At 65.2% G+C, this 55,778-nt stretch carries 55 protein-coding genes, 1 tRNA gene, 1 other RNA gene and 1 pseudogene (2 of these 58 cut by a window edge); 34 read left to right on the forward strand and 24 right to left on the reverse strand.

Annotated elements, in window-relative coordinates; all coding sequences use genetic code 11:
- On the forward strand, window positions 1–57 hold the 3' end of the coding sequence (locus tag F7R02_RS04745) for a S9 family peptidase (RefSeq protein ID WP_167520969.1). Its footprint begins 2,190 nt before the window's first position; only the last 57 of its 2,247 coding nucleotides appear in the window; its start codon lies off the left edge, out of view; its stop codon occupies window positions 55–57.
- Between the two features lie 251 nt (window positions 58–308).
- Here F7R02_RS04745 and F7R02_RS04750 read toward each other — a convergent pair whose 3' ends face one another.
- A complete protein-coding gene (locus F7R02_RS04750; protein WP_011052694.1) occupies window positions 309–680 on the reverse strand; it encodes a hypothetical protein in 372 nt (123 codons plus the stop codon).
- Window positions 681–984: 304 nt separating this feature from the next.
- On the opposite strand from F7R02_RS04750, the gene F7R02_RS04755 reads away from it, so the two are divergent.
- Complete coding sequence (locus F7R02_RS04755; protein WP_016849903.1) at window positions 985–2,775, forward strand: DUF885 domain-containing protein; 1,791 nt, start codon at window positions 985–987, stop codon at window positions 2,773–2,775.
- A 98-nt stretch (window positions 2,776–2,873) separates the two neighbouring features.
- Here the strand turns inward: F7R02_RS04755 and F7R02_RS04760 are convergent, their stop codons facing one another.
- Entirely contained in the window at window positions 2,874–3,344 is a 471-nt protein-coding gene (locus F7R02_RS04760) for a hypothetical protein (protein WP_011052691.1), read from the reverse strand.
- 225 nt (window positions 3,345–3,569) lie between these two features.
- On the opposite strand from F7R02_RS04760, the gene F7R02_RS04765 reads away from it, so the two are divergent.
- The gene (locus tag F7R02_RS04765; protein ID WP_170914488.1) at window positions 3,570–3,812 is read left to right on the forward strand and encodes a hypothetical protein; all 243 of its coding nucleotides are present in this window, start codon (window positions 3,570–3,572) and stop codon (window positions 3,810–3,812) included.
- Between the two features lie 218 nt (window positions 3,813–4,030).
- Window positions 4,031–5,023 (forward strand): porphobilinogen synthase, encoded by a 993-nt coding sequence (gene hemB, locus F7R02_RS04770; protein WP_005916512.1) that lies wholly within the window; start codon window positions 4,031–4,033, stop codon window positions 5,021–5,023.
- Window positions 5,024–5,067: 44 nt separating this feature from the next.
- On the opposite strand, the gene F7R02_RS04775 is transcribed toward hemB, so the two are convergent.
- Window positions 5,068–5,144: non-coding RNA, sX9 sRNA (locus F7R02_RS04775), on the reverse strand.
- Window positions 5,145–5,208: 64 nt separating this feature from the next.
- Complete coding sequence (locus tag F7R02_RS04780; protein ID WP_078590418.1) at window positions 5,209–6,201, reverse strand: SDR family oxidoreductase; 993 nt, start codon at window positions 6,199–6,201, stop codon at window positions 5,209–5,211.
- 92 nt (window positions 6,202–6,293) lie between these two features.
- On the opposite strand from F7R02_RS04780, the gene F7R02_RS04785 reads away from it, so the two are divergent.
- Window positions 6,294–7,208, forward strand: a complete 915-nt coding sequence (locus F7R02_RS04785) for a LysR family transcriptional regulator (RefSeq protein ID WP_078590419.1) — start codon at window positions 6,294–6,296, stop codon at window positions 7,206–7,208.
- A 129-nt stretch (window positions 7,209–7,337) separates the two neighbouring features.
- Here F7R02_RS04785 and F7R02_RS04790 read toward each other — a convergent pair.
- A pseudogene (locus tag F7R02_RS04790) lies at window positions 7,338–8,089 on the reverse strand (DNA/RNA non-specific endonuclease).
- Window positions 8,090–8,319: 230 nt separating this feature from the next.
- Here F7R02_RS04790 and F7R02_RS04795 point away from each other — a divergent pair.
- Window positions 8,320–10,854 carry a PepSY domain-containing protein gene (locus F7R02_RS04795; RefSeq protein ID WP_078590420.1) on the forward strand — a complete coding sequence of 845 codons (2,535 nt, stop codon included), beginning with the start codon at window positions 8,320–8,322 and terminating at the stop codon, window positions 10,852–10,854.
- A gap of 464 nt (window positions 10,855–11,318) precedes the next feature.
- Here F7R02_RS04795 and F7R02_RS04800 read toward each other — a convergent pair whose 3' ends face one another.
- On the reverse strand, window positions 11,319–12,200 hold the full coding sequence (locus tag F7R02_RS04800) for a TolB family protein (protein WP_078516863.1): 882 nt from the start codon (window positions 12,198–12,200) through the stop codon (window positions 11,319–11,321).
- A 64-nt stretch (window positions 12,201–12,264) separates the two neighbouring features.
- Here F7R02_RS04800 and aroE point away from each other — a divergent pair, with 64 nt between their 5' ends.
- The 13 genes from aroE to F7R02_RS04875 all read left to right on the forward strand — a co-directional run bounded on the left by aroE (window position 12,265) and on the right by F7R02_RS04875 (window position 26,783).
- Window positions 12,265–13,116, forward strand: a complete 852-nt coding sequence (gene aroE / locus F7R02_RS04805; RefSeq protein WP_029829584.1) for a shikimate dehydrogenase — start codon at window positions 12,265–12,267, stop codon at window positions 13,114–13,116.
- Window positions 13,106–13,480, forward strand: a complete 375-nt coding sequence (locus F7R02_RS04810) for a hypothetical protein (protein ID WP_015471456.1) — start codon at window positions 13,106–13,108, stop codon at window positions 13,478–13,480. The genes aroE and F7R02_RS04810 overlap by 11 nt, the downstream gene beginning before the upstream one ends.
- Window positions 13,477–13,713, forward strand: coding sequence for a hypothetical protein (locus F7R02_RS04815; RefSeq protein ID WP_078590421.1), 237 nt, complete (start codon window positions 13,477–13,479; stop codon window positions 13,711–13,713). Before F7R02_RS04810 ends, F7R02_RS04815 begins: the two co-directional genes overlap by 4 nt.
- 267 nt (window positions 13,714–13,980) lie before the next feature.
- The gene (gene dinG, locus F7R02_RS04820) at window positions 13,981–16,116 is read left to right on the forward strand and encodes an ATP-dependent DNA helicase DinG (RefSeq protein WP_003489836.1); all 2,136 of its coding nucleotides are present in this window, start codon (window positions 13,981–13,983) and stop codon (window positions 16,114–16,116) included.
- A 417-nt stretch (window positions 16,117–16,533) separates the two neighbouring features.
- Complete coding sequence (katB, locus tag F7R02_RS04830) at window positions 16,534–18,039, forward strand: catalase KatB (RefSeq protein ID WP_172397264.1); 1,506 nt, start codon at window positions 16,534–16,536, stop codon at window positions 18,037–18,039.
- Between the two features lie 57 nt (window positions 18,040–18,096).
- Entirely contained in the window at window positions 18,097–18,678 is a 582-nt protein-coding gene (locus F7R02_RS04835) for an ankyrin repeat domain-containing protein (RefSeq protein ID WP_078561630.1), read from the forward strand.
- 572 nt (window positions 18,679–19,250) lie between these two features.
- A complete protein-coding gene (locus F7R02_RS04845; RefSeq protein WP_003489833.1) occupies window positions 19,251–19,475 on the forward strand; it encodes a hypothetical protein in 225 nt (74 codons plus the stop codon).
- A gap of 451 nt (window positions 19,476–19,926) precedes the next feature.
- Entirely contained in the window at window positions 19,927–20,931 is a 1,005-nt protein-coding gene (gene dusA / locus F7R02_RS04850; RefSeq protein WP_039578314.1) for a tRNA dihydrouridine(20/20a) synthase DusA, read from the forward strand.
- A 275-nt stretch (window positions 20,932–21,206) separates the two neighbouring features.
- Entirely contained in the window at window positions 21,207–21,572 is a 366-nt protein-coding gene (locus tag F7R02_RS04855; protein WP_026006955.1) for a hypothetical protein, read from the forward strand.
- A gap of 71 nt (window positions 21,573–21,643) precedes the next feature.
- A complete protein-coding gene (locus F7R02_RS04860; RefSeq protein ID WP_002808458.1) occupies window positions 21,644–22,327 on the forward strand; it encodes a response regulator transcription factor in 684 nt (227 codons plus the stop codon).
- Between the two features lie 74 nt (window positions 22,328–22,401).
- Window positions 22,402–23,772 (forward strand): ATP-binding protein, encoded by a 1,371-nt coding sequence (locus F7R02_RS04865; protein WP_003489823.1) that lies wholly within the window; start codon window positions 22,402–22,404, stop codon window positions 23,770–23,772.
- Between the two features lie 117 nt (window positions 23,773–23,889).
- A complete protein-coding gene (locus F7R02_RS04870) occupies window positions 23,890–25,479 on the forward strand; it encodes a DUF1800 domain-containing protein (protein WP_139371033.1) in 1,590 nt (529 codons plus the stop codon).
- Between the two features lie 119 nt (window positions 25,480–25,598).
- Window positions 25,599–26,783 carry a DUF1501 domain-containing protein gene (locus F7R02_RS04875; RefSeq protein ID WP_078590434.1) on the forward strand — a complete coding sequence of 395 codons (1,185 nt, stop codon included), beginning with the start codon at window positions 25,599–25,601 and terminating at the stop codon, window positions 26,781–26,783.
- A gap of 148 nt (window positions 26,784–26,931) precedes the next feature.
- Here F7R02_RS04875 and F7R02_RS04880 read toward each other — a convergent pair whose 3' ends face one another.
- Together F7R02_RS04880 and F7R02_RS04885 are read right to left on the reverse strand one after the other, a co-directional pair.
- Window positions 26,932–27,687 (reverse strand): M90 family metallopeptidase, encoded by a 756-nt coding sequence (locus tag F7R02_RS04880; protein ID WP_059030720.1) that lies wholly within the window; start codon window positions 27,685–27,687, stop codon window positions 26,932–26,934.
- A gap of 8 nt (window positions 27,688–27,695) precedes the next feature.
- Window positions 27,696–28,007: a hypothetical protein gene (locus F7R02_RS04885; protein ID WP_005917941.1), complete on the reverse strand. Its 312-nt coding sequence runs from the start codon at window positions 28,005–28,007 to the stop codon at window positions 27,696–27,698.
- A gap of 355 nt (window positions 28,008–28,362) precedes the next feature.
- Here F7R02_RS04885 and birA point away from each other — a divergent pair, with 355 nt between their 5' ends.
- From birA to F7R02_RS04910, 4 genes are all read left to right on the forward strand, one after another.
- On the forward strand, window positions 28,363–29,328 hold the full coding sequence (gene birA, locus F7R02_RS04895; RefSeq protein WP_033484924.1) for a bifunctional biotin--[acetyl-CoA-carboxylase] ligase/biotin operon repressor BirA: 966 nt from the start codon (window positions 28,363–28,365) through the stop codon (window positions 29,326–29,328).
- Window positions 29,325–30,053: a type III pantothenate kinase gene (locus F7R02_RS04900; protein WP_078586347.1), complete on the forward strand. Its 729-nt coding sequence runs from the start codon at window positions 29,325–29,327 to the stop codon at window positions 30,051–30,053. The genes birA and F7R02_RS04900 overlap by 4 nt, the downstream gene beginning before the upstream one ends.
- Before the next feature lie 9 nt (window positions 30,054–30,062).
- A complete protein-coding gene (locus F7R02_RS04905) occupies window positions 30,063–30,956 on the forward strand; it encodes an SPOR domain-containing protein (RefSeq protein WP_078586346.1) in 894 nt (297 codons plus the stop codon).
- Window positions 30,957–31,158: 202 nt separating this feature from the next.
- Window positions 31,159–31,234: transfer RNA gene (locus F7R02_RS04910), tRNA-Thr, on the forward strand.
- Window positions 31,235–31,244: 10 nt separating this feature from the next.
- Here the strand turns inward: F7R02_RS04910 and F7R02_RS26640 are convergent.
- From F7R02_RS26640 to F7R02_RS04960, 10 genes are all read right to left on the reverse strand, one after another.
- The gene (locus F7R02_RS26640; RefSeq protein ID WP_154666353.1) at window positions 31,245–31,406 is read right to left on the reverse strand and encodes a hypothetical protein; all 162 of its coding nucleotides are present in this window, start codon (window positions 31,404–31,406) and stop codon (window positions 31,245–31,247) included.
- 26 nt (window positions 31,407–31,432) lie between these two features.
- Window positions 31,433–31,765: a hypothetical protein gene (locus F7R02_RS04915; protein WP_005917950.1), complete on the reverse strand. Its 333-nt coding sequence runs from the start codon at window positions 31,763–31,765 to the stop codon at window positions 31,433–31,435.
- Window positions 31,762–32,478: an RHS repeat-associated core domain-containing protein gene (locus tag F7R02_RS04920; RefSeq protein WP_016850778.1), complete on the reverse strand. Its 717-nt coding sequence runs from the start codon at window positions 32,476–32,478 to the stop codon at window positions 31,762–31,764. The genes F7R02_RS04915 and F7R02_RS04920 overlap by 4 nt, the downstream gene beginning before the upstream one ends.
- Window positions 32,478–33,497 carry a transglutaminase family protein gene (locus F7R02_RS04925; RefSeq protein WP_232350739.1) on the reverse strand — a complete coding sequence of 340 codons (1,020 nt, stop codon included), beginning with the start codon at window positions 33,495–33,497 and terminating at the stop codon, window positions 32,478–32,480. The genes F7R02_RS04920 and F7R02_RS04925 overlap by 1 nt, the downstream gene beginning before the upstream one ends.
- Before the next feature lie 46 nt (window positions 33,498–33,543).
- Window positions 33,544–34,503: a site-specific integrase family protein gene (locus F7R02_RS04930; protein WP_033484862.1), complete on the reverse strand. Its 960-nt coding sequence runs from the start codon at window positions 34,501–34,503 to the stop codon at window positions 33,544–33,546.
- A 518-nt stretch (window positions 34,504–35,021) separates the two neighbouring features.
- A complete protein-coding gene (tmk, locus tag F7R02_RS04935) occupies window positions 35,022–35,705 on the reverse strand; it encodes a dTMP kinase (RefSeq protein ID WP_033484861.1) in 684 nt (227 codons plus the stop codon).
- Window positions 35,706–36,142: 437 nt separating this feature from the next.
- Window positions 36,143–36,685 (reverse strand): GTP-binding protein, encoded by a 543-nt coding sequence (locus F7R02_RS04945; protein ID WP_003486615.1) that lies wholly within the window; start codon window positions 36,683–36,685, stop codon window positions 36,143–36,145.
- On the reverse strand, window positions 36,682–37,599 hold the full coding sequence (locus tag F7R02_RS04950; RefSeq protein ID WP_033484860.1) for a hypothetical protein: 918 nt from the start codon (window positions 37,597–37,599) through the stop codon (window positions 36,682–36,684). Before F7R02_RS04950 ends, F7R02_RS04945 begins: the two co-directional genes overlap by 4 nt.
- A 96-nt stretch (window positions 37,600–37,695) precedes the next feature.
- Complete coding sequence (locus F7R02_RS04955; RefSeq protein WP_003486613.1) at window positions 37,696–38,055, reverse strand: roadblock/LC7 domain-containing protein; 360 nt, start codon at window positions 38,053–38,055, stop codon at window positions 37,696–37,698.
- 63 nt (window positions 38,056–38,118) lie between these two features.
- Complete coding sequence (locus F7R02_RS04960; RefSeq protein ID WP_005927742.1) at window positions 38,119–38,571, reverse strand: roadblock/LC7 domain-containing protein; 453 nt, start codon at window positions 38,569–38,571, stop codon at window positions 38,119–38,121.
- Between the two features lie 320 nt (window positions 38,572–38,891).
- On the opposite strand from F7R02_RS04960, the gene rocF reads away from it, so the two are divergent.
- The 7 genes from rocF to F7R02_RS04995 all read left to right on the forward strand — a co-directional run bounded on the left by rocF (window position 38,892) and on the right by F7R02_RS04995 (window position 45,132).
- Window positions 38,892–39,815 carry an arginase gene (rocF, locus tag F7R02_RS04965; RefSeq protein WP_078590422.1) on the forward strand — a complete coding sequence of 308 codons (924 nt, stop codon included), beginning with the start codon at window positions 38,892–38,894 and terminating at the stop codon, window positions 39,813–39,815.
- 106 nt (window positions 39,816–39,921) lie between these two features.
- Complete coding sequence (locus F7R02_RS04970; RefSeq protein ID WP_003486606.1) at window positions 39,922–40,074, forward strand: entericidin A/B family lipoprotein; 153 nt, start codon at window positions 39,922–39,924, stop codon at window positions 40,072–40,074.
- A 74-nt stretch (window positions 40,075–40,148) separates the two neighbouring features.
- A complete protein-coding gene (locus tag F7R02_RS04975) occupies window positions 40,149–40,283 on the forward strand; it encodes an entericidin A/B family lipoprotein (RefSeq protein ID WP_078590423.1) in 135 nt (44 codons plus the stop codon).
- A gap of 226 nt (window positions 40,284–40,509) precedes the next feature.
- Complete coding sequence (locus F7R02_RS04980; RefSeq protein ID WP_003486601.1) at window positions 40,510–40,719, forward strand: CsbD family protein; 210 nt, start codon at window positions 40,510–40,512, stop codon at window positions 40,717–40,719.
- 167 nt (window positions 40,720–40,886) lie between these two features.
- Window positions 40,887–42,176: a tryptophan--tRNA ligase gene (locus F7R02_RS04985; protein WP_078590435.1), complete on the forward strand. Its 1,290-nt coding sequence runs from the start codon at window positions 40,887–40,889 to the stop codon at window positions 42,174–42,176.
- A gap of 128 nt (window positions 42,177–42,304) precedes the next feature.
- On the forward strand, window positions 42,305–43,249 hold the full coding sequence (locus F7R02_RS04990) for an MBL fold metallo-hydrolase (RefSeq protein ID WP_078590424.1): 945 nt from the start codon (window positions 42,305–42,307) through the stop codon (window positions 43,247–43,249).
- Between the two features lie 230 nt (window positions 43,250–43,479).
- A complete protein-coding gene (locus tag F7R02_RS04995) occupies window positions 43,480–45,132 on the forward strand; it encodes a M28 family metallopeptidase (protein ID WP_425478547.1) in 1,653 nt (550 codons plus the stop codon).
- 327 nt (window positions 45,133–45,459) lie between these two features.
- On the opposite strand, the gene F7R02_RS05005 is transcribed toward F7R02_RS04995, so the two are convergent.
- Window positions 45,460–45,933 (reverse strand): Rap1a/Tai family immunity protein, encoded by a 474-nt coding sequence (locus F7R02_RS05005; RefSeq protein ID WP_033484856.1) that lies wholly within the window; start codon window positions 45,931–45,933, stop codon window positions 45,460–45,462.
- Between the two features lie 75 nt (window positions 45,934–46,008).
- Between F7R02_RS05005 and yedA the strand changes: the two genes are divergently transcribed.
- A complete protein-coding gene (gene yedA / locus F7R02_RS05010) occupies window positions 46,009–46,905 on the forward strand; it encodes a drug/metabolite exporter YedA (protein ID WP_003486588.1) in 897 nt (298 codons plus the stop codon).
- Window positions 46,902–47,810, forward strand: a complete 909-nt coding sequence (rarD, locus tag F7R02_RS05015; RefSeq protein WP_078590426.1) for an EamA family transporter RarD — start codon at window positions 46,902–46,904, stop codon at window positions 47,808–47,810. The genes yedA and rarD overlap by 4 nt, the downstream gene beginning before the upstream one ends.
- Before the next feature lie 78 nt (window positions 47,811–47,888).
- Here rarD and F7R02_RS05020 read toward each other — a convergent pair whose 3' ends face one another.
- The 5 genes from F7R02_RS05020 to F7R02_RS05040 form a co-directional block, all read right to left on the reverse strand.
- A complete protein-coding gene (locus F7R02_RS05020; RefSeq protein ID WP_078590427.1) occupies window positions 47,889–49,004 on the reverse strand; it encodes an alpha/beta hydrolase family protein in 1,116 nt (371 codons plus the stop codon).
- Between the two features lie 185 nt (window positions 49,005–49,189).
- Window positions 49,190–50,515 carry an ABC transporter permease gene (locus F7R02_RS05025; protein ID WP_167520970.1) on the reverse strand — a complete coding sequence of 442 codons (1,326 nt, stop codon included), beginning with the start codon at window positions 50,513–50,515 and terminating at the stop codon, window positions 49,190–49,192.
- Between the two features lie 7 nt (window positions 50,516–50,522).
- Window positions 50,523–51,683 (reverse strand): ABC transporter permease, encoded by a 1,161-nt coding sequence (locus tag F7R02_RS05030; RefSeq protein ID WP_078590428.1) that lies wholly within the window; start codon window positions 51,681–51,683, stop codon window positions 50,523–50,525.
- A gap of 12 nt (window positions 51,684–51,695) precedes the next feature.
- A complete protein-coding gene (locus F7R02_RS05035; protein WP_005914341.1) occupies window positions 51,696–52,385 on the reverse strand; it encodes an ABC transporter ATP-binding protein in 690 nt (229 codons plus the stop codon).
- A 376-nt stretch (window positions 52,386–52,761) separates the two neighbouring features.
- A complete protein-coding gene (locus F7R02_RS05040) occupies window positions 52,762–54,006 on the reverse strand; it encodes an efflux RND transporter periplasmic adaptor subunit (RefSeq protein ID WP_167520971.1) in 1,245 nt (414 codons plus the stop codon).
- Window positions 54,007–54,455: 449 nt separating this feature from the next.
- Here F7R02_RS05040 and F7R02_RS05045 point away from each other — a divergent pair, with 449 nt between their 5' ends.
- Window positions 54,456–55,637, forward strand: coding sequence for a sensor histidine kinase (locus F7R02_RS05045; RefSeq protein WP_005914343.1), 1,182 nt, complete (start codon window positions 54,456–54,458; stop codon window positions 55,635–55,637).
- Between the two features lie 84 nt (window positions 55,638–55,721).
- Window positions 55,722–55,778, forward strand: partial view of a response regulator transcription factor gene (locus F7R02_RS05050; protein WP_003486570.1) — the 5' end (the start) only. 546 nt of this gene lie beyond the right edge of the window; 57 of the gene's 603 nt are visible here — the first part of the coding sequence; it begins with the start codon at window positions 55,722–55,724; the stop codon falls past the right edge of the window.

Genomic DNA, 55,778 nt, shown 5'->3' on the forward strand with positions numbered 1-55,778 from the left:
ACTGCCGAAGCGTTTATTGAACGCTGCTTGGGATCATCTTGGGGCCCCGACGTCTGATTGAATACGTCTGTTCGAGACTGACGAAAGCTGCGGAAAACAGGGAGTGACCACTACTTCTTGGTCAGAGATTCCAACTTTCTACTCAATAAAAAAATAGATGGCTTCATGCATAGTGTTGAAGCAGGGTGAACGTTGCAGAAAGCAGGGCTCTCGTCTGGATGCAGGCTTGAGCGTGGAGAGAGTGCAGTGCTCGCAAGACACTCCGTGCTTACCGCACTTCAAACCAAGCGTTATCCGGAAGGCGCCGTTTAATGGTCGAACGGAACTTTTTCAGGCCGTTGCTTTCCTTTCCACTGGCCCTGCTTCTTCGCCTGGGGACAAATACTCATGTACTGGCCCACTGCGGTGACGGCGGTCTGTGTCCAGACGTTGAAGCAAACATTGCCAACACAACATGGTCCGGTACTCGTTGGCCATGGACAATAGCCTGGAACAGCGACCCAGGTTCCGGAGATCGGATCAATCGGCGTCCAGTTTTTGTCCTCGTCTTTGCACCCCTGGGTACAAAAAACAAAGGGATCGTTGCTGCGGCATGCCAGCTCTTGATAAACACTTTGTCCCGCTGCGCTAGCCGCCTGAGTGAACAGAAGAACTGCAAACATCCCTATCCAGCGTTTCATGACAATTCCTTGAGTGCTGATTCTTGAAGTGTACGTTCTACCTATGGTAAGTCAAAGTCGGTATGCGTGCAGCTGGCCTCTGTAGTAAGCGTGTGAAAGCAGGTGCGCAGTGCCAAATCCATGAGGGGGCCAGTCTTTCTGTTTTTCCCGCTTAATGCATGAATCGCTTCGCCTGTCTCCTTGCATCGATTCTTTGTGTGCGGCGAGGAAGTGGACTGTGGCAGCAGGCACGATGACCTTCGGCAGGTTGTCGGCGCCGCGTGCTCCGCGTACGGTCGCGCATCGCCCTGTTGGAATCTTCTCGATGAAGCCTCTTGTGATTACCGTCGCTCTGGCGCTAGGCACCTGTTTGCCGCTCCAGGCGCAGACCAGCCAAAGCATTGCCAAGGTACCCGCCAGCCCGGCCTGGGTGCAGACCAGCAACGGCTATGCGCAGATCCTGCTCAATGCGCAGGCGCCGTTCCAACCCGAATACGCCAGCTTCTTCGGCGTGCCCGGCTACGACGATCAGGTCGTCGACCTCGGTCCGGACAACGCCGCGCGCTATCGCGATGCCATGCGCAAGGCGCGCGCCACGCTGCAAGCGAAGTTGACCACCGAGCGCGATGCCAACGTGCGCCAGGACCTGCAGATCATGATCGGCGCGGCCGAGCAGAACATCGAAGGCAGCGAGCTCAACGAGCGGTATCTGTTGCCCTGGAGCGATGCTCCCGAGGCGGTCTTCAGTGGCCTCAACGGTCTGCTCTCCGACCAAACCGTGCCCGAGCGCCGCGCCAAGGCGCTGGATCGCCTCAAGCGTTACGTCGGCCTGGTACCGGGAAGCACGCCCACCACCACGCTGGCGCGCCAGCGCTACGAGGAGAAGCTGAGCAACAAGGCGTTGCTGCAGCCCACCCAGCGCGAAGTCGAGCAGGCACTGGCCAATGTGGACACGTATGTGGCCGGTATTGGCGAGCTGTTCGCCAAGTACAAGATCGCCGGCGCCGACGAAGCGCTCAAGGCGATGTCCACGCAACTCAAGGACTACGCCGCCTGGACCCGCAGCACCGTGCTGCCCAAGGCGCGCAAGGACACCCGCCTGCCCGAGCCGCTGTATGCCTTTCAGCTCAAGCAGGTCGGGATCGATATCGCCCCGCAGCAGTTGATCCAGCGCGCGCAACTGGAGTTCATGGAGACGCGCTCGGCCATGCGCCAACTGGCGCCGCTGGTGGCCAAGGCCAAGGGCGTGCAGGGCGGCGATTATGTGCAGGTGATCCGCGCCCTCAAGGGCAACAAGATCGCCGACGACCAGTTGGAAACCCACTACCGCGGCGTGATCGATCAGATCGACCCGATCATCCGCCAGCAGCGCATCGTCGATGTGCCCAACCGCCCGATGCAGATGCGCCTGGGCAGCGCCGCAGAAAGCGCGGCCCAACCGGCCCCGCACTTCCTGCCGGCCCCGTTGATCGGCAATACCGGCCAGCAGGGCCAGTTCGTGTTGCCGCTGGGCAACCCGACCGCCGATGGCGCCAAGAAGGAGCAGTACGACGACTTCAACTTCGGCTCGGCCGCCTGGACGCTCAGCGCCCACGAAGGCCGCCCTGGCCACGAACTGCAGTTCACCGCCATGGTCGAACGCGGCGTCTCGCTGGCACGCAGCATGTTCGCCTTCAACTCGGTCAACGTCGAGGGTTGGGCGCTGTATGCCGAAGCGGAAATGGTGCCGTACGAACCGCTCGACGGCCAGCTCATCGCCCTGCAGTTCCGCCTGTTGCGCGCCGCCCGCGCCATGCTCGACCCGATGCTCAACCTGGGCCTGATCGACCGCGAACGCGCGCGCCAAGTACTGGAAGACGACGTCGGCCTGTCGCCGGCCATGACCCGCCAGGAACTGGACCGCTACACCGTCCGCGCGCCCGGCCAGGCCGGCAGTTACTTCTACGGCTACACCCGCATCCTCGAACTGCGCATGCGCACCGAACTGGCCCTGGGCAAGAAGTTCGACCGCCTGGCCTTCAACAACTTCCTGCTCGACCAGGGACTGCTGCCACCGGACCAGCTGGCCAAGGCGGTGGAGACGCAGTTCATTCCCGCGCAACAAGCCAAGCGCTAACCAGCTCCGGCGGATGCAAAACCACAGGGCGCGATGGAAGGCTGCAAACAGTCATCCATCGCGCCCTGGTGCATTGATGCAGGTGAATCTTGCGGGCTTTACCGCGTCGCCGGCGGAACATCCGGTGCCGGGCGCTGCTCCGCCCCTGCCGGCACCCAGATCGCCACACCCGCTGCGCGCTTCTGGGTGGTGGGGATGCCGATCCCCAAGCCGCCGCCGACGTGGCCGCCATAGCTGCCACCGCCGACCGACAGGCCGCCGCCGGAGCGTTCGGAGCCCACGCCGACGATGACCACGCCGTTGGCGCCGAGCTTGGCGGCTTCGCGCTTGAGGCGTTGGACGGCGGCGTCGGTCTGGCCCTGGGTGCCGAAGCCGGCGGCGCTGGTCGATTCGAGCTGGGCGATTTCCACCGAGCCGACCGGTGCGTTGGAATACACCTGCACCTGTGCCGGGTCGATCGGCGCGCGCGCCTGGCCCAGCATCACCTTGGAGCTGCTGGCGCAGCTGGCCAGCAAGGCGGCGGTGGCCGCCGCGATGGCCACGTTCCTGATCAGCGATTGCTTGTGCATGGTGGACCCCCCCTTGGGTAATGAAAGCTGGGTAATGAAAGCCGGGTAGCGGCCGGCGATGATCCGGCGCCTGGACTGAATCGCGCCGGACTTTCGCGCACCCTAGCCATGCCGGTGTGAGGCTGCCGCCAAACCGCCATTGGTCATGATGACCACTCGCCCACGGTGTGAGGACGGCCGTGCCGGTAAGCTCGTGCTTTCTTCAAGACGAGGTGGCACGTGGGATTGATCAGCCTGTTGTGGGGCATCGTGGCGCTGCTCTGGATGGTGTTGGCCTTCATCCCGCTGCTGGGGTGGGGCAACTGGTTCCTGATTCCGTTCGCGGCGGTGGGCGCGCTGATCGCCGCCATCGCGCTGTTGTTCACCTCGGCAGGCAACCGCGGCCGTGCCAAGACCGGCCTGGTGCTCAATGGCCTGGTGATCGTGGTCGGGGTGATCCGCTTGAGCCTGGGTGGCGGGATTATCTAAGAGGCTCTCGACGAGGCAGCGATGCACGTGCGCGCCGGCGCGTGTCGCGTGCGCGAGGCGAGTGGGGCCTGTGTCGCCAGCGTGCGATTCGCTGCCGATGTGCCGTCAGTCGCACGCATCCAGCACGGTTGCCGTTGCAGCGCTGCGACACTGCGTCGCAGCGCGTCCTGCGCGTGATGGCGGGCGTAAACTGATGCGCTGTCTCCAGGAGCCTTGTCATGGCCCACCCGCACTACCGCCCCCGCCGCATGCGCCACGATGCGTTTTCGCGTCGGTTGATGCGCGAAAACACGCTGACCACCGATGACCTGATCTGGCCGGTGTTCGTGCACGAATTGTCTGGCCGCGCGCCGATTGCGTCGATGCCGGGCGTGGAACGCCTGTCGCTGGACGAGTTGCTGCGCGAAGCGGAAAACGCGCTGGAATTGGGCATCCCGGTGATCGACCTGTTCCCGGTGATCGACCCGGCCGGCAAGAGCCTGGATGCGGCCGAGGCCTGGAACCCGGACGGCCTGGCGCAGCGCGCGGTGCGTGCCTTGAAGTCGCGCTTTCCGGAGCTGGGCGTCATGACCGACGTGGCGCTGGACCCGTACACCACCCACGGCCAGGACGGCATCATCGACGCCAAGGGTTATGTGCTCAACGAGATCACGGTCGAGGCACTGGTCAAGCAATCGTTGTCGCATGCGCAGGCGGGCGTGGACATCATTTCGCCTTCGGACATGATGGATGGCCGTATCGGTGCGATCCGCCGCGCGCTCGATGCCGACGATCATCTCAACGTGCGCATCATGGCGTACTCGGCCAAGTACGCCTCGGCGTTCTACGGCCCGTTCCGCGATGCGGTGGGCAGCGCCGGCAATCTGGGCAAGGCCGACAAGACCACCTACCAGATGGACCCGGCCAACGGCGACGAAGCCTTGCGCGAGATCGCCCTGGATCTGGAAGAAGGCGCGGACATGGTGATGGTCAAGCCAGGCATGCCGTATCTAGATGTGGTGCGCCGGGTGAAGGAGGAATTCCGGGTGCCGACCTTTGCGTACCAGGTCAGCGGCGAGTACGCGATGCTCAAGGCGGCAGCGGCCAATGGCTGGCTGGACGAGCGCAAGTGCGTGCTCGAGGCGTTGATGGCCTTCAAGCGTGCCGGTGCCGATGGCGTGCTGACCTATTTCGCCCCGCAAGTGGCGCGTTGGTTGCGCGAAACACGCTGAGCGCGAGCGCCTGCGGCCACGTCGCCGCAGGCGCATCTTAGAGCGGCCAACAAAACGTAGCGAGCAGCCGTCAGGTGGGTGCGGACGGCGCGCTCAGAACCGCAGTGTACGGGTGGTACATGCCGATTCCGAGCACCGGCCGCGCCCGCCTGGCGGCTGCGCAGTCGTTTGTTAGCTGCTCCTGGTCAGTGCGCTGGTGCCAGCAACGGTGTCGGCAGGCAGCCTAATCCGGCGAGCGTCGCCTCGACGGCGTCGTCCAGGGGTGTGTGCGGTTCCTCGCCCAGTACCTCGCGCAGGCGCGTATTGCGCAGGCGCAGCGAGTTGCGCCACAGCGGGCGGATCTCGCGCAGTTCGCGTGCCAGCGGCACGAACGGGCTGGCCAGCGGCAGTGCCCACCACGGAAAGCGGCGCAGTGCTGGTTGCGCGCCGTTGTGGCGCACGACCACCCGGCCGATCGCCGCGGCCATCTGCGTACCGTCTGCATCCCAGTGCCCGGCCATGTGCAGGCGGCAGAACGCTGGCAGCGTGTCGCGGCGCTGCAGCAGCCGCAGCATGCATTGCGCAACGTCGGGCAGGTAGGCCCATTGATGGCCAACGCCCGGCGCGCCGGGCAGGGTCACCGTGGCGACCGGGCGCCCTGCGGTGACCAGCCCCTGCGCGAACCAGCTGTTGCGCGCGCGCGGGCCGAAGTAGTCGCCGGCGCGCACGATCAGCGGCCGCGCACCGTGCGCGGTGGCGGCCTGCAGGCGGCGCTCCATCTCGACCCGGATCGCGCCTTTGCGGCTGGTCGGCGTCTGCGGCGCCTCCTCGTCCGGCGATGGATAGGCGCTGGGGCCGTAGTTGTAGACGGTGCCAGGCAGCACGAGGGTGGCGCCTTCGGCGCGAGCCGCGGCGATACTGTTGTCGAGCATCGGCAGCACCAGCTCTGACCAGCGCCGGTAGCCGGGCGGATTGACCGCATGCACGATCACCGCACAACCGCGCGCTGCCTGCAGGACATCGTGTCGTTGCATGGCGTCGCCGCGGCGCCAGTCGATGCCATCGTGCTGCTCGGCGGTGGCCGCCAACCCGCGTTGCAACGCACGCACCTGCCATCCTGCATCGCGCAGTTGCCGCGCCAGTTCGCCGCCGATGCCGCCACTGGCGCCCAGTACCAGGGCGGTTGCTGTCTGTGTCATGGGTCTGCTCCGCTATCGAGATGCGGCCAGTGTGGATAAGCCGTGGCTACGAATAAATTGCCGAAACTGCGCGTGCAGCTATACATTTATGTATGGCCGACACGATCAGCTGGGAGCTTTACCGGTCCTTCCTTGCGGTGCTGGAGGAGGGCTCGTTGTCGGCAGCGGCACGCGCGTTGGGTCTGACCCAGCCCACCATCGGGCGGCATGTCGTAGCGTTGGAGGACCTGCTGGCGGTGCCGCTGTTCGTCCGTTCGCAAACCGGGCTACTGCCGACCGACGCCGCACAGGCGTTGCGCAGCCATGCACGGGCGATGGCCGACATTGCCGCAGCGTTGCAGCGCGCAGCCAGCCGTCATGGTGAGACGGTGCAGGGCACGGTCAGGATCTCGGCCAGCGAGGTGGTCGGTGCGGAAATCCTGCCGCCGATCCTGGCTGCGTTGCGTGCTGCGCATCCGCAGCTGCGCATGGAACTGGTGTTGAGCAATCGGGTGCAGGATCTGCTGCACCGCCAAGCCGATGTGGCGGTGCGCATGATCCGGCCGCAGCAGGACCTGCTGGTGGCGCGCCGCATCGGCAAGGTCGCGATCGGGCTCCACGCTCATCCGGACTATGTGGACCGGCATGGCCTGCCGCAGCGCCCGGAGGATCTGGCCCAGCATGCGCTGGTAGGTTTCGACACGGACACGCCGTTTCTGCGCGGCGCGCGCAAGGGCTTCCCGTTTTGGGAACCTGCGGCCTTCGCGCTACGGGCCGACAGCGATCTGGCACAGCTGGCGCTGATCCGCGCCGGGTGCGGCATTGGCTTCTGCCAGGCGATGTTGGCACGGCGAACGCCGGGCCTGCTGCCGGTGTTGCCGCAGCAGGTCGGCGTTGCCCTGGACGTCTGGGTCACGATGCATCAAGACCTGCGCGCCAGCGCTGCCTGCAGTGCGGTGTTCGCGGCCCTGGCAGATGGATTGGCCGCGCACTGCGCCGCGCCGGACGCTGGCCTCGGCAGCAACTGACAGCGGCTGGGTGCCTGCGCCCTGCGTGGCATCCAGCCGCTGCGATCAACGAGTCCGTTTGCCGTTTGCGTGCGATGTCCGCCTGCGCGACGCGATGCAGCCGACTGCCGCACGCACAGTTGGCCATCCTTACGGCAGCACCAGCGCGATCGCGTGCGACTTCACGCTGGCGCTGAGCGAGGGGAACGGGTCGACGTTGGTCATCACGACCAGGTCGTCGATCGACACCACGTCGCAATTGATGCTGCTGTCGTTGACGCACAGATACGCGCCGGCGCCCACGCCCGGTTCGTAGATCGCCTTCCACACATATGCCGGGACGCGACCTTGTCGGTGCCGATGGTCGGTGCAGTGCCGCTGTCGAACGCTGGGCCGGTCACCACGTACAACTCGCCGTGTTGCTTGGCCAGCTGACGCACCTGCTCTTCGATGTGTGCCCACTCTCCGGTGTTGAGCTTGTGGTCCTGCGGGACGACGTTGGCCATGGAAAAGCTTTCTTTTTCCGAGCTTTCGGTCGATGCATCGCCGGCCGGCGTCATGTGCCCGCGGTCGTAGCCGGTGTTGGTGTAGTCGGAACTTTTGGAGCGGTCGGCGGCCGGAATGCCGGTTTCATCGTGAAACGAGCCGACCCGGCCGATCGCCTCGGCACCGGCGACCTGCTGGTCGGTGAGATGCTCGGCCGAATACACCGGGTCCTTGGTCACGCCCGAGGCCAGCAGCACGTATTCGGTGTGGCAGACCTCGGTGGTGCGGGTCGTGCCGCTGCTCACGCTAGGCGGGGTGCCGTTCGCGTAAAGAGTGGGACAACGGGTGGCGGCGACCGCCACGGAGGTCGTGCACAACACTGCCAGGGCCACACAACCGCGCAGGAAGAAGGACATTGCAGAGCTCGCTTGCCAAGGGGAGTGAGGAAGGTGGCGATGCGCGATGTCCGAACGATGACCGCGCCATGTGCGGCAGATGACGGCGAGGCAGAACGCATCCGACAAGACGGACCGTTTCCGGTGCTTGGCGTGCAATGGGACGCGGGCCGCCATCGGCATCGATGCAGATCGGATGCGAGACTCATTCTCATCTACAATGGCCGGCCGTCCTGTTTCGTGGCCAGGTCTTGATCAAGACGCTCCTGTTCCAGCTGCATTGGCTGCTCGGCATCACTGCCGGGCTGGTGCTGTCGGTGATGGGGTTGACCGGCGCGGCGATGTCGTTCGAAAACGAGATCGTGCGCATGGCCAATCCGGCCATTGCGCAACTGGCGCAGCGGCATGCGGCGGGCGAGCGGGCCTTGCCGGTGGATGTGCTGCTGCAACGGCTCGATCTGGCGCCAGCCGGTGTGGGGCAAAAACAGGCGGTAACGCGCCTGTTGATCGACCCCACCGGTGCGCGCCCGTCTGCCGGGCGTCTTTCCGGCAAGGGCGCGGGCCGGGTGTACTTCGACCCCTATACGGGTGAGCGGGTCGCGCCGCCGCGGCTGAGTACAGCGTTTGCCTTCATCGAAGACCTGCACCGCAACCTGACGGCCGGCAAACGCGGGCAGGCGGTCACCGGTGCGAGCGCCCTCATCTTGCTGTTCTTCTGCGTATCGGGGCTGTATCTGCGCTGGCCGCGACGGTGGTGGAGCCCGCGCACCTGGTGGGCGGTGGAATGGCGACGGCAGGGGCGCAGTTTTTTGTGGAGCCTGCATGCGGTGTTCGGCACCTGGTGCTTGCTGGTGTATTTGCTGGTCGCGCTGACCGGGCTGACCTGGTCCTACCCCTGGTATCGCGATGGCATGGTGGCCTTGCTCGGCGGCCCGCCTGCGATACGTGGCGACAAAGGCGATAGCCGCCCGGCCACCGTCGATCTTGCACGCGTGCAGCGCACGCTCGATGGCATTCCCGCCACGCGCAGCGCCGCCCTGGATCTGCGCATTCCCACGCGCGCCGGGCAGCCGTTGAATGTGCGGTTCTTGCCCGACAATCCGGCTCACGATCGCGCCTACAACAGTCTTGATATCGCGCCGGACAGCGGAGCACTGCTGCAGCGCCAGGACTACGCGCTGCTGCCGCGCGGGCAGCAATTGGCGGTGAGCATGTTCCCGCTGCATTCGGGCAGTTTCTTCGGGTTGCCCGGGCGCCTCGTGGTGATGCTGGCCAGCCTGGGCATGTCGGTATTCTTCGTCACCGGCTGGATGCTGTATCTGGATCGGCGCCGCAAAAAACGCGCGCTGCGCGCAGCGCGCAAGGTGTTGCAAGGCGCAGCACCGGCCTCGCAGGCGGCACCATGGTTGATTGCGTTTGCCAGCCAGAGCGGTTTTGCCGAGCGCCTGGCGTGGCAGGCCGCCGGGCATCTGCAGGCTGCCGGCTTGCCGGTGCAGGTGCGCTCGCTGGCGCAGCTGGATGCACAGGCACTGCAACGCACCGGGCATGCGTTGTTTGTGATCAGCACGTTTGGCGATGGCGAACCCCCGGATGCGGCACGCGGCTTCGAGCGTGGGCTGCTGCGGCAACGCCTGGAATTGCCGCACCTGGCCTACGCGGTGCTGGCGCTGGGAGACCGCCAATACGCGCAGTTCTGCGGGTTTTCGCGGCGTGTCGAACAGTGGCTGGATGCGCAAGGTGCACGCGCGTTGTTTCCTGCGGTGGAACTGGACAACGTCGACCCGCAGGCGCTGGCGCACTGGCATGCGCAGCTGGGCCAGATCGCCGGTGCACCCATGAACGTGGCGCCGCTGGCACGCCCCAGATTGACCGAATGGACCCTGTCCTCGCGCACGCATCTGAATCCGGGCAGCGAGGGGGCGCCGATCTGGCGTATCGATCTGCAGCCACCCGCCGATGCGCAGTGGCAGGCCGGCGACATCCTCGAAGTGCAGCCTGCGCATGCCCAGGCACAGGTGCGCACCTGTCTGGCGGCATGGGGCCTGGCGCCGGACGCACTGGTGCATGTGGATGCGCAGCTGCTGCCATTGCAGCAGGCTGCCGCCGAGCGCGTACTGCCCGAGCCGCCCGCGACGCCGCTTGCCCATCGCCCTGATCCGCAAACCTGGCTGGACGCATGCGCCTGGCTGCCCACACGCGATTATTCGCTCGCCAGCGTACCGGCTGACGCCACTGCGATGGTGGTGGTGCGGCTGACGGCGCGTGCCGATGGCAGTCCCGGTCTGGGTTCGGGCTGGTTGATCTGCCACGCGGCGATCGGCGCGCCGGTGCGCGCACGGTTGCGCACCAATCCCGGGTTCCATCGGCTCGAAACGATGCCGATGGTCTTGATCGGTAACGGCACCGGCATTGCGGGCCTGCGCGCGCTGCTACGCGAGGCCGAGTTGGCCGGTGTGCATGGGCACTGGTTGTTGTTTGGCGAACGGCATGCGGCGCACGACCGCCTGTTCGCCGACGAGCTGCAGCTCTGGCAGGCGAGTGGGCATCTACAGCAGCTGGAATGGGTGTTTTCGCGCGATCAACCACAAAAACGCTACGTGCAGCATCACTTGCGCGACGCCGCCGACACGTTGCGACACTGGATCGACCGAGGTGCGGTGATTTACGTCTGCGGCAGTCTGGACAGCATGGCGCGCGAGGTCGATGCGGCATTGCGCGAAGTACTCGGTGACACGCGTCTGGACTCATTGACCGCGGCGGGGCGTTATCGACGCGATGTGTACTGAGCGCGGCGATGACGGCACCAGCCCCGCTTTACATCGGCTAGCAGAACCTGGCGAGTGAGCACTGTGCGGGTGCGCAGAGTGTAGAACCGCAGATCACCGTGGACGACGGATACGCGCCCACTTCGGGTGGCGAGCGTTCTACGTTTGCATGGCTTGGTGCAGCGTTGTATCGGTTTACGACCTGTTGGACGCTTCAATAAATCCTCGCCGGTCGAGCGTGCGGTGTCCTCGCCGCTTGCAGGACACGCCGTGAACCCATCCCTGCGCGCCGGATGGCGGCATCCGTGCCGCCATCGGGCGCGCAATCGGCGAGGGCAACACGCCAGTCAGTTCGCTGGTTGTTTATTGAAGAATGAGGACTTCGCGTCGCACGGCTTGCTAGTCACCTCATCGGAGGCGATCAGCAGCTCTGCGGCGAATGCCCAGATAACATCTTCTCGATCTGACCGATGCACCCATCCACCTCAACGGCAACTCGCATCGCCATCGGCTGCCGGTGCCTTCATCCGGTAAATGTCCAACTGCCCTGCGCGCGGCGCGCGAGCACTGCCGGTCACCAGCAATTCGCCGGGCTTGGCCGTATCCACGACCGCGCCGAAAGTGCGCTCCTGCGGCCCGTTGAACGACAGCGGCAGCGGCGAGCCCTGTATAAAATGCCCGTCCTTGCAGATGGCCAGCAGCAACTGGCTGGGTTCATCGGTCTTCCCGCGCGCCCATACCAGCGCGCGCCCGTCGCCGAGCCAGGCGGCGTCCAGCTCGTCGGCTGCGCTGTTGATGTCGACCAAGGCCACCGGCGCAGTGAACGCCTGCCCATCCCAGTGCGCGACGAATAGATCCATGCCGCCAGCACCGCCATGCCCGTCGCTGGCGAACAGCAGGCGTGTGCCGTCCAGCGACAGCGTCGGTGCGCGCTCGTTGCCGGCGCTGTCGATCGCTGCGCCCAGCGATTGCACCGGGCCGACGGCGCCTTGCGCATCCACCGGTGCACGGTACAGGTCGCTGCCGCCCGCGCCGCCTGGCCGGGTGGAGGCGAACAGCAGCCAGCGGCCATCGGCACTGAAGAATGGGGTGGTCTCGTCCTGCGCGGTATTGATCGGCAGCGGCTGCGCGTCCTGCCAGCGCCCGCCGCGCAGCTGCGCCTGCCACAGATCCCAGCCGCCGGTGCCACCGGTCCGGTCGCTGGCCCAAACGATGCGCTGTCCGTCCGGGCTGAGCGTGGCGCGTGCCTCGTTGGCCGGCGTGGAGACCACACCCATGCCCTCGATGCCGAATTCAGCAAGCCCCGAAGCGGACGGGACGCAGAGTAAACTTGCCGCCAGCGTGAGCAGCGTCCATCGATAGTGCATGCGGTGTTCCTGCCTCAAGAGCGGCTCTAAGTCGCGCACAGTCTAGTCAACCAGAGAGCGTTTCATGCCCGTCTCCCGTTATGCCGTATTCGGTCACCCCGTCGCCCATTCGCTGTCGCCGGCCATCCATGCCGACTTCGGGAAGCAGACCGGCATTGCGCTGGACTACACCGCCATCGACGCGCCGCTGGAAGACTTCAGCGCCGCGCTGCAACGCTTCGCCGATGAAGGCGGCAAAGGCGCGAACGTCACCCTGCCGTTGAAGGAAGCCGCCTATGCGCTGGCCAGCAGCCTGAGCGATCGCGCGCGGCTGGCCGGGGCGGTGAACACGTTGGTGCGTAACGACGGCCAGTGGCAGGGCGACAACACCGACGGCGCCGGCCTGGTGCGCGATCTCACCGAGCGCCAGGGCCTGGATCTGCGTGGCCGCCGCGTGCTGCTGCTGGGCGCCGGCGGCGCTGCGCGCGGCGTGGCGCCGGCGCTGCTGGAGGCGGGCATCACCGCAATGGTGGTGGTGAACCGCTCGCCCGAGCGCGCCGATGCCTTGTGCGATGCGCTGGGCGAACCGGCGCGGGTGACGTCGCGCTACATCGAAGACCTGCGCGAGCTGGGCGACTTCGAACTGATCGTCAATGCCACTGCCGCTGGCCGCGATCGCGATGCCGGCGCGTTCGCATTGCCACTGGGCCTGGTCAACAGCCTGACCGCCGCGGTCGACCTGAATTACGGCGACACCGCCATTGCGTTCCTGGCCTGGGCGCGCGCGGCGCACTGCCGGTATGCCATCGACGGGCTGGGCATGCTGGTGGAACAAGCCGCCGAGAGCTTCGCGCTGTGGCATGGCGTGCGCCCAGATACCGACCCGGTCTACGCCGCGCTGCGCGCGCGCGAGGCCGTGCTGATCAGTGCCGACTGACGTGGGCAGCGCCGATGCCACCGCGATCCTGCTGACCCTGGTCACCAGCCTGCTGTCGCGTGTGCCGATGTTGATTGCGCTGCTGCTCGGGCTGGTCCTGGTGTGGCGCGCACCGCATAGCCCGCTGCGGCGCGCCGGGCTGGCCGCGCTCTGGCTGCTGCTGGGCTGCCTGTTCGCCGAGGTGGCCGTCCAGGCAATTCCGATGGTGTTGCTGCAGCAAGGCAACGTGCGCCAGATCAGCATGGTGGTCGGCGTCGCCCACTTCGTGCTGATGGCCATACAGGCCGTTGGCATTGGCGTGCTGGTGTGGACGCTGGCGGCCAGCCTGCAGCGTTTGCCCGCCGGCACGGGTCCGCGCCCGTGATTCCGCTCAAAGCCATCTTGCTGGTGATCGTTGGGCTGGTCTGCGCCGGGCAGGGCGTGTGGACGCTGCTGCATCTGCAGGCACTGGCGGCAGTCAATCGCGGTGGCCTGTTGTACGAACGCTTCGGCCCGAATGGCGTGGGCGCCGGCATGTTGCTGATGGGTATTGCGATGGCGGCCATCGGCTTGGCGTGGGCGCGCTATGCGTGGCCGGCGCGCGGGCGGCGGAACTGAACGCGCATTGATACTGCCTACGCGTTAAAGACAGCGGCGTTGCCTGCATCGGCATTCACTGCGCCGTCTTTCGGGTTACCCCGGCGGCGAGTGCCTGCAGGCGGCCGCTGCTGGCAGGCAACCATCGGGGAATCGAACCATGCCCTCGGCCGCGCAGCAGTCGTATCGGCACGGGATTCGCCGAGTCGCCGCTGCAAGCAGGCAACCTGTTCAGCCGTGCGGCGCGCCGGTCGCAGTCACTGCGCCGGTCCGTGCGAAAATAGCGCGATGAGTGAAGTCGCCCCTCCGGCCGCGCCGTCGGCGCCCGTTCCCACCCAGCGCAGCCTGACCGACCCGATCAAGGCCAGCATCCGCGACGCCTACGCCAAGCTGCAGGCCAATACGCCGGGCTTTGCCACGCGGCGCGCACAAAGCCAGATGATCGGCCTGGTCTCGCGTGCACTGGCCACCTCTGGCGGCATCGGCATCGCCGAGGCGCCCACCGGCGTGGGCAAGAGCCTGGGCTATCTCACCGCCGGCGTGCCGATCGCGTTGGCCACCAAGAAAAAACTGGTCATCAGCACCGGCACCGTTGCGCTGCAATCGCAGCTGGTGGAACGCGACATCCCGGCCTTCCTCAAGGCCACCGGGCTGGATGCCACCGTGGCGTTGGCCAAGGGCCGCACGCGCTACCTGTGCACCCGCAATGCCGCCGAGCTGGAAGGCGACACCAGTCAGAACGCCATGTTCGAAGACGAGCAGGCGCTCTACGACCGCCCGCTCAGCCCGGTCGATGCGGATCTGGCCAAACGGTTGGCCAAGGCCTACGCCGCCCGCACCTGGAATGGCGATCTGGACGATGCGCCAGAACAGATCTCCGTGCCGCTGCGCATGCGCATCACCACGCCGGCGTCCGGCTGTGCGGGGCGCCGCTGCAGCTACGCAGCGCAATGTCCGGTGCTCAGGGCACGCACCGATGTGCGCGAAGCGCAGATCGTGGTCACCAACCATGCCTTGCTGTTGTCGTCGCTGTCGCTGGGCGATGCCGAAAACGGCCAGCCACTCATCGCCCCGCCAGCGGACATGCTGCTGGTACTCGACGAAGGCCACCACATCGCCGGCGTAGCGATCGATCAGGGCGCAGCCAACCTGCCGCTGGACGACATGGCCAGGCGCACCGGGCGCATGCAGATCCTCATCGCGGCCGCTTATCGCGCAGTGGACAAGGACAAGCTGGGCAACTTGCTGCCCAACGAAGCCATCGAGGTGGCTGCGCGCGTGTCCAAACTGCTCAAGGCCTTCCACGCCGAGGTCGAACGCGTGTGGAAGCCGGAGCCCGGCGAGCGCGATCCGCTGTGGCGCGCGGCCAATGGCAAGTTGCCGCCGCAATGGGGCCCGGCCATCGAAGAGCTCGGCGAAGAAACCCGCGCGCTGTTCAACTGGGTGCATGCCGCACACAGCGCCATTGCCAAGGGAAAACAGGACGATTCCGCGCGCGAACGGCTGCAGCGCAGCCTCGGCCTGGCGCTGGAAATGGCCGAGCAACAACACAATCTGTGGAGCGGGTGGCGCCGCGAGGACAAGGAAGGTCAGCCGCCGATGGCGCGCTGGATCACCCTCTCGCGCGATGGCGACCTGATCTGCCATTGCTCGCCGGTGTCGGCCGCGCAGGTGCTGCGCACGATGATCTGGAACGAGGTGGATTCGGTGGTGATGACCTCGGCCACGCTGACCGGTGGCGGCGATTTCCAATCCTTCGCCATCGACAACGGCTTGCCCGATCACGCCGAAATGGCATCGCTGGCCTCGCCGTTCGACCTACCCAACCAGGCCGAATTGATCGTCCCCAATTTTCCGGTGACTCCCGATGACCGTGAAGGCCATCCCAAGGAAGTGGCCAAGTATCTCGTACGCGAACTGGATTGGAACGCCAAGGGCAGCATCGTGCTGTTCACTTCGCGCTGGAAGATGGAAAAGGTGGCCGACCTGATGCCGCTGGCGCAGCGCAACCGCGTGCTGGTGCAGGGCGAGGGCAACAAGTCGCAACTGATCACCGAACATCTGCGCCGCATCGGCGCTGGCGAAGGCTCGGTGTTGTTCGGCCTCAATTCCTTCGGCGAAGGATTGGACCTGCCCGGCGAAGCCTGCACCACCGTGGTCATCACCCAGGTGCCGTTCGCCGTGCCCACCGATCCGCAAACCTCCACCTTGAGCGAATGGCTGGAAAGCCGCGGCCATAACGCCTTCAACCTGATCGCCATCCCGCATGCGTTGCGCACGCTCACCCAATTCGCCGGCCGCCTGATCCGCAGCTCCAGCGACCACGGCCGCGTGATCATTCTCGACTCGCGCCTGCTCACCCGTCGCTACGGCAAACGCATCATCGATGCCTTGCCGCCGTTCAAGCGGGTGATCGGGCGTTGAAGATCGCCTGGCGATGCCGATACGGATGTAGCGCGCCGTTTTGGGTGTTGCACGATGCAAGCCGGTGCCGCGTTGTGCAGCTACACGGGGAGATGGCCAGTCGCACCGCATCGGCATACGCGCGATGCGCAATAGGCCACTCGCACCATCCACACTGCGAACGACCCTTGCAGCGCAACATTGGCTGCGCGCGATTGGAATCCAGGTCGCGCAAAAAACGCAATGACGCACATAGCGCTCAGTAATGCGGTTATTTGCTATGCGCCGCTCGCGGGTTTGGCGATGCATATCACGCAACGCGGTCATCATCATGTTCCCCTATCGAAGCGATCATAACTAACGACTTCTCACGTTTCGGCCTGCTGGCGATGATTCAGCCTCCTCAAACGAGCCGACGCCATGCGCCCTGGACACCTCATGGTGCTAGCCCTGCTAGCCCCGACGTTGATCGCTCCGCCGGTCTTCGCCCAATCCGTTCTGACCCGCGACAATGGCGCCAAGGTCGGCGATAACCAGAATTCGCAGACAGCCGGTGCCACCGGCCCGACGCTGCTGCAGGACGTGCAGCTGATACAGAAGCTGCAGCGTTTCGATCGCGAGCGCATTCCCGAGCGCGTAGTGCATGCACGCGGCACTGGCGTCAAAGGTGAGTTCACCGCCACTGCCGATCTCTCCAATCTGACCAAGGCCAAGGTATTCAGCGCCGGCGAAAAAACTCCGGTGTTCGTGCGTTTTTCGTCGGTGGTGCATGGCAACCACTCGCCGGAGACGCTGCGCGATCCGCATGGCTTCGCCACCAAGTTCTACACCAGCGAAGGCAACTGGGATCTGGTCGGCAACAACTTCCCCACGTTCTTCATTCGCGATGCGATCAAGTTCCCCGACATGGTGCATGCGTTCAAGCCGGATCCGCGCACCAATCTGGATGACGATTCGCGTCGCTTCGATTTCTTCTCGCACGTGCCCGAAGCCACGCGCACGCTGACCCTGCTGTATTCCAATGAAGGCACGCCTGCTGGCTACCGCTTCATGGACGGGAATGGCGTACATGCCTACAAGCTGGTCAACGCGCAGGGCGAAGTGCACTACGTCAAGTTCCACTGGAAGACGCTGCAGGGCATCAAGAACCTCGATCCCAAGCAGGTCGCTGCGGTGCAGGCCAAGGACTACAGCCACCTGACCAACGATCTGGTCGGTGCGATCAAGAAGGGCGATTACCCGAAATGGGATTTGTACGTGCAGGTGCTCAAGCCGGAGGACCTGGCCAAGTTCGATTTCGACCCGCTCGACGCCACCAAGATCTGGCCGGACGTGCCGGAGCAGAAGGTCGGCCAGATGGTGTTGAACAAGAACGTCGACAACTTCTTCCAGGAAACCGAGCAGGTGGCCTTGGCGCCGGCCAATCTGGTGCCGGGTATCGAGCCGTCTGAAGACCGTCTGTTGCAGGGCCGTATTTTCTCGTACGCCGATACGCAGCTGTATCGCATCGGTGCCAATGGGCTGAGCCTGCCGGTCAATCGCCCGCGTGTGGCGGTCAACAACGGCAACCAGGATGGGCAGGGCAACATCGGTCAGACCACCAGTGGCGTGAACTACGAGCCGAGCCGCCTGGAGCCGCGTCCGCAGGACACCGCTGCGCGCTACAGCGAGCTGCCGCTGTCGGGTACGACCCAGCAGGCCAAGATCACCCGCGAACAGAACTTCAAGCAGGCCGGCGAGTTGTATCGTTCCTACAGCAAGAAGGACCGTGCCGACCTGGTGCAGAGCTTCGGCGAGTCGCTGGCCGCCACCGATACCGAAAGCAAGCACCTGATGCTGTCGTTCCTGTACAAGGCCGACCCCGAGTACGGCACCGGCGTCACCCGCGTGGCCAAGGGCGACCTGGCACGGGTCAAGCAGCTGGCCTCCAGCCTGCAGGACTGATCCGCCCCGACGACATCGCGGCTGCGCCGCGATGTCGTCTTTTTTCGGGAGATCCCTATGCGCACCCTGTTGTTTCTGATGCTTGGCAGCGTGTCTGCGATTGCCAACGCTGCGTCACCTGCATCCGCATCCGCATCCGCTGCCAGCGCGACGGCCACCGCCACGCCTGAGCAGATCAAGCTGCAGCTGCGCGAGTATTTCTTCGACGCCGCGCGCGAGGGCCGCCAGGACATGCTGGCCGAGTTCATTCGCTCGCATTACGACCTCAATACCCGCGACGAGAAGGGCTATACCGCCTTGATCCTGGCCGCGTACCACGGCCAGCGGCCAGCGGTGGAGCAGTTGCTGAGCGCCGGCGCCGACCCCTGCGCGCAGGACAAGCGCGGCAACACCGCACTGATGGGCGCCATCTTCAAGGGCGAGCTGGGGATCGCCAAGCGCTTGATGCAGGCCGATTGCGCGCCGGACCAGCGCAACAACGCCGGCCAGACCGCTGCGATGTATGCGGCATTGTTCCAACGCACCGACGTGCTCAAGGACCTCGCCGCCAAGGGAGCGGACCTCAGCCTCAAGGACGGGCAGGGCAACGATGTGACCAAGCTGCAGCGCGGCGAATTCGCCACCACGCCGGCGCGCTGAGCGCGCCAGTCTTGCCTGCCAGGCCTGCTGCCCACAGCGTGTCGTATCGGCCGCGATGCGCCTATGTGGTTGCGCTTTACCTGCTAGAAGCAGCGGGCGGCTGCTCGTAGCCAACGGCTGCTGTGCGGCAGGTAGTAGGCACGCGCGCTCGTCGCAACGCGTCTCGGCTCTGGCGAAGCACGCCACGGCTGGGGGTGCATGACGCGCCGCCTATCTGGTCGCTGCGCATCCTCCAGCTCTTGCTGCACCTGCCACGTCGACGCCGTCGAGGGGCATCGCCGCATCCATCGCAGCACTCCGAGCCACTGTCTGGTAGCGCCAAACCGCTCCTGGCAGCGCCGTCGGTTTTCCGCCACGGCCGCGCTGGATCTCTGACGGTGGCGGTGATTTTTTCGCCATTTCGTCAGGATTTTTCTGACGCGCAAACCCTTGTGCGCCAAGGCTTTGACAGAAAACTGAGTGCTTGCTGACTTGCTTTGAATCGCCTGGGAAAAACCGCACAAAACAGTTCAAGAAAGCGCCGGGAACGCCGATGCTGCAGCTATCGCATCGCACCTTGGAACCCCCGGACCATGAAGCTCGATCCCTCCATCCCTTTCCTGATGTCGCTGCTGGCCATGGTGCTGTGCACTGCCACCGCCGTCGTTGCGCTGGTGTTCGGCCAGGTACACGTGCTGGCCAAGTCGTGGAGCTTCTACACGGTCATGGGCACGGCCCTGATCACGCTGATTGCCTCCTACCATGCGCTGGGCAAGCCGCTGAGCGCCGAAGAGCGTGTCGGTGTCCGTAACCCGTAAATTTCGCTTCCGTCCGGACGCAGCAGTGATTGCGGCACTGGACCGAGAAAGCTCCGCTCGTCACTGACGATGCAACGCGTTCGCTCCGCAGAGCGAACGCATACAGGCACCGCGTATCCTGCGGCGATGCCTCCGCTCCCGCCGGTCCTCGGCGAGCGAGGGAAAACCACAACAGTGCCAATGTCGGTGTTCATCGCTTCCGACGGTCGAACGTAGCCGTGATGCTGGCCGCCCATGCAGCACCAGCGGCATTTGCATTTGCGTCTAACGGTCGGGTTCGACCAACCGGTCCTCCTAGATCATCCGGCACGCGAACAAGCGACCTTGCAGCCAGGCTGAAGCGCAGGTGTTCCCGCATCCCATGCCGCACTGCCGCAGATTCATCGGGGCCCGTGTAAGCTGTTGATCCTGCTTCGCATTCCCATGGCCGCTTGCTGCGGCTACCTCGTCGATGACCGCTTCCACCGATCGTTACGCCGCCTCCCTGCGCCTGTCCGTTGCCCCGATGATGGATTGGACCGACCGCCATTGCCGGGTCTTCCACCGCCTGTTGGCGCCGTCGGCACGCCTCTACACCGAGATGGTGCACGCCAACGCGGTGATCCACGGCGATCGCGCGCGCTTGATCGGCTTCGATGCGGTGGAACATCCGCTGGCGCTGCAACTGGGCGGCAGCGATCCTGCCTTGCTCGCGCAGGCGGCGGCAATCGCGCAGGAATGGGGCTTTGATGAGATCAATCTCAATTGCGGTTGCCCGTCCGACCGCGTGCAGGCCGGGCGTTTTGGCGCCTGCCTGATGCGTGAGCCGGCGCTGGTGGCCGAGTGCGTTACGGCTATGTGCGCGGCCACCCACTTGCCGATCACGGTCAAGTGCCGCCTGGGCGTGGACGACGATGACGACTACGCGCTGTTCGCCCGCTTTGTCGACCAGGTGGTCGCGGCCGGCGCCGCCATGGTGGTGGTGCACGCCCGTAATGCCTGGCTCAAGGGCTTGTCGCCGAAGGAAAATCGCGAAGTGCCGCCGCTGCGGTACGACTGGGCCTATCGGCTCAAGCAGGAGCGGCCCGGTCTGCCGGTCGTGCTCAACGGCGGCATTGTGGCCGTTGAGCCGGCGATAGCGCATCTGCAGCACGCCGACGGCGTCATGCTCGGCCGCGCCGCCTACCACGATCCGTACGTCCTGCACTGTCTGGATGCAGCCCTGAACCAGCGGCCCGAGCAACCGCGTGAGTCCTTGCTGCGCGCCTATCAGCCGTATGTGGAATCACAGCTGGCACAGGGGTTGGGCTTGAAGCACATGACCCGGCACGTGCTGGGCCTGTTCCACGGCCAGCCTGGAGGCAGGGCGTTCCGGCAGGTCCTGAGCGAGGGCGCCCATCGTCCGGGCGCCGGCTGGGAATTGGTCGAGCAGGCATTGGAGCGCACCGATACGCGGTCCTGGCGAGTCGTTGCCTGACTTTGGCCCACCGCTTGCATTCCTGAACAGGCTGCCGGCATATCCGAGTATTTCCGGCCGCTTCTGCAGCAGGCGCGTCCGCAACAACGCGCGCTGGTCGTGCGCGCGGATCTGATCGGTATTCATTTCACTGAACGCCGTTAACGTGAAGCTAAAAAGTTCAGATCGGATTCACCCCGAAAAATCAAGAATTTGCCTCGATTCCGATGCTCGACCTTCAATTGTGCCTGGTCGATTTCACGAATTTTGAATGTTCCTGAACAACCCGCTAGGATCTGTTTGTGACCCAATCGCTCTGCCGCGCTCGCCAAGTCGCTCTGGTCGCCCTCTGGGTTGCCATGGCCGCGCCGTCGGCCTGGGGCCAGGGCTATCCGATGGTGCAGAGTGGGCGCGAGGCATTGCCGCCCTCGGCGCGCGGCAATAGCCGCACACTGTCGGACACCATTCGGCATGTGCAACGGTCTACCGGTGGACAGATTCTGGGTGCCGAGCGTGTGCCGTTCGATGGCGGCAATCTCAATCGGGTCAAGTACATGAAAGACGGGCGCGTGCACACCGTGTATGAGCCGGAGCAGACGCAGGCCGCGCCTGCGCGCAACTTGCCGCCCCCCGACGCGCCACCACGCGACGATAACCACTGAACGTAGATAGTTCTGCGTTCAGTCTTATAAATTCCCCGGCCACTGGCCGACAACGTAACTAGGGAGAGTGCATGCGTATCCTTTTGGTCGAAGACGAAGCTCCGCTGCGCGAAACCCTTGCGGCGCGTCTGAAGCGCGAAGGCTTTGCGGTCGACGCTGCACAGGACGGCGAAGAAGGCCTCTACATGGGCCGTGAAGTGCCATTCGATGTCGGTATCATCGACCTTGGCTTGCCCAAGATGTCGGGGATGGAGCTGATCAAGGCCTTGCGCGATGAAGGCAAGAAGTTTCCGGTGCTGATCCTGACCGCGCGCTCGAGCTGGCAGGACAAGGTCGAGGGCCTCAAGCAGGGCGCCGACGATTATCTGGTCAAGCCGTTCCACGTCGAAGAGTTGCTGGCGCGCGTCAATGCGCTGCTGCGGCGTGCTGCCGGCTGGAGCAAGCCCACGCTGGAATGCGGTCCGGTCGCGCTGGACCTGGCGGCGCAGACGGTGAGCGTCAACGGCGCCAACGTCGATCTGACCAGCTACGAGTACAAGGTGCTCGAATACCTGATGATGCATGCCGGCGAACTGGTCTCCAAGGCCGATCTCACCGAGCACATCTACCAGCAGGACTTCGACCGCGATTCGAACGTGCTGGAAGTGTTCATCGGTCGCCTGCGCAAGAAGCTCGATCCTGATGGTGAACTCAAGCCGATCGAAACCGTGCGTGGCCGCGGTTATCGCTTCGCCATTCCGCGTACCGAAGGCTGAGTCAGCGCGTCAACGAGCAGGAAGACCAAGTGCCGGGCCGCTCCAAGTGGTATAGACGCTGGCGGCCGCGCTCATTGCAGGCCCGCCAGCTGCTGGCCGCCAGCCTCAGCCTGGTGGCCTTCCTGGCGCTGGCGGGTTACGCGCTGGATGTGGCGTTTGCCGACACCGCCGAGAAGAACCTGCGCGAGCGGTTGAAGAACTACGCCTCCGCGTATGCGGCCAATATTGATTTCGTGCGCGACGGGTCGCTGTATATCGGCGGGCAACCGCCCGACCCGCGTTTCGATGTGCCTGGTGGCGGCCTGTATGTGGAAGTGGTGCGTCCGGACGAAAGCTGGACCTCGATGTCGGCCGAAGGCCCGAACATTCCGCACGGCCGCATGCTGGAGCCGCGCCAGGAAGAATTCATCGGCCCACTGGAAATGACCCAGATCGACGGCAGCCTGGGCCAGCTGTATCGCTACGGGCTGGGCGTGAGCTATGTCGAACGCGAACACGGCGGCGAGATTCCGTACACCATCTACGTGATGGAGGACGCGCGCTCGATGGGCGCGCAACTGCGTGTGTTCCGTGGTGCGGTTTGGTTCTACCTTGGCAGCGCCGGTGTGGTGTTGCTGGTGTTGCAGGCCTTCATTCTGCAATGGAGCCTGCGTCCGCTGCGGCGGGTCATCAACGAGTTGACCAAGGTGCAGCGCGGCGAGATCCAGCGCATGAGCGAGCAGCATCCGCGCGAACTGGAGCCGCTGACCGACAGCATCAATGCCTTCATCGAGAGCGAACGCGACAACCTGGAGCGTCAGCGCAATACGCTGGCCGATCTTGCGCATAGCCTCAAGACGCCGATCGCCGTCTTGCGCACGCAATTGGATAGCGGTGCGTCCGAGCGCGATCTGCACGAAGAAATGGATGTGCAGCTGCGCCGCATGAACGACCTGGTGTCGTATCAGCTGGCACGTGCGGCTTCCAGTGGGCACAAATTGTTCGCGGCACCATTGCCGATCGAGTCGACCGCCGAAGAAATCGTGCGCGGTCTTGAGAAGGTGTATTCGGTCAAAGGCGTCTTGTGCGAATTCGATATTTCCCCCGAGGCCCGCTTTCATGGCGAGCCGGGCGATTTGCAGGAACTGCTCGGCAACCTGCTGGAAAACGGCTTCAAGTGGGCGCGCAGCCGCGTGCTGCTGACCGCGAAACCGGGGCCCACCACCGGTAGCCGTCGTGCCGGCCTGATTCTGTCGGTGGAAGACGACGGCCCCGGCATCGCGCCGGAAGATGTGGCCAAGATCCTGCAGCGCGGCGTGCGTGGCGACGAGCGCGTGCAAGGGCACGGCATCGGCATGTCGATCGTGCAGGACCTGATCAAGGGCTATCGCGGCGAGCTGCAGGTGGTGCGCTCGCAGGAACTGGGCGGCGCCCGCTTCGATGTGACCCTGCCGCCGGGACTGTGACCGCCGCAGGGCCGATGAACCCGTGGCCAATGTGCGCTGGCGTTCCGACAACCGTTTAACGCCTCACGCGTTGGCTTACCCATACTGGGTGGCAAGCCGTTGCGATGGAGGGGCTGCATGTTCGAGCAAGCTGGCCAGGCCGTGTGGGTGCACGCGCGCGTCGCGCGCGCGCAACACACGCGAGGATGGCGGGTGCTGCCGCTGTTGATCGGCAGCCTGTACGCGCTCACTTGCACGGCTGCGCAAGCGCCGCTGACACCATCGCAGATGCGCTGGCTGCAGCGGGCCACCTACGGTGTTGATGCCAGCAGCGCGACCCAGCTGACACGGCTGGGCCCCAAGCGCTTTGGTGCGCTGTTGTTGCAGCCCAGCGACGACGCTGCGTTGCCCGCGCCGGTACGCGCGCAGCTGCAGCGCTTCGACGCGCTGCATACCCCGCTGGTGGATCTGCTGACCCAGTACGAAGCCGACAAGGTTCGCCTGCAGTCCATGCCCGATGGCGATGAGAAGGTTGCCTTGCGCAAGCAGTGGCAGGCGCGCGGTGGTCAGATGCTGGTGCAGGCGCGGCAGGCGCAACTGTTGCGCGCGGTGTACGCGCCGGATCAACTGCGCGAGCAACTGGTGTGGTTCTGGCTCAATCATTTCAGCGTGTATGCCGACAAGGCCCGGGTGAAGTGGATGGCGGCCGACTACATGGAAAACGCGATCCGCCCCAATGCCACCGGCAAGTTCGCCGACCTGGTGATGGCCACGCTGGAAAGCCCGGCAATGCTGGAGTACCTGGACAACGCCAAGAACGCCAAGGGCAAGGTCAACGAAAACTACGCACGCGAGTTGATGGAACTGCACACGCTGGGCGTGCACGGCGGCTACAGCCAGCAGGATGTGCAGCAACTGGCGCTGATCCTCACCGGCGCGGGCCTGGTACCGATCAAGGCCACCGGCGCACCGCCGTTGGCGCCCGCAGCGCCAGGGCAGGCGCAGGTCGTGCGCAAGGGTCTGTTCGAATTCAATCCGGCGCGTCACCAACCCGGCGACAAGATGCTGCTTGGCCAACGCATTGTCGGCGGTGGGCTGGATGAGATCGAACGCGCCGTGCAGCTGTTGGTGCGGCAGCCGGCCTGTGCGCATTTCATTTCGCAGCGCCTGGCCGAGTACTTCGTCAGCGACACGCCGCCCACTGCGCTGGTGACGCGCATGGCCAATACCTTCCAGCACAGCGATGGCGATATCGCCAAGGTCATGCAGACCATGCTGGCGTCGCCGGAGTTCGCGCAGGCGCAACCGCGCAAGTTCAAGGACCCGAACCGCTTCGTGGTGTCGGCGATGCGGGTGGCGTACGAGGGGCAACCGGTGATCAATGCCGCGCCAATGGCCAGTTGGGTGCAGCAGCTGGGTGAACCGTTGTTTGGTCGCATCACGCCCGATGGTTGGTCGCTGCAATCGCAGGCCTGGACCAGTTCCGGGCAGTTGGCACGCAGGTTCGAGGTGGCGCGTTTGATCGGCGGCGGACCGAAGCAGTTGTTTCGTCTGGAGGGCGACAACCAGACGCCGATTCCTGCGCTGGTGCAGATCGAGACGCGCCCGTCGTACCGCTGGTTGGCGCCATCGCTGTCGGCTGCCACACGGCAGGCGCTGGATCAGGCGCGCTCGCCTGCCGAATGGAATGGGTTTTTGCTGTCGTCGCCAGACTTCAACTATCGCTGAGGGCATGGCGCCGATTCGGATTCGCCGATTCAAGGCCCACGATTCACGTTCGCAGAATCAAAAACAACCGATCCAGCGATTTAACGAATGCCAGGCGGTCAATGCCGCGGGAGTACACCATGCAACGACGTCAATTTCTGCTTGCCTCTGCAGCCGCTGCAAGCATGCCGTGGGCCGGTCGTCTGTTCGCTGCGCCACGCGATAGCGCACGCATGCTGGTGGTGTTTCTGCGTGGCGGCTACGACAGCAATAATCTGCTGGTGCCGCATGGCAGCGATTTTTATTATCAGTCGCGGCCGAGCCTGGCCATTGCGCGGCCGGATCCGGCCAATCCAAACAGTGCTGTAGCGCTGAACGCGCAGTGGGGTCTCAACCCGGTGGTGCGCGAGACGCTGCTGCCACTATGGGAACGCAAGCAAGTGGCCTTCGTGCCGTTTGCCGGCACCGACGACCTGTCGCGCAGTCACTTCGAAACCCAGGACGATATCGAATCCGGCCAGGCCGGCAAGCACCGCGATTACCGCTCCGGGTTCATGGCGCGCCTGTCGGGGGTGCTCAGTGGCGTGCCGGCCATCGCGTTCACCGATTCGTTGCCGCTGACGTTCCAGTGTGGTGGCGATTTACCCAATGTGTCGTTGCGGAGTATTGGCAAAGGCGGGCTGGATGCGCGGCAGGCACAGATCCTGTCGCAGATGTACGACAGTACGCCGCTGGCGGCCGCTGCGCGCGAGGGCTTGGCGCTGCGTCAGCAGGTCACCGCGCAGTTGCGCGAAGAGATGGAGCAGGCTGGCCGTGGCGCCGCCAGTGCACGCACCTTCGCCGATGAAACCCGGCGCATGGCCACCTTGATGCGCGAGCGCTATCGCCTGGGCTTCGTCGATGTCGGTGGCTGGGACACGCATGCCAACCAGGGTAGCGTGGAAGGTGGCCTGGCCAACAACCTGCGCAATCTCGGCGAAGGGCTGGCTGCCTATGCCGATGCGTTGGGCCCGGCCTGGAACGACACCGTGGTGGTCGTCATCTCCGAATTCGGCCGCACCTTCCGCGAGAACGGCAGCAAGGGCACCGATCACGGGCACGGCACCACGTACTGGGTGCTGGGAGGTGGCTTGCGCGGCGGTCGCATCGCTGGCGAACAGGTGGCGGTCGAACAGGCGCAGCTGCTGCAGAATCGCGATTACCCAGTGCTCAACAATTACCGCAGCCTGTTCGGCGGGATGCTCAGCCGTCTGTGGGGGCTGTCGCCAGCGCAGTTGGAGCGGGTGTTCCCGGGTGCCAAGCCACGCGATCTTGGATTGGTGTGAATCTGCTTGGTGAACGATCGCACAGGCGAGGCCATGTGCGTGATGTCGACCGCGGGTTTGCGTCGATCCTGCGGCATCTGCTTCAAGCGACGGCTGCAGGTTGCCTCTGCCAACGGCGATATCGCACGCCGCTCCGCGACGCGGCACATCACCGTTGCACTGAATCTGCAAACGGCGAGGGCCCGTAAAACCGTTCCAGGTGCAGGGCGACCTGCGGCATGCTGCGCAAAAGCACGCGCGGTGCGGAGAAGTGATATTCGCTGACCACTGCGAAGAATTCCTCCGGGGCTTCGGCGGCATAGGGATCGATCTCGGTGTCTTGACCGGCATCGACGCGTTGGCAAAACAGATCGTAGGCGTGCTGGAAATCGCGCGCCCAGGCGCGTTGCGCATCGCGCGGCAGGGGCGGCGTGCCGTCGAGCGCGCCATCCAGTGCATCGAGCTTGTGCGCCATCTCATGCACGATCACGTTGAAGCCTGCCTGCGGGTCGTCCAGGTCGGCTTGCACATCGGCCCAGCTGACGATCAACGGACCTTGCTCCCAGGCTTCGCCGATCAGGGTGTCGTCCCAGGCATGCATCACCCCGGCCGCATCCATGTGGGTGCGCTGCACGCGGAACGCATCCGGATACACGATCAGCTGCGACCAGCCGCGCCAGCCGGCGGCGCCGATTTCCAGCAGCGGCAGGCAGCAGGTCGCGGCCAGCACAAGCTGATCGTTCGGTTGCAGCTGCAATCCGTCGACGGGCGAAATGGTCTTTTGCTGCAGGAACTGCGCGGTCAATGCGCGCAGACGGTGCTGGCGGGGCGGATCGAGCGCGGCGACCCAGGCGCAACTGCCGCACAGCGGCTGCCACAGCGCATCAGCAATGTCGGGGGGCGGCCGGCGCAGCCGGCGCGTCAACCACTGGATCAGCGGAACATGCCCGGCAGGAAACTGTGCCAGCGCGGCATCGTGCGCATGCGCGGGAACAACGAATCGCCATCGCTGCCGCCGCCGCCGGTGGACGGCGTGGCTTTGTGCGGGCTGTTGCGCGCCGGTGCCGCCTCGGGCGCCGGTGTTCTGCCGCGTGCGGCCGAGTTGGTGCTGATGCAGCTGTCATGATCGCCGTCGATCAGCTGGTCCGATGCCAGGGCGGCAAGCGGAGCCAACAACAGCAGCAGGCAAACCGTGATTCGGCGCATCGTCCACATCCAGGGCAAGCGGCGTGAGTCGCCGATCATAACGCGCTTTTCACTTCCTCACGCAAGCCGCGCTGGGCGCCCGGGAGGGCTTGGCGCATACTTTGGCGGATGGATTCGGGGACTTCGCGCGCAATGCACTGTGAGATGAAACGCGCCGGTGGCCGGCGGTACGGCGCAGGCGCTGCGGGAGATGGGTCTGGCGCGCGCATCGGTCAGTCGCAGGGTGCATGCTCGGTGCTGTCGGTCGCAGAACCGACCGCACGCCTGGTCTGGCCCGTCGATGCTGCGTCACGCGCGTTGCCCCGGCGGCACACCGGCTGCGCAGCGCAGGCATTGCTTCCGGGTGCTGCAGCCCGCGCCGTCGCCACGTCACGCCCCATCGCCCGCCGCAGCCGTGGATGACCGTGCGTTGCTGGCCAAACTTGCCGGTGGCCGGCTGTCTGGCGATGCCTTGGCGCGCGATGCCGGGCTGACCCGCGCGGCGGTGTGGAAGCGCATCCAGAATCTGCGAGCGGCCGGCGTCGACATCGAGGGACGGGCTGGTGACGGGTACCGCCTGGCCACGCCGTTGGATCTGCTGGACGCGACGCGCATCCGTGCCGGCATGGCACCCGGTGCGGCAGCTGGGCTGGCGGCACTGGATGTGGCCTGGACGCTGGACTCCACCAACACCACCTTGCTGGCGCAGCCGGCGCCCGAACAGGGTGTGGCGGTGCTGCTGGCGGAGCGCCAGACCGGCGGCCGCGGCCGGCGCGGCCGTCAATGGACCTCGCCGCTGGGCGCGCACATTTATCTGTCGGCGTCGCGCCGTTTCAATGGCGGGCTGGGCCAACTCGCAGGCCTGAGCTTGGCTGTGGGTGTGGCAGTGGCCGAAGCCTTGCGCGGTTGCGGGTTCGCCGATGTCGGGCTGAAGTGGCCCAACGATCTGCTGGCGCGGCAGCGCAAGCTGGGCGGCCTGTTGATCGAAGGCGGCGGCGAGATGGCCGGCAACGCGCGTGCAGTGATCGGGCTGGGCTTGAACGTACACATGCCGGCGACCGCAGCGGCCAGCATCGACCAGCCGTGGGTCGACCTGGATACCCTGGCTGGCAGCCCGGTGTCGCGCGACCGGGTGACGGCAGCGGTGCTGTCCGGGTTGCTGCCGGCACTGGACCTGTTCGAGGCGCAGGGGCTGGCGCCGTTTCTGGGACGCTATGCAGACCTGGATGTCTTGAGCGGGCGAGCGGTGCAGGTCGAAGAAGCCGGCAACCGACATACTGGAGTCGCGCTCGGCCTGGCGGCCGATGGTGCGTTGCGGGTGCAGCTGGGCGAGACGGTGCGCCTGTTCCACTCCGGAGAAGTGAGCGTGAGACCTGCATGAGCGAGTGGTTGTTCGACCTGGGAAATTCGCGCTTCAAGTACGCGCCGCTGCACGGCAACCGTGCCGGCCAGGTGCAGGCATGGGCGCATGGCGCCGAGGCGATGGACGCGGCGGCGCTGGCGGCGCTGCCATCCGGGCGTATTGCGTATGTCGCCAGCGTGGCCGCGCCGGCATTGACGCAACGCATGATCGCCTGCCTGCAGGAGCGCTTTACGCAGGTGCGCATCGTGCGGACCACCGCCGAATGCGCCGGCATCCGCATCGCCTATGCCGACCCGAGCCGCTTCGGCGTGGATCGCTTCCTGGCGTTGCTGGGTGCGCGTAGCGACGCGCCGGTGCTGGTGGCCGGCGTGGGCACCGCATTGACCATCGACGTGCTCGGCGCCGATGGCCTGCATCACGGTGGCCGCATCGCCGCCTCGCCCACCACCATGCGCGAAGCACTGCATGCGCGCGCGGTGCAACTGCCGGCCAGCGGCGGCGATTACGTCGAGCTAGCCATCGACACCGACGATGCCTTGACCTCCGGCTGCGATGGCGCGGCGGTGGCGCTGATCGAGCGCAGCCTGCAGCACGCCCAACGCAGCCTGGGCGTTCCGGTACGGCTGCTGGTGCATGGCGGTGGCGCGCCGCCGTTGCTGCCGCTGCTGCCCGATGCCACGTTCCGCGCGGCCCTGGTACTGGACGGTCTGGCGACGTGGGCGACCGCCGCGTCGTCGCCGTAGAATCGGGGCATGTATGTGCGTGCCCTCATCGTCGTTTTGATCGTCCTCAACGCCGGGGTGGCGTTGTGGTGGGCCTTGCAGCCGCCACCGGCACCACCGTCGGCGCCGCCGCAGCCGAGCGGTGTGGCGCGGCTGGAGTTGCTGCCAACAGCGACCGGTGCTGGCGGGGCTGTGCTGCCGGCTGCAGCGCATACGGGATCGGGGTCTGCGGCAGAGAGTGCGTCGACAGCACCGGCGCCATCGACATCGACAGCATCCGGGCTTGCATCCGTACCCACGCCGGCCACGTCGGCAGTTGCGGGTCCCTCCACGCCCACTTCTGCAGCGCCGACACCGGCCACCACTGCTGCAGCGGAAGCGCCGCGCAGCGCATCGGAAGCTGCTGCGAAACCAGTCAATGGCGTCGCCACGACGGCTGCACAATCATCGCCCGCGCCATCCCCGCCTGCCGCAGAGCGCTGCGCCAGCCTGGGACCCTTTGCGGCACGCGCCGATGCCGATGCCGCGCTGGCGCGCGTACGTGGGCAGGCCAGCCGCGCCAGCGTGCGCGAGGACAAGGACGCCGGCATCAGCACATTTCGGGTGATGTTGCCCAATGTGGGCGATCGCGCGGCTGCGCAGGCCTTGGTCAAGCGCATTGCCGCGGCCGGGATGGGCGACTACTACGTGATCGCGCAGGGCGAGGACAACACCGTGGCGCTGGGCCAGTACCAGAGCCGCGAGCGCGCCGAGCGGCGCCAGGCCAGCCTGGTCGGCGCAGGATTTCCGGCGCAACTGGTGCCCAGCGGCAACGGCCAATCGCGGTGGTGGATCGATGTCCGCACCAGTGCGGCCACCAGCGCCCTGCAAGGGGCTGCCGGTGCCACGCGTCAGCGTTCGCTAGATTGCGCCGCGCTGCGCTAGAATGCGCACCGGCGCGCAACGCGCCTGCCTTCGCCGGCATAGCTCAGTTGGTAGAGCAACCGCCTTGTAACTCGGACGCGGTTGTTGTGGTGACGAGCCAGAAGGCTAAGCGCGGCAAGGCTTTAGGCTCGCCAGCGCGTAAACCCAGCGCGTAAACTGTGGGACAAGCCGGACACGGTTTGAGCAAGAGAAGTACGACATCGCCGCTTTAGCTCAGTCGGTAGAGCAACTGATTTGTAATCAGTAGGTCGTCCGTTCGATTCGGACAAGCGGCACCATCCCTCGTAGTCAGCGCCCCTTCGCGCTGCTCTTTCTGGACTTCGGCTGGAGCCCGGCCGCGCGCTGCTCCAGGCATTCGTTCCCTGGCCAGAGCGGCGTTAGGGGGCTTTGCAATTCGCGTTGCAGCAGTTGTAACCACTCGTGAGGGTAGGCTTTCAGGTCGGTAGCCATGGCCAAGCGAAAATGTAGAGGCGGCTTTAGTTAGCAGCCTTTCGTCGGACTGACAGAAAAGTGAACGTCGCCAAGAAGTGGATCACCGGGAACAGGGTCACGTAGATGTCGGCCCCTGGACCAAGACGCAGGCGATGGGGAACGAACCCCAAGCCACATGCGGCCAGACCGGAAAGAACGACAATGCCAGTAAGTGTGGTTCTGACTTGGGCACTGAACGCATTGAGGTACATGGCCAGGAACCACAATGCGCCGAACACGCCATACACGAGGATTTCTTGATCCTTCGTGTAAAGGAAGATCTGGGCGAGGTAGAGCGCCAGGGATAGCAATAGAGCGATGGGAGCCAGCGCTTTCATGGCTGCTGGGTCCTCCGCGTGATCTCTTCCGCACTCTGAGACCACACTTCCCTGGACTGGTTGTTCTTGGGGTCAAAGGCGCGTTGCAGGAAAGAGTCACCCTCGCCATACGTAATGATGTTCTGGGCACCGCCAGCTCCGGACTCCGTCGTTCGCAGCACGATGCCCCAGGTCGCGGCATGGTCGCCGGTCGTGACATTCAACACTGCATTGCCGCCGTTTTGGAGCGGTACTTGGTACGACATCACGTTGTCCTGTCCCGTGAACCTGCTGATCGCGTTGTTAGCGTTCACGTCGATCTTGTTGCCCTGCAAAGTGGCGGGCTGGTTCTGCATGGGGGTTGGGTTGTTGACTAACTGATTGTTCAACCGCTGGCCATAAGGGGCATCACCACTACCGGCCGAATCAGAGAAACGGTAGACGTGGTGGAAGGTGGAATCCTGCGGGCTGATACTCGCGGGAAAACCTTCTGGCCTCGGGAAGTTCACGGTGGGCAAGCCGCCGCCAATCGGCACCAACTGGCAGGTGTTGCCGGCGCACTTAATATCGCGGCCATCGGGGTCAACGAACTTGTAGGGGTTGTTCGCTGCGTAGGAGTAGCGATTGAAGCTGGCACCCGTGTTCGGATTAGCCTTCACGGGATCGGTCGAGGCATGAGCGGTGGTAGCCACCAATGCTATCGACAGCACACTACCCGTCAGAATTGCGCGCATCACGATCCCGCTTGGCCCTTGTCTTTCATGTTGTTGAAGTGGTGCAAGTAGCGCTGCCTTTCCGCCGGTCCCCACTGACGCCAGCCCAAGGACTCGGCCTTTTCGTACCAGGCCAAGTTTTGCTTACTGTAATCCAGATACTCGGCGCGAAGCTCCAAAGGTATCTGTTCTGCCTTCGGATACTTAGCCTTGAACCGCTGTTCGATGAGCAGGTAGTACGCATCCCCACGAAATGTCATTGCGTTGACATCCTTAGGGTTGACTGCAAGGACCAGGTCGCTCGCCGCAAACATGCGTTCGGCCTGCTTCATCTCCCGGTAGTGGGGCAATAGGGAAGCGGTTGCAAACAGGGCCACCGTTTCCCGTTGCGAGAAAGGGCGGAGGAACGTGTCGTTGCGCGTCGCCTCGGGTGGAATGCTCATGGCCTGTTCGTAGCCACTATCCGGATGGAACAAGGCACTGGTGGCCTCGAAATTCGTCCACTGGCCCTGTTCTTCGTCGCCGTATTTGACGATCAAGTGATACGGCGCCGTGGTCATGGTCAATGGCAAGCCCAGCCGCTGGCCGATGACCAAGAAGGCGATCGGCATGATGACGCACTGGCCCTTGCGGGTGGCGAAGTAGTGCGACAGCAAGCCCTTCTTTACGTCTTGGCCGAACGGGTCGGTGTAGTCGTAGCCGAATGGTCGATGGTCATTCCAAGGACCCGGCTCGTAGAGTGTCGAAATGAGCAGGTTCATCTTGACCTTGTTCGACGCACCGGCTGGAAACCTGGCCCGCGCCTTCGCTGCCCACTGATCGACCTCGCGCAACGTAGCGTCAGGGTCGATGGAAGGATCAATCATTCGGTCGATCGCGACCTTGGCGCTTGCCAAATCGATAGAACCTTCTGGCTGCAGCAGCAGGAGGCGTAGCGTTGTTTCCTGGGGAGTGGACGTGGTCGCCCAGGCTGATGCAGCCATGAGCGCCAGGCACAGGCCCAGCACCCTTACGAATCGCCAGCAGACATTTCGCCCCATCGCCCCTCCTTGACGAACTCACTGTATCTCTAGTCACTGGCTCGCTCTAGAGGGAGCCATCGCTGCCGTGGCCGTAAGTAGTCGTTGTTCCTGACTTGTTCGGCCTTAATAAGTTCATCAGGTAGGGCGTCTTGCGTCTCACGTCGTCGGCGTTCGTCTCGCGGTGCGCCAGTAGGTCGGAGAGCGCCGACGACAGCGGCAGGTCGAACTTCTTGGCGCTGCCGCCCTTGGGGTTCGGGACGTGAAGACAATCCTCGCCGAGGTTCGCGCGCTTCGCCTCGCATGAGGCCGTCCGGCGCATGCCCGACAGCAGCATGAAAAGTTGCAGGTCACGGCGAACAGGGTTGCCCAGCGACAGCACCGCCTTGCCCCAAGCTCTGAGCTTCTCGGGACTGGCGTCTACCTCGCGTCGGCGTATCCCGTTCATGTCCACGTTGCCTATGGGGTTGGGTGGCAGGTCCGGGAACTGCCGCAGGGCACGGTTGTAGACTGAACGCAGCACCCGCATGGTGTTGTCGCCCGAGGTGGCGCCACTCCTCTCGGTGATCCGACGGTGACGTTCGCGCACGCCCTGACGATCAGCACCGATTTCGGCCAGTGGCTTGTCGAGCCAGCCTTTGAGGTAGTAGGTGACGTGGTACTCGTAACCGCTGCGGGTCTTGTCGGCCAGCCGCCGAGAGTTCAGATGCAGATCTAACCCCTCACGCAGGGTGATGCCTCGCGCCCGGGCCTTGCGTCGCTCCTGGTTCGGGTTGGTGCCGCCCCGCATGCCGACCAGCGTCTGCCGGGCGGCATCGCGGGCCTGCTTGGCGTCCATCGCTGGATGGTCGCCAAGCTTCGTCTTGAGTTGACGCCCGTTGACGAGGGACTGGACGTAGAAGCTGCGCTTGGTGGGGGTGACTATGAGATAAAACCCCCTCATCTCGGTGTCGGCGTACAGGACCGACTTGCCCGGCTCGGGCCGGGTTGCCCTCTCGACGAGGGACTGGGTGATCTTCGACTTCATGTTGGCTCCAGGTAACGGGGCCACGGCTCGGACACGATTTCGCACCACAAGGTGCCGTGTTCAGACATGCCGTTTGTGCACCTGAAGCCTCATTAAGTCGCGGTTTTTCCTCAGTGTAAGCGGCCTCAGACCATCCGATTTCAAATCATGGCACGCTGTCCGCATGCCGACTTGTAAGCATTAGGTCCCCAGTTCGAATCCGGGTGTCGGCACCATCTTCGATCCATGCAGACGTGGCAATCACGGTCGACGTTGCTGCAGCCCGAGCACGCGATGCGGTGTGGGATTTGCATCAACTCATTGCCAAGCACGATGGCGCGTTGCTTGCCGCCATCTGTCCCAACAGACGGTAGCGTGCTCAGCGTTGTGTGAGCGGGCGTATGCGTCGCACTCCGATTCCGAGCGCGCTACCCATGCTCGCCTGAAGGCTGCTCGCATCGTTTTGGTAGCCGCTTCAAGTGGCTCGCACCATGTCACGTACATCGCGCGATGTTGATCGCGCGATGCGAGGTGCAGCATCAGGCCGGGCGGCCGGCCGAGAGCAGTTCCAGCGCGGCCTTTCCGGTGTCTGTATGTGCTGCATCGCCGCTCAGTCGGTCGGCCAATGCGGTCACGATGATGGCGTGGGCCTGGCGCAGCACGCTGTCGGCATCGGCGCTGGCGTCCACCACGTGTTTGCCGGGCAATTCCAGCGCGGCAAAAATCGTGCGGCAGCGTTCCAGGTTGTCCTGGGTTTCGAAGTGGTTGGGCGCATCGCCGCGGGCGCGGATACGGGCCAGGCCGGTGGGCGGGGGAAGGTCGAGCAGCAGCAGGACGTCCGGGCGCGGCGCGAAGGCGTTGCGCTCCAGGAGTTCGTCCAGCGGCAGACCGGCTGCGCCCTGATAGGCCACCATCGACGGGAAATAGCGGTCCAGGATGACGATGTCGCCGCGTGCCAGCGCGGGCGCGATCAACGTGTCCACGTGTTCGCGGCGGTCGCGGATGAGCAGTTCGGCTTCTTCCTCTGCACTCAGGCGGCCGGTGGCGGCGGACTGGCGCAATTGGGTGCCCCATGGGCCGTTGGTGGGCTCCTTGCTCAGCACGACGCGCGCGCCGGCGGCGTCCAGGGTGGCGGCCAGGCGGCGGGCGAGTGTAGTCTTGCCAGCGCCGTCGATGCCTTCGATGGCGATCAGCAAGCCGCCGGGCTTCAGTTCGATTGTCATCGCGCTACTTTATCTGATCGTGGCGATGGACCCTACCGCCAGCAGCAATGGCGAGCATGCAGTCTTCGCGACACCTGCGCTGGCGAAAATCAGCCGCAGGAGCATGTGGGATACGCGACGGCAACGCGACGGGGGTGAAGCCGAAAGATCTGAGGCGCGCCGTGGCGGATATTGCCTAACTCTTATCGCCGGTATGTCCTGCGCGATGTCGGAAATGTCCCGATATCCTGGCTTCTAGCCGCGGGCCATACTGAACAAGTCAGACACACTGCACACGCACATCGCGACTGAGTCGTGTTTTTGGCTTCAAGGAAAACGGACGCGTCGCCGCCACCCTAGAGGCGGCATCCCCCGCGTGACGCCCTCTCAGGCACCGTCGTGACCAGATTCCTTGTCTTGCTTGCCGTGCCCAGCGCCCGCGCCAGGCGCGCTTTCGATCAGCTGGTCGCCGAGGTGTAGCGGTAGGACAGCAGCGATTTCACCAGGAAGGTGATCTGGGTGGCCGAGCGCGCATCCACGCGCATGACCGGCACGCGGAAGCCTTCGGCCACCAGGGCTTCGCGAAAGGGCGGCACCAGGAAATCCTCGACTTCATCGGTCATGGTGATGCCCACCGCCAAGCTGGCCTCGGGTGCGATCTGCGAAAACTCGCGCAACAACTCCAGCGTGGCTGTGAGCATCTGCGGGTCGCGTGCGTTGGTCAGCACGATCACACCCAGCGCACCGTCGCACACCAGCGGCCACATGAAATCCAGGTATTTCTGGCCTGGCACACCGTAGACATGCAGCAGCTCGCCGTCTTCCAGCTCGATCGAGCTGTAGTCCAGCGCGACGGTGGTGTAGGTCTTGTCGCCGTACGCGTCCTGGCTGAGCGGCATTTCGGTGCTGACCGGCTCCACATCGGAGATGGAGCGCACTGCGGTGGTCTTGCCGGCGCCCATGCCGCCGACGAACACCAGCTTGTTGGCTGGAAGACTCATGACTGCCCCTGGAAGAGGGAAAGGCCGAACCGACGTGCGACCCAGGAAAAGAACCGCGTGTTTCCGCCGTCTGGGCGACGCTGCGTTGCAGGCACGGGAATCTCCGCAGTCTGGGCGAGGCCGCTGGCAAGTGCAGCGGCGAACAGGCATTCCACCGTTTGCAGCGGCAGCTTGCAAGCATTGGCCAGCGCCTGCGGGCGCCAGGGGCGTGCATGCAGGTGGGCAATGGCCAGCAACTGGGCTGGCGAACTGGTTTCTGCAGTCAACTCCGGCCACTGGCGCAATTGCAGCGCATGCCCGGGTTCCACTGCCGGCAGCGCCTGGCGCAGATGCTCGGGCAGGGCGAAAAACAGCGCTTCGAAGGAAATGCGTTGGGGTAACGCGGTCGCGGCAAGGTCGGGCACGACGTGCCAGCCCGAGCGGTCCAGCGCGGCGATCACCTCCGCCAGCGCCACGCCAGCCGGCAACTGCACGCAACCATTGCTCGGGTCCACACGCACGTGCAACTGCGCATGCTGCAGCGTCACTGCGCCGGCACCGAATTCGCCGCGGCAATACCGCAGCAGCAATGCCGGCTCCGCGACCGGGGTGGCGTGCGGCGAGGACAACAGCAGGCGCATGTGTTCGTTGAGTTCGCGCACGGTGGCGCCGTGCTTGATCCACGCGCCGGCCATGGGCGTGCGCGACACCACCAGCACACGCACCGGTTGCCCCTGCAATGCCTGCCAGGCGGCCAAGCCATCGGCGCTGTCCAGGCCCAGTACCACCACATCGGCTGCGTGCTGCGGCCATTGGCCCAACTGCACGTCGATGCGTTCGGCGAGCAGCAGCGAGCACGCCAGTTTCAGGCGTGTGGTGTGCAGCAGGTCCAGGCCGGCCGTGGCGACCCGCATGGCGTTGATGGGTGTGGTCATGAGCTGGCGCGGTGGCGGCGCATTGGATGACGAGATGCCTGCCGGTCAGCACCGGCAGGCTGGATCAGGCGATGCGCTGGCAGCGCGCCGTCGGCATCAACCGAAATCGAGGGTCTTTTCGAACGCCTTGAGCTCGTGGCGGGCCATGGCCAGGTTGGCCTTGGCGCGGTCCAGCACCACATACAGGAACAGCGTGCTGTTGCTTTCAAGTGGGCGCAGCAAATGGTACTGGCGTGCAAGCGTGATCAGGATGTCTTCGATGGTGTCGTTCAGGCCGAGCTGTTCGGCGATACGGCGCTTGGCGCGCACCACTTCGGTATTGCCGGCCGCCGCCAATTCCAGGTTGAGCTCGGCACCGCCGGTCATGCCCAGCGCCATGCCGCTGTCGCTATCGACCAGCGCCGCGCCGACGAAGCCAGCCAGCGAATGCAGGTGTTCCAGATTGAGTTTTGACACGTGTGGTCCTTACAAACGATGAGGAATGGGTGCCTTGCGGCATGCACGAACAGTGCCAAGTGCTCAGCCTTGCGTCGGCGTCAACACGGTGGCGAGGCGGCCGGCGCAATCGCGGGCATTGAACAACAGCGCAGCGGCATTGATGTCGCTACTGCCCACTGCGGTGAGCGTCAGCGGCTTGTCGGCGCGGATGCGGATCAGCACCAGCTGCCCGACGCGCGTGCTGATGGTGGCGTAATCGGCCTCTTTCAGGCTGGATTCGCGCGCCAGGGTCTCGCCCAGGGTCAGGAACGAATTGGCCATCGCGGCGAGCCGGCGACTGTCCACATCCAGGCTGGAACGCTCGGTAATCGCACGCCCGTCGGCAGTGGAGAGCATCAACAGACGGATGCCCGGCTCACGTTCGATGGTCTGCGCAAATTCGTGACCGATGCGCTGCAGATCGTAGAAATGCAATGCCCGCGGGACTTCGCCTACGGCAGCCTTGACGACCTGGTTGACGGCGTTGTGCGGCATGAAACTCCCCCTGTTGCGTGATGGCCCGAGCGCGTACGTGCGTGGTGTGCCGCGCCGGGCGGCGCACCATACCACCCGGATCCGAGCAGGCTGTCACGCTCGCCCGTGATGCTTAACTGGGCGGTCAGACAGGCAGAATCGGCAAAGTCCGGTGCGCCACAAAGTGCCCTGGCACGTCACGATAGCGGCGCGAGGAGGCAGATCTAAACCTCGCGTTTGCTCGCACTGTTCAGTACGGGCGACATGTGTGCTGCGCTGCCGCGCGTCACTGTGCGGGCGGGCAACTAGACTGCACGGCCTTATCGTGACTGGAGCAACGCATGGCAACGCAGTACGTGCCGGTTTCCCTGATTGGCGTCCCCACCGACATCGGCGCGGGCCACCGCGGTGCGCGCATGGGGCCGGAGGCGCTACGCATCGCCGGCCTGCAGGAGGCGCTGGTCGGCCGCGGCGTGGAGGTGCGCGATCTGGGCAATCTGGATGGTCCGCGCAATCCCTGGCAGGCGCCGCAGGCCGGCTACCGGCATCTGGACGAAGTGGTGGCGTGGAACCAGGCGCTGATGGACGCTAGCTACGCCGAACTGCGTGCCGGGCGCATGCCGATCATGCTCGGTGGCGACCATTGCCTGGGCATCGGCTCGATCACGGCGGTGGCCAAGTACTGCCGCGAGCAGGGCAGGCCATTGCGGGTGCTGTGGCTGGATGCGCATTCGGATTTCAACACCAGTGAGGTGACCCCTTCGGGCAACGTGCACGGCATGCCGGTGGCCTGCCTGTGCGGGCTGGGCCCCGAGGCGCTGACGCATCTGGGCGGCAGTGCGCCGGCGTTGTTGACCGAGCAGGTGCGGCAGATCGGCATCCGCTCGGTGGACCCGGAGGAGAAGCGGCTGATCAAGCAGCACCGCATCGATGTGTACGACATGCGCTACATCGACGAAGCCGGGATGAAGCGCACCATGGAAGCTGCATTGCAGGACATGAGCGCCGATACGCACCTGCACGTGAGTTTCGATGTGGATTTCCTCGACCCCAGCATCGCGCCGGGCGTGGGCACCACGGTGCCCGGTGGCCCCAACTACCGCGAGGCGCAACTGGTGATGGAGATGATTGCCGACACCGGGCGCATGGGGTCGTTGGATATCGTCGAACTCAACCCGGTGCTGGACAACCGCAACGCGACCGCCGAACTGGCGGTGGATCTGGTCGAAAGCCTGTTCGGCAAGTCGACGCTGATGCGGGATTGATGCCGTACCGAGCGCACCGCGACGCGTTCACATCAAATCAACGGCCGCGCAGTCAGATTTGGCGCCAAGCCAGGTGCGCTGGCACCGTATTGAACGAGGACGAGCGATGAAGCGACTGCTGACACTGATGGTGCTGGGCCTGTTTTCGGCCGGCGTGATGACGGGCTGCAACACCGTGGCCGGCGCCGGCAAGGACATGCAGGGTGCGGGCAACAAGGTCGAGAAAACGGCCGAAAAATGCAGCGACGGTAAGTGCTGATCCGTCACATCGCGTGGTCTTGTTGAATTGATCGATCTGCGGCAACGCGCCGCTTTACCCATGAGGAGTGTGTTATGAAGCGTGCAATTGTGCTGCTGGTGCTGTTGATGTTGTCGGTGGGAATGCTGGCGGGTTGCAACACCGTCGCAGGTGCCGGCAAGGACGTGCAGGGCGCTGGCGAGAAGGTGGAAGACGCAGCGCGTAAGTAATCCGACGCTGCATGCAAAAAGACGGGCCGCAAGGCCCGTTTTTTGTGCGCGCTTACGTGGAAGGCGCGGCGCGACACATGCACGGCGTGCGAGTAAGACCCTCGATGGGGGTGGGCAACGGTTCAGTGCGGTGATCGGCGGTTTGACACCTTTTGATCCAGTGCCAACGCCCGCGTGGGCACGCTGGCGCCACGGTCAATCGCGACCGCACCAGCGGAGTCAGCGCATGAACAGTGACATCATTTCCGGCAAGTGGACCCAGTTGAAGGGCAAGGCCCAGGCGAAGTGGGGCGATCTTACCGACGACGATTTCAAGGTTGCCGAAGGCAATGCCGAATATCTGCAGGGCAAGCTCCAGGAACGCTACGGCTGGGATCGCGACCGCGCCCAGACGGAAGTGCGCGCATTCGAAAAGTCGCTGCGCGACGACACCTGATGGTGCACCAGTCTGCCGCCGGTTGAGGCGAGCAGCTCGCAGACGACGGGCCGCCTGGTGCGGCCCGTTCTGCGTTGGAGCGTCGAACCAACTCCCCGGCCTCTGCAGCGGTGGCAAAAGTGCGGAACCGCTAAACTTGGGGGCTACCCCATCCTGGCATGACGTCGATGACCACCCGTGTCCTTACCGGCATCACCACCTCCGGCACCCCGCATCTGGGCAATTACGTGGGTGCAATCCGCCCGGCCATCCAGGCCAGTGCAGGCGCCGATGCGGAGAGCTTCTATTTCCTGGCCGATCTGCATAGCCTGATCAAGGCGCAGGACCCGGCACGCACGCAGCGTTCGACACTGGAAATCGCCGCCACCTGGCTGGCCTGCGGCCTGGACCCGGACAAGGTGTGGTTCTACCGGCAGTCCGATGTGCCCGAGACCACCGAGTTGATGTGGTTGCTGACCTGCGTGGCCAGCAAGGGCATCCTCAATCGCGCGCATGCCTACAAGGCGGCGGTGGACAGGAACCGCGCCGATGGCGAGGACGAGGATGCCGGCGTTACCGCAGGCTTGTTCATGTATCCGGTGTTGATGGCGGCCGATATCTTGATCTTCAACGCGCACCAGGTGCCGGTGGGGCGCGACCAGATCCAGCACATCGAAATGGCACGCGATTTCGCGCAGCGTTTCAATCATGTCTATGGGCGCGACTTTTTCACCCTGCCCGAAGCGGTGATCGACGAGCAGGTGTCCACCTTGCCGGGCCTGGATGGCCGCAAGATGAGCAAGAGCTATGGCAATACCATTCCACTGTTCGCACCGCGCGAGGAATTGCGCAAGCTGGTGTTTTCCATCCTCACCGATTCGCGCGCCCCGGGCCAAGCGAAGGACACGCAGGGGTCGGCGTTGTTTCAGCTGTATCAAGCATTTGCCACGCCGCAGGAATCTGCCGCCTTTGCGCAGGCGTTTGCCGACGGCATCGGTTGGGGCGATGCCAAGCAGCAGGTGTTCGAGCGGATCGATCAAGAGATCGCGCCGCTGCGTACGCGCTACGAGGGCTTGATTGCAGAGCCAGCCAGGATCGAAGCGATTCTGCGCGCCGGTGGTGCACGTCTGCGCGCGCGCTACGCCACCCCGCTGCTGGCCGAGTTGCGCGACGCGGTGGGCCTGCGCGATCTGTCCAGCCAGGCCGCCACCGCGGCGGTGCAGGCCAGCGAAAAGATCGCACTGCCGGTGTTCAAGCAATATCGTGAAAGCGATGGCCAGTTCTACTTCAAGTTGAACGATGGCGCGGGTGCATTGCTGCTGCAGAGCGATGGCTTCGCGTCGCCACGCGATGCCGGACAGGTGATCGCGCGGCTGAAACAGGCCGCGCAGGCCAGCGATTTGCAGCTGCCGGGCGTGCATGCGCAAGTGGATGCCGACGTGGTTCTTGCTGCGATGGACGCCTTGCGCGAGGCGTGACCTGCGCTGCGCAGCAGGCGTAGAGGTGGACGATCGCGGTGCGTAAGCTCGTGCCTGTGGCGACATGCACGACAGCGACGCCAGGCCTGGGCCTACACTGCAGTTCTTACAGCCGCCGCGGGGTGCGAATGACAGCGACAGCCGAGTTCAACATCCACACCATCGATACCGGCTTTGGTGGCGTGCAATTCGATGTGGCGTATCTGGTCGTCCAAGCGCAGCGGGCTGCCCTGATCGATTGCGGTACCTCGCTGTCGGTACCGCAGATGCTGGCCGCCGTGCAGGCGGCCGGGTTGTCGCCAGCGCAGGTGGAGTGGTTGATCCTGACCCATGTGCATCTGGATCATGCCGGCGGGGCAGGAGCGTTATTGCGGCATTTGCCCCATGCGCAGGTGCTGGTGCATCCGCGCGGTGCGCCGCATCTGGTCGACCCCACGCGGCTGATTGCCGGTGCCACCGCGGTGTATGGCGAGGCGGACATGGCGCGCAACTACGGCATCATCGAGCCGGTGCCGGCCGAGCGTGTGGTCGCGGCGGACGAGGGTCATACCGTGATGCTGGGCGAGCGCGTGCTGCGCATCATCGAGACGCCTGGACATGCACGCCATCATCTATGCGTGTGGGATGCGCGCAGCCGCAGCTGGTTCACCGGCGACACCTTCGGCCTGTCGTATCGCCAATTGGACAGCGCGCGCGGCGCGTTCATTCTGCCGACGTCTTCGCCGGTGCAGTTCGAACCCGAGGCCATGCTGCAGTCGATCGCGCGCCTGATGGAAGCCGCACCGCAGGCGATGTATCTGACCCATTACGGCCGTGTCACCTCGCCAGAACCGTTGGCGCAGGCGCTGGACGAGCAGATTCATGCGATGACCGACATTGCGCTGGGCTGCGCGCAGCGTCCGGACCGGCATCGCTGCATGGTGGCGGCATTGACCGCGTTGTATCTGGAGCGCGCACGCCAACATGGATGTCGGTTGGACGATGCCGCCGTGGAGCGACTGCTGACAACAGATATCGAGCTCAACGCGCAAGGGCTGGGCTGTTGGCTGGATCGTGCGGCGCGTACGGGTTAGTACAACCTTGGCCGCCGAACGAGGGACCTTCTGCGGCATGCCGTCTTTACGGCGTGTCCTGCGATGGTGCGTGGATGGGGTGCATTACCGCTCAACCGAAGATCGTCCACGCGTCGCCACGCGTGCAGTCCATCCGATCGAACGCAATTTCGCATCGTGGCGCTCCGGCGTTGGCTGCACGCTTGTAAACTATGTGTCATCTACCGTTGCAAGGCCTCACCGTGAATCCGATGCGTATCCTGCTGTTGTCTGCCTGCCTGTTTGTGGGAGGTGTGGCGCAGGCCGCCAACGATCTGCCGGGCGGCGGCATCGATGCCGAGGCATTGTCGCGTCACGTGCGCTTGCTGGCGTCGGACGAATTCGAAGGGCGCGCGCCGGCCAGCGCCGGTGAGCAGCGCACGGTCGATTACCTGGTCGAGCAGTTCAAGGCGGCCGACCTGGAGCCAGGTGGCGAGCAGGGCGGCTGGACCCAGGCCGTGCCGCTGGTGCGCGCGCAGGTGGATGGCCCGGTGCGCGCAAGCCTGCGCGTCGGCGGCAAGACCCAGGCGCTGGTCAATGGCAGCGATGTGACCCTGCAAAGCCTGCGTCCGCAGCAGGCGGTCGCGTTGAAGAACGCGCCACTGGTCTTCATCGGTTACGGCATCAGTGCGCCAGAGCGCCAATGGGACGACTACAAGGGCGTGGACCTGCGCGGCAAGATTGCGGTGGTGCTGATCAACGATGCCGATTTCGAATCGCCGCAGCCGGGCGCATTCGACGGCAAGGCCGTGACCTATTACGGCCGATGGACCTACAAGTACGAAGAGGCGGCGCGGCGCGGTGCGGCCGGGGTGTTGATCGTGCACGAGACAGCGCCGGCGGCGTATGGCTGGGGCACGGTGCAGAGCTCGGGCATGTCGCCGTTGTTCGACATCGAGCGCAGCGATGCCGATGCCCGCGCGCAGCACGTGCCGGTGCGTGGCTGGATGCAGCGTGCGCTGGCGGTGTCGTTGTTCAAGCAGGCCGGCCTGGATTTCGAACAGGCCAAGGCACGTGCGCAGCAGCGCGACTTCGCGCCTGTGGCCCTGGGCGATGCGACGTTGTCGGTGGATTTCAAGCTCAAGCGCGAGCGTGTGGTGACGCATAACGTGGTGGCCAAACTCACCGGCAGTCAGCATCCGGATGAGACGGTGATCTTCTCCGCGCACTGGGATGCGTTCGGGATCGGCAAGGCCGATGCCAGTGGCGATGCGATTCGACGCGGCGCCGTGGACAACGCCACCGGCGTGGCCAGCGTGCTGGAACTGGCGCGCGTTTTCGCAGCCGGCCCCAAGCCGCAGCGCACGTTGTATTTCATTGCCTTGACTGCCGAAGAAAAGGGCCTGCTCGGCGCCAACTACTACGCCGCGCACCCGCTGGCGCCGTTGGACAAGACCGTGGCCGTGCTCAACATGGAAATGTTCAGCCCCGATGGTCCGACCCGCGACATCGCCTCGTGGGGACGTGGGCGGGTGTCGCTGGAAGGCGACCTGGAAACCGCCGCCAAGGCGCGTGGTCGCAGCTATTCGCCGGACCCGAATCTGGAAGCAGGCTTCTTCTACCGCGCCGATCATTTTGCGTTCGCGCGCATGGGTGTGCCGGCGATCACCGCCGGCCCCGGCCTGGACATGCTCGACGGCGGCGTCGCGGCAGGCAAGGCACTGCGCGAGACGTATTTCGCCGATTGCTATCACCAGCCGTGCGATCGCTGGACCCCGCAATGGGATGCCAGCGGCCATGCCGCCGACACCACGCTGGTCTACGACGTGGGCGTGGCGCTGGCCAATGGCCGGCAGTGGCCGAGCTGGCAGGATGGCTCTGAATTCAAGGCGATCCGTGCCAAGAGCGATGCGGTGCGCAAGTAAGCGCGCAGGAGCGAGAGGGGACCGCGCGCTCGATCACGGGCTGAGAGCAGCGTCCAAGACGACTGCGCTGATCGCCAGAAGAGCGCAGCTGGACTCCATGCGGCGTGTGCGCTCGTACACTTGGGATCCTGCACGCTGTCCATGCGTATCGAATGACTGCGCGCTACGCCAAGCGAACGCAACCGTTGCTCGGTGGCATGCACTTGCTTGTGCGTGCGCGCCGTCCACGCTCATCAGGCAGCTGCTCGGGACGTTTGTCGTCGCGCGGTACAAATGCTGGCGTTGTGGTCAACGCCATGGCATTGAACGACTGCGTATAGGCGTGCCCTACAGCTTGGCGGCATTGGCTGAATTGCCGCCGCCGGCACGCGTGCTCTTGTCGCCGCCGCTGCACGGATAGCGCCTTGCCAGCGCCTGGACGATCAAGTCAGGTGCGGCTTGGTCCTGGCGTGTATCGGGCAGCGCGCCGATATCGGCGATGACCGCCTGCAGATCGGGCGAGCCGGTGTTGCCTGCAGGCATGCACCAGCCGGTGCGATAGCTGGCGCTGGCGACGCCGAGCAGATACGCACCGGCGCGGCTGGCCGAGACAAGCACCTTGAACTCGCGTTGCTCTGGCGCGGTGATTTCTGGCGCAAGCGATCCGTCCAGTCCGGCTTCGATCAGCTTGCGGCCGCTGAGTTCCCACGGCTCGGGTGCGCGCGCCAATGCCGTGGCGGACGTTGCAAACAAGGCGGCCAGGGCCAGCCAGCGAAGAGGGCACTGCATATGCACGCTCGGATGCGGTGGGAAGTGCACCATAGCGCGACCGAGGTGCGGCGTGGGCTTTGGCATGTGCTCTAGAATTGAAGGTTCCGCTGCACTGGCACTGTTCCGATGTCTTCCTCTCACGATGCTGCCGCGCCTGCGCGCAGCGGGTTAGTCGTTCTCGCCTTGTTGCTGGTCTACGTGGTGTGGGGCTCGACCTATCTGGCGATCCGATTCGCGCTGGAAGGTGGCGCGCAGCCGCTGACGATGGTGTCCGGCGCGCGTTTCATCGTTGCTGGTAGCGTGCTCTACAGCGTGCTGCGCTGGCGCGGCGTGGCGGCGCCAACGCGTGCGCAGTGGAAGAACGTGGCGCTGATGGGGGCGGCGTTGCTGCTGCTCGGCAACGGCATGGTGGTGCTGGCCGAGCGCAGCGTGTCGTCCGGGCTGGCCGCGACCGCGGTGGCCTCGGTGCCGTTGTGGATGGCCTTGTTTGGCGCCTTGCGCGGGCAGCATGCCAGCGGCGGCGAATGGCTGGGCATCGTGATCGGCTTTCTGGGCGTGGTGTGGCTCAACGCCGGCAGCAGCCTGACCGCGACGCCGGGCGGCCTGGTGTTGTTGCTGATCGCACCGATCGGCTGGGCATTCGGGTCGGTGTGGTCACGCGGGCGCGATCTGCCTTCGCCGTTCATGACCGCCGCCGGACAGATGCTGTGCGGCGGCGTGTTGCTGGTCAGTACCGGCCTGCTGATCGGCGAGCGCCCGCAGGTGTGGCCGAGTCCGCAAGGACTGCTGGCGGTGGCGTACCTGTGCGTGTTCGGCTCGATCGTGGCGTTTACCGCCTACGTGTGGCTGCTGCATCACGTGCGCCCTGCGCTTGCCGGTAGCTACGCCTACGTCAACCCGGTGATTGCGGTCAGCCTGGGCGCCTGGCTCGGCCACGAGCGCTTCAGCGCGCAGGACATCGGTGCGATGGCGGTGATCCTGGCCGGCGTGCTGGTGGTCACCTTCGCCAAGGCGCGGCGATGAGCGCGGTGTCGTCGCAGGAAGCGCGCCGCGGATTGTTGATCACCGCCTCCACCTTCGTGCTGTGGGGGCTGGTGCCGGTGTACTGGCATCTGCTCAAGGCGGTGCCGTCGCTGCAGATCATCGCCCACCGCATCGTGTGGAGCACGGTGCTGGTGGTGGCCTGGCTGCTGGCGAGCTCGGGCCTGCGCTGGTGGCGCAGCATCGCTGCGCAGCCCCGCGCGCTGCGCATGCTGGCCGGCAGCAGCGTGGCGATCGCGTTCAATTGGGGCCTGTACATCTGGGCGATCAACGCCGGGCATGTGATCGAGGCCAGCCTGGGGTACTTCATCAACCCGCTGCTGAGCGTCTTGCTGGGCGTGCTGGTGTTGAAAGAGCGCCTGCGCCGCGTCCAGTGGGTAGCGGTGGCCTGCGCCGCAGCGGGCGTGCTGTGGCTGACCATCGATGCCGGCGCGCCGCCGTGGATTGCCTTGGGACTGGCGGTGTCCTTCGGTATTTACGGGCTGCTGCGCAAATTGGTGGCAGTGGATCCGGTGGCCGGGCTGGGCGTGGAAAGCGTGTACCTGTTCGTGCCGGCGTTGCTGCTGGCGGCGTGGGGCGAGCAGGGCAACGGCGGCGCGTTCCTGAGCGGCTGGAGCCTGCGGACCGATGCGATGCTGATCTTCGGCGGCGTGGTGACGGCGTTGCCGTTGATCGGTTTCGCCTACGGTGTGCGGCGCATTCCGCTGTCGTTGGTGGGCATCCTGCAATACATCGCGCCGAGCCTGCAGTTGCTGCTGGGCGTGTGGTTCTTCCACGAGCCGTTCGATCAGGGACGCGCGATCGGCTTCGCCGCGATCTGGGTGGGTTTGCTGGTGTTTGTCGGCGACAGCGTGGTGCGTTCGCGGCAGCCGGTGGTGAGGCGCTGAGTCAGCGCGACACCGCACGCAGTGCGTGTGGCATTCATCGGGGCGATTGCTTCGCGTCAGCGTGCGCGATTGCCGCGCTCAACTGCGCGGCGGCGCCAACGGGCTGGCCACTGCCAGCGTGGACGCGGGCAGCGCCTGCGGTGCAGGGCAATGGCTGGGGTCTTGTTGCACCTGTTCCAGCCATTGGTCGACGGGCCCACCGAGCAAGTCCAGCCGTAGTGGCAGGCTCAAATGGTTTTCGCCAGGCAGTTCGAGGTAATGCGCACGCGCGCTGGCCACGGCCAATGCACGGCCATGCGCCACTGGAATGTGCTGATCGGCATCGCCGTGCAACAGCAGCACGCAGCTGCGCGTGTCGGCCAGGGCGTGCGCGACGTCGACACGGTCCAGGTCCAGCTTGAGCTGGGTGTCGGCCGCTGCAATCACCGCGTCGATATTCTGGTCGGCATAGCGCCAGCGTGCATACGCCGCCACCGCCCGCCCACGCCACCCGTGCGGCTGGCTGGCGAGCAGGTGCGGCACCATGTCGCGGATGCCGCGCCCGGCATTGGCGAAGGACTCCATCGCCACCACGCCGGTTACGCGCGGGCCGAGTTTGTCGGCCGTGAACAGCGCGGTGGCGGCACCGTAGGAAATGCCGAACAGATACAGCGGGCCGCGGATTTCGCCGCGCGGCTGCAGGGCGTCGAGCACATCGATGACGTCGTCGGACTCGCGCGTGCCGTAGCCGGACGGCCCGCCGCCGGAATGGCCATGGTTGCGCAGGTCGATGGTGACCACGCGGTAGCCGGCCTGCGCAAGCTGCAGCGACCAGGGCAGCAGTGAGTCGCCATCCATCATCCAGCCGTGCAGCAGCACCACCGTGCCGCGCGGCGCTGGCGGCTTGGCAGTCGGTGCCTTGAAACTGAAATCCACATCCAGCGCATGCGCCGGGTCGGTGCGCTGCCCCATGTAGCGATAGTGCATGGCGTACTGGCCGGGGTCGATCGCGCGCCAGAAGATCGGCACGCCATCGCGCGTCACCACATGCCCGCTGCGGTTGGGCACCGTGGCGATGGTGGCGGCGATGCGTTCTTCGTCCAGCAGCGGCGAGGTGCCACCGGGCGCAACCAGGCGCTCGCTGAGCGAGCTCGAAGAAGAGGAGCAGCCGGCCAGCCACAGGCAGGCGCAGACCAGCACAAGCAGGCGCGTCATGGCGATCGATCGTTGGAGCAAACGGCCGAGCAGGCTACGGCCTGCCCAGCCCGCGCATCTACCGCACTGCGGTGACAAAACCATGACAGCCTGCAATACGTTCAGCCGCCGCCGCAGCCGCAGCCGCGGGTCTGCCGCGGCTGTCACCATTCCCGATTCCCGATTCGCGGCGGGCCAACACCCGCCTACACCTCACGCAACGCCGTGGTAATCGGCAGACGCGCGGCACGCAGCGCGGGAAACAGCCCGCCCACCAGGCCGATGCCCAGCGCCCATTTCAGCCCGCTCCATAGCAGCTCCGGCGAGACCTTGAACTGGAACACCACCTGGCTGAAGTTGCTGCCCAGCGTGGAGACGGTGTAGCCGTTGAACACCGCCCAGGCAATCGCGCCGCCCAGCAGCCCGCCCAGCAGTGCCAGCAGCATGGTTTCCAGCATCAGCGCCATGATCACCGGCGTGCCACGGAAGCCGATCGCACGCATGGTGGCGATCTCGCGCGCGCGCGTGGCCACCGCCGCATACATCGTGTTGAGCGCGCCGAATACCGCGCCCACTGCCATGATCGCCCCGATCACCGTGCCCAGGATGTTGATCAACTTGTTCAAGCCGCCGCCCTGCTTGCCGTAGTAGGCGCGGGTGGTTTCCACATCCAGCTTGAGCCGCGGATCGGCGGCCATGGCGGTCTTGAACGCGCTGAAGCCTGCCTTGCCGTTGGTGCGCACGCTGATCGACTGATAGGCGCTCCGGTTGTAGGTGGTGGCCAGCGTCTGCGCGTCGGTCCACAGCTCCGAATCGTGCGCATCGCCGGAGGCGAACACGCCCACCACGGTCCATTGCTGGCTGCCAAGCGTGAGTGTCTTGCCCAGCTCCAGTCCGCGGAACTGGTTCAACGCGCCCTTGCCCACCACCATTTCGCGCAGGCCGGTGTTGAAGCGGCGGCCTTGCACGATCTTGACCTTGTCATGCACGGCCCAGGCCTGTTCGCCCACGCCACGCAGTTGTGCGTTGACGTCGGTGCCGTCGGAGCGGGAGGCGATGTTCACCACTTGCGAGAGTTCCGGCGACAGCATCGGGCGGCCGTTGGCATCGGCGGTGATGCCGGGCAGGCTGCCGATCAGCGGCACCAGGTCGCGGGTGATCACCGAGTTGGTCTCCGCCTGCGAACCGCCGCGCAGGACGATCGCGGTGGTCTCGTCGCCGGTGCTGTTGAGCGTGGCCTGGAAGCCTTGGCCCATCGCCAGCATCGCCACCAGCACGCCGACCACGCCGGCGATGCCGACCACGATCACCGAGCTGGACCCCCAGCGCTGCGGCAACGTGGCGATGCCGATGCGTGCGGCAGCCAGCGAGAGCCGCCCGCTGCGTGTGACCACCAGCCACACCGCCAGCAATCCACCGATCGGCAGCAGCACCAACCACGGCAGTGCGATCCAGGCAGCCAGCCCGATTGCCAGCAGCACGACCGACAGCGCGTTGACCCCACGATCTTTCCATTTGCGTTGCATGTGCATGCTCCTGTCAGCGGCCGGCGAGTGCATCGACGATCTTCAAGCGCTGCGCGCGTAATGCCGGCAGCACACCCACCACGATGCCGATACCGGCCATCAGCCCGACCGCGACCAACCAGGTCTGCAGCGGCACGCTCTGGGTCGGCATCAGGCCACCGCTGCGCGCGGCAACCGCCGGGATCACCAGCGCCGCCAGCCCCATGCCGATCAAACCGCCCAGGCCGATCAGCAACATCGACTCCACCATCACCAGGCTCAGCACGGTGCGGTCCTGAAAGCCCAGCGTCTTGAGCGTGGCCAGCTCCGGAATCCGCTCGCGCACGGCCTGCGCCATAGTGTTGCCGGTCAGCAACAGCAAGGTGAAAAACACCGCGGCCATGATCGAGGTGACGATCAGGCCGATATCGGCGAACTGTTTGACGAAGGCCTGCTGGAACGCCGACTCGGTCTGCGACTTGGTTTCATGGTCGGAGTTGGCCGACAACGCATCGATGGCCTGCGCCACGCGCGATGCCTGGTCGGCATTGCGCAGCGTCACCGTGTACCAACTCACCCTGCTTTTGATGTAGTCGTTGGACTCGTCGAAGTACTTCCAGTTCATCATCAACTGGCGTTCCTGGTTGGCGGCCACCGTGCGGTCTTTCATGCGGAAGATGCCGACCAGTTGCAGCGGCCAGTCGTTGCTGCCGCCGCGCGGAAAGATGGTGGCCTGCAGCGGGATGGTGTCGCCGATCTTCCAGCCATTTTCCTTGGCCAGGCTTTCACCAACGATCGCGCCGGTGCGTGTGCTCTGGAAGGCTTTGAGCTGATCCTTGGGCAACTGATATTCGCTGTACACATCGAAGAAATTGGGCGCCACCGAAAAATTCGGGAAGAAGTTCTTCGGGTCGCGGTAGATGCCGCCGAACCACATTGCCGAGGTCACATCGCGCACGCCCGGCACGCTGCGGATCTGGTTTTCCAGAGTGATCGGCAACGATTGGGTGATCGACAGGCGCGATGCCACCACCAGCCGGTCCACGCCGCTGACGCTGCCACCGGAGGTGAAGGCCACGCGCACCGAATCGAGCATGCCGAACAATAAAAACGCCGCGACCACCGAGAGCAAGGTCAGCAAGGTGCGGGTCCTGCTGCGGAACAATTGCGCCCATACCAGCGAGAGATACTTCATGGCAGCGCTCCCTTACAGTGCAAGCGGCGCGTCGGCCAGCTCGCCCTTGTCCAGATGGATGGTGTGGGTGGCGTATTCGGCGGCCTTGGGGTCGTGGGTGACCATCACGATGGTCTTGCCGTGTTCGCGGTTGAGCTCCTGCAGCAGGCGCAGGATTTCTTCGGCGTTGTGGCGGTCCAGATCGCCGGTGGGCTCGTCGCAGATCAGGAAGGTGGGATCAGAGACGATTGCGCGCGCAATCGCCACGCGTTGCTGCTGTCCGCCAGACAATTCGCTGGGCTTATGGTTGCGGCGCTCCTGCAGGCCGACCAGGGTCAATGCGATCTCGGCATTGCGCTTGCGTTGGGCGGCATTGAGCGAAGTGAGCAGCAACGGCAGCTCCACGTTCTTCTGCGCGGTGAGCATCGGCATCAGGTTGTAAAATTGGAATACGAAACCGACGTGGTGACTGCGCCAGGTCGCCAGCTGACCGCCGCTCATGCGGTCGATGCGCTCGCCTTCGATCTCGATCTCACCCCCGCTGGGGTTGTCCAGCCCGCCGATCAGGTTGAGCAAGGTGGTCTTGCCCGACCCGGACGGGCCCATCAACGCAACGAAGTCGCCGCTGGCGATTTCCAGATCGATGCCGTGCAGCACCTGCACCTGCTCGGGCCCGCGTTGGTAGGTCTTGGTGATGTTGCGCAAACTGACGAGAGCGGACATGGCAACTCCTGGCGGTGCGATGGAAGAGATGAAGCAGTGCGCAGAGCGACTGCGGATGTGATGCGGCACTGCAGTGACACGGCGAGCTGAAATGCGATGAAGCGATGTGGCGGGTGCAGGCAAGGCATCGACTGCTGTGACGACCCATGTACGGCGCACGTTGCCGATGCCTGAAACGTGCGTGCGGCGACATTGGCTGAAAATGTTGACGAACATCGCAACCGCAGATGCGCAAGCACACAGTCGCCACCGCGTGACTGGATTTCAACGGCGTCTGTCGCAGCGCGGCGCAGGCGCCTGCACCGCTGCCGTTTCCATCAACGCCCTTTTCCGTGCCCGTTGAGCGGTTGCTGCGTGCGCTGTCTTTGGGTGTGCGTTACTCGGTCGCGTTCGGCTCTGCTTCGGTCACCTTGTCGCCATCCTTCAAGGCTTGCGGCGGATCCAGTACCACGCTGTCGCCCGCGGCCAGGCCGGAGAGCACCTGCCTGTCTTCGCCCATCACCATCCCGGTGGTGACGGCATGCGCGCTGACGGTGTTGTGCTCGCCGACCACGAACGCGACCGTACGCGTGTCGCGCTCCACCAGTGCGGTGGCCGGGATGCGCACGCCTTGCGGCCTGGCTGCCTGCTGCGGTTTGGCCTGCTCCAGAAAGCTGACCCGCACACCCATTTCCGGCACGATGCGCGGGTCCTTGACCTTGAGCGCCACGCGCACTTTCACCGTGGCCTTGCCGCGGTCTGCGGTGGGGATGATGGCGATGACCTCGCCTGGAATCTTCCACTCCGGGTAGGCATTGAGCACCGCTTCCACCGGCATCTTGGGTTGCACGCGGCCGATGTAGGACTCACCCACTTCCACCTCGATTTCCAGCGATTCCATGTCCACGATGGTGCCGATACCGGTGCGGGTGAAGCCGCCACCGGCCGACAACGGCGAGACGACTTCGCCAGGCTGCGCTGCTTTGGCCGTCACCACGCCGGCAAACGGCGCGCGCACCACATTGAAGTCCGAGCGGATACCGGCAATGGCCAGCTGGTCGGAGGCGACCTGCACGTTGCGCTGGGCGTTCTGCAGCTGCGCGCGCAAGGCATCGCGCTGCGCAATGGCCTGGTCGTATTGCGAACGCGACACCAGCTGCGCACCCACCAACGATTGCAGGCGCGTGGCATCGGCATTGGCCACCGCCAGCTGCGCCTGCATGTTGTCGACCTGGCTGCGTGCGGCCGACAACTGCGAGGCCGACAAACTACGCTGCGCATCGGCATCGAGCGGGTCGAGCGTGGCCATCACCTGGCCTTGTTCGACGCGCATGCCTTCCTCGATCATCACCTCGCGCACCTTGCCGGTGACCTGCGCCGACACGGTTGCCATGCGTCGTGCCACCACATAGCCGGAGGCGTCCAGCACCGATGCGCTGCTGCTGCCGGCGCTGATCGCCACCACCGGCGCGGTCTGCACCTTCACCATCGGGCGGCGCGTGAACCACCACGCGGCGGCGGCCAATACGATGACGACGATCACTGCGGCGAGGATCCAGCCGGTACGGCGGGCGGGCGGCGGCGTGGCGGAGCGCTGGCGGTCGATGCGGAGTTGCTTGAGCAGATCGGCGGAAGTGTTCATCGATGACCAGGACGGAAGGCTGCGCGAAATGTGACCGGTCTGCGGGCGACGCCGCAAGCTGCCGGAAGTCACCAACTGCGGTGGGGCGACGAACGGTCGATGCGCCGATGCCGCCGCCAGATGGTGCGCAGCATGCGGTCAGCGCGGCGCGCTCACCAGTGACAGCTGTCATCTGCAAATCATGACATCGGCGACTAGTGCGCCAATGCTGCGGGCGGCCATGCTGGAGGCTCCTCGGCAACCCGTGACCGGCATGCTTTCCTTGCATATGCGAACCGCGCGTGTCTGGCTTGCGCCTGCGCAGGCGAATTGCAGCCTCGGTGGGCGATCGCATCGCAGCAGTTACCAGCAGCATGCATGAGGCCGCTCACCCCTATCGTCCTGCGCGCAGCCGCACGCAGACGGGCCCGGCAGTGGCAGAATCCGCTCACCCACACGGATCTTCGCTGATGCACCTCCGGTTTCCCGCATGGCTTCGTCCCGCCGCCAGTTCGCAGGTTGCCGCGCGGCTGGCGCAGGGGCAATCGCCGTGGATGGATAGCGTGCACCTGTTTTGGTCGGCCTGGGTGTTCGTGGTGCCGGCGTTTTCTGCGCGTGGCTACGATAGCACCTGGCTGTTGTGCACGCTGGCGTCTTATCCGGTGTTTGTGCTGCTCTACGCACGCATGTTGCTGGCGCCGCGCGGCACCTTGTACCGCTATGCCTGGGCGATGGCGGCGCTGAGTGCTGCCTTGCTGCCGGTGTACTCGGCGGGGCTCAGCTATTTCGTCTTCGCCTGCCTGACCTTGCGCCCCTCCACGCGGCATGCGTTGTGGCGGCACTTTGCGATGTTGCTGCTGATGAACGCCTTGTACCTGAGCTGGGCGCGCTGGCTCGGGTTGAGCATGCAGGCGCTGGTGTGGATGCCGGTGACGGTGCTGGGCATGGCGGCCGTGGGCGCGGTGTACAGCATCAACGAACGCAAGGACGCGTTGCTGCGCCTGTCGCAGGACGAAGTCCGTCGGCTGGCGGCCACCGCCGAACGTGAGCGCATCGGCCGCGACCTGCACGATCTGCTTGGCCACACCTTGTCGCTGGTGGCGCTCAAATCCGATCTGGCCGCGCGCCTGATCGAGCGCGACCCGCAGGCCGCACGCAACGAGATCGATGCGGTGGCGCAGGTCTCGCGCGAGGCGCTGGCGCAGGTACGACGCGCGGTCACCGGCATCCGTTCTGCCGGCCTGGTTGCCGAACTGGCATCGGCGCGCGTGCTGCTGGACCTGGACGGCATTGCGCTGGAGCAACAACTGGAGCCACTGGCGTTGCCGCCCGAGCACGAAACCGCGCTTGCGTTGGTCGTGCGCGAGGCGGCCACCAATGTGCAGCGCCACGCCCAGGCAAAACGCGTGCGTGTGCAGCTGCACGCGCACGGCGAGCAGGCGGTGCTGGAGATCACCGATGACGGCCGCGGTGGCGTGATCGTGCCTGGCAACGGCCTGGACGGCATGCGCGCACGCCTGCACAGCCTGGGTGGCGCGTTGGATGTGCAGGCCTTGCCACGCGGCATGCGATTGCGCGCCAGTCTGCCGTTGCCGCGGCCTGCGGTCGTTGCCGCAACGCCGTCGCCGCCGGTGATGCCGCAGTCGCTTTAACGCGCCCTGGTTGCGCTGCCAAGTGCACGGCATGCGTCGGCGCTGTTATTGTGCGCAACCGTTGCATGCATACGAGCGCGACCGATGATCCGGGTGTTGTTGGCGGAAGACCAAGCCTTGCTGCGTGGCGCGCTGGTGGCC

Origin of the sequence: Xanthomonas cissicola (assembly GCF_008801575.1) — a bacterium.
Lineage (GTDB): Bacteria > Pseudomonadota > Gammaproteobacteria > Xanthomonadales > Xanthomonadaceae > Xanthomonas > Xanthomonas cissicola.

Bases quoted from the DNA above. Each gene is read 5' to 3' on its own strand.
- F7R02_RS04760 (WP_011052691.1), bottom strand. From the start codon at position 3,344: ATGCACAAGCAATCGCTGATCAGGAACGTGGCCATCGCGGCGGCCACC.
- F7R02_RS04900 (WP_078586347.1), top strand. From the start codon at position 29,325: ATGAGCGAGTGGTTGTTCGACCTGGGAAATTCGCGCTTCAAGTACGCG.
- F7R02_RS04780 (WP_078590418.1), bottom strand. From the start codon at position 6,201: ATGACACAGACAGCAACCGCCCTGGTACTGGGCGCCAGTGGCGGCATC.
- yedA (WP_003486588.1), top strand. From the start codon at position 46,009: ATGTCTTCCTCTCACGATGCTGCCGCGCCTGCGCGCAGCGGGTTAGTC.
- F7R02_RS05035 (WP_005914341.1), bottom strand. From the start codon at position 52,385: ATGTCCGCTCTCGTCAGTTTGCGCAACATCACCAAGACCTACCAACGC.
- F7R02_RS04995 (WP_425478547.1), top strand. From the start codon at position 43,480: ATGCGTATCCTGCTGTTGTCTGCCTGCCTGTTTGTGGGAGGTGTGGCG.
- F7R02_RS04800 (WP_078516863.1), bottom strand. From the start codon at position 12,200: ATGCACTATCGATGGACGCTGCTCACGCTGGCGGCAAGTTTACTCTGC.
- F7R02_RS04925 (WP_232350739.1), bottom strand. From the start codon at position 33,497: ATGGGGCGAAATGTCTGCTGGCGATTCGTAAGGGTGCTGGGCCTGTGC.
- F7R02_RS05045 (WP_005914343.1), top strand. From the start codon at position 54,456: ATGCACCTCCGGTTTCCCGCATGGCTTCGTCCCGCCGCCAGTTCGCAG.
- F7R02_RS05030 (WP_078590428.1), bottom strand. From the start codon at position 51,683: ATGAAGTATCTCTCGCTGGTATGGGCGCAATTGTTCCGCAGCAGGACC.
- katB (WP_172397264.1), top strand. From the start codon at position 16,534: ATGGTGCTAGCCCTGCTAGCCCCGACGTTGATCGCTCCGCCGGTCTTC.
- F7R02_RS04920 (WP_016850778.1), bottom strand. From the start codon at position 32,478: ATGCGCGCAATTCTGACGGGTAGTGTGCTGTCGATAGCATTGGTGGCT.
- F7R02_RS04970 (WP_003486606.1), top strand. From the start codon at position 39,922: ATGAAGCGACTGCTGACACTGATGGTGCTGGGCCTGTTTTCGGCCGGC.
- F7R02_RS04750 (WP_011052694.1), bottom strand. From the start codon at position 680: ATGAAACGCTGGATAGGGATGTTTGCAGTTCTTCTGTTCACTCAGGCG.
- F7R02_RS05025 (WP_167520970.1), bottom strand. From the start codon at position 50,515: ATGCACATGCAACGCAAATGGAAAGATCGTGGGGTCAACGCGCTGTCG.
- rarD (WP_078590426.1), top strand. From the start codon at position 46,902: ATGAGCGCGGTGTCGTCGCAGGAAGCGCGCCGCGGATTGTTGATCACC.
- F7R02_RS05040 (WP_167520971.1), bottom strand. From the start codon at position 54,006: ATGAACACTTCCGCCGATCTGCTCAAGCAACTCCGCATCGACCGCCAG.
- F7R02_RS04905 (WP_078586346.1), top strand. From the start codon at position 30,063: ATGTATGTGCGTGCCCTCATCGTCGTTTTGATCGTCCTCAACGCCGGG.
- F7R02_RS04755 (WP_016849903.1), top strand. From the start codon at position 985: ATGAAGCCTCTTGTGATTACCGTCGCTCTGGCGCTAGGCACCTGTTTG.
- F7R02_RS04835 (WP_078561630.1), top strand. From the start codon at position 18,097: ATGCGCACCCTGTTGTTTCTGATGCTTGGCAGCGTGTCTGCGATTGCC.
- hemB (WP_005916512.1), top strand. From the start codon at position 4,031: ATGGCCCACCCGCACTACCGCCCCCGCCGCATGCGCCACGATGCGTTT.
- F7R02_RS05020 (WP_078590427.1), bottom strand. From the start codon at position 49,004: ATGACGCGCCTGCTTGTGCTGGTCTGCGCCTGCCTGTGGCTGGCCGGC.
- F7R02_RS04960 (WP_005927742.1), bottom strand. From the start codon at position 38,571: ATGCCGCACAACGCCGTCAACCAGGTCGTCAAGGCTGCCGTAGGCGAA.
- F7R02_RS04975 (WP_078590423.1), top strand. From the start codon at position 40,149: ATGAAGCGTGCAATTGTGCTGCTGGTGCTGTTGATGTTGTCGGTGGGA.
- F7R02_RS04980 (WP_003486601.1), top strand. From the start codon at position 40,510: ATGAACAGTGACATCATTTCCGGCAAGTGGACCCAGTTGAAGGGCAAG.
- F7R02_RS04985 (WP_078590435.1), top strand. From the start codon at position 40,887: ATGACCACCCGTGTCCTTACCGGCATCACCACCTCCGGCACCCCGCAT.
- F7R02_RS04860 (WP_002808458.1), top strand. From the start codon at position 21,644: ATGCGTATCCTTTTGGTCGAAGACGAAGCTCCGCTGCGCGAAACCCTT.
- F7R02_RS04930 (WP_033484862.1), bottom strand. From the start codon at position 34,503: ATGAAGTCGAAGATCACCCAGTCCCTCGTCGAGAGGGCAACCCGGCCC.
- F7R02_RS05005 (WP_033484856.1), bottom strand. From the start codon at position 45,933: ATGGTGCACTTCCCACCGCATCCGAGCGTGCATATGCAGTGCCCTCTT.
- F7R02_RS04950 (WP_033484860.1), bottom strand. From the start codon at position 37,599: ATGACCACACCCATCAACGCCATGCGGGTCGCCACGGCCGGCCTGGAC.
- aroE (WP_029829584.1), top strand. From the start codon at position 12,265: ATGCCCGTCTCCCGTTATGCCGTATTCGGTCACCCCGTCGCCCATTCG.
- tmk (WP_033484861.1), bottom strand. From the start codon at position 35,705: ATGACAATCGAACTGAAGCCCGGCGGCTTGCTGATCGCCATCGAAGGC.
- F7R02_RS04870 (WP_139371033.1), top strand. From the start codon at position 23,890: ATGTTCGAGCAAGCTGGCCAGGCCGTGTGGGTGCACGCGCGCGTCGCG.
- F7R02_RS04845 (WP_003489833.1), top strand. From the start codon at position 19,251: ATGAAGCTCGATCCCTCCATCCCTTTCCTGATGTCGCTGCTGGCCATG.
- F7R02_RS04885 (WP_005917941.1), bottom strand. From the start codon at position 28,007: ATGATCGGCGACTCACGCCGCTTGCCCTGGATGTGGACGATGCGCCGA.
- rocF (WP_078590422.1), top strand. From the start codon at position 38,892: ATGGCAACGCAGTACGTGCCGGTTTCCCTGATTGGCGTCCCCACCGAC.
- F7R02_RS26640 (WP_154666353.1), bottom strand. From the start codon at position 31,406: ATGGCTACCGACCTGAAAGCCTACCCTCACGAGTGGTTACAACTGCTG.
- F7R02_RS04990 (WP_078590424.1), top strand. From the start codon at position 42,305: ATGACAGCGACAGCCGAGTTCAACATCCACACCATCGATACCGGCTTT.
- F7R02_RS04915 (WP_005917950.1), bottom strand. From the start codon at position 31,765: ATGAAAGCGCTGGCTCCCATCGCTCTATTGCTATCCCTGGCGCTCTAC.
- F7R02_RS04945 (WP_003486615.1), bottom strand. From the start codon at position 36,685: ATGAGTCTTCCAGCCAACAAGCTGGTGTTCGTCGGCGGCATGGGCGCC.
- F7R02_RS04875 (WP_078590434.1), top strand. From the start codon at position 25,599: ATGCAACGACGTCAATTTCTGCTTGCCTCTGCAGCCGCTGCAAGCATG.
- F7R02_RS04785 (WP_078590419.1), top strand. From the start codon at position 6,294: ATGGCCGACACGATCAGCTGGGAGCTTTACCGGTCCTTCCTTGCGGTG.
- dinG (WP_003489836.1), top strand. From the start codon at position 13,981: ATGAGTGAAGTCGCCCCTCCGGCCGCGCCGTCGGCGCCCGTTCCCACC.
- dusA (WP_039578314.1), top strand. From the start codon at position 19,927: ATGACCGCTTCCACCGATCGTTACGCCGCCTCCCTGCGCCTGTCCGTT.